General features: G+C 63.7%; 55 protein-coding genes and 5 pseudogenes (2 of these 60 running past the window's edge). 18 read left to right on the forward strand and 42 right to left on the reverse strand.

What is annotated here, in order from left to right; all coding sequences use genetic code 11:
* A pseudogene (locus ABNX08_RS38985) lies at nt 1–341 on the forward strand (Tn3 family transposase) (it extends 2,474 nt beyond the left edge of the window).
* A gap of 236 nt (nt 342–577) precedes the next feature.
* Here the strand turns inward: ABNX08_RS38985 and ABNX08_RS38990 are convergent.
* The 11 genes from ABNX08_RS38990 to ABNX08_RS39040 form a co-directional block, all read right to left on the reverse strand.
* Nucleotides 578–769: a hypothetical protein gene (locus tag ABNX08_RS38990; RefSeq protein ID WP_349606197.1), complete on the reverse strand. Its 192-nt coding sequence runs from the start codon at nt 767–769 to the stop codon at nt 578–580.
* A gap of 146 nt (nt 770–915) precedes the next feature.
* Complete coding sequence (locus ABNX08_RS38995) at nt 916–1,335, reverse strand: type II toxin-antitoxin system HigA family antitoxin (protein ID WP_349606195.1); 420 nt, start codon at nt 1,333–1,335, stop codon at nt 916–918.
* Nucleotides 1,332–1,631 (reverse strand): type II toxin-antitoxin system HigB family toxin, encoded by a 300-nt coding sequence (locus ABNX08_RS39000; RefSeq protein WP_349606193.1) that lies wholly within the window; start codon nt 1,629–1,631, stop codon nt 1,332–1,334. The genes ABNX08_RS38995 and ABNX08_RS39000 overlap by 4 nt, the downstream gene beginning before the upstream one ends.
* 758 nt (nt 1,632–2,389) lie before the next feature.
* Nucleotides 2,390–3,601: a 3-hydroxybenzoate 6-monooxygenase gene (locus ABNX08_RS39005; protein ID WP_349606192.1), complete on the reverse strand. Its 1,212-nt coding sequence runs from the start codon at nt 3,599–3,601 to the stop codon at nt 2,390–2,392.
* A gap of 33 nt (nt 3,602–3,634) precedes the next feature.
* Complete coding sequence (gene maiA / locus ABNX08_RS39010) at nt 3,635–4,276, reverse strand: maleylacetoacetate isomerase (protein ID WP_349606190.1); 642 nt, start codon at nt 4,274–4,276, stop codon at nt 3,635–3,637.
* Between the two features lie 11 nt (nt 4,277–4,287).
* The gene (locus ABNX08_RS39015; protein WP_349606188.1) at nt 4,288–4,986 is read right to left on the reverse strand and encodes a fumarylacetoacetate hydrolase family protein; all 699 of its coding nucleotides are present in this window, start codon (nt 4,984–4,986) and stop codon (nt 4,288–4,290) included.
* A 99-nt stretch (nt 4,987–5,085) separates the two neighbouring features.
* A complete protein-coding gene (gene gtdA / locus ABNX08_RS39020) occupies nt 5,086–6,132 on the reverse strand; it encodes a gentisate 1,2-dioxygenase (RefSeq protein WP_349606186.1) in 1,047 nt (348 codons plus the stop codon).
* Between the two features lie 69 nt (nt 6,133–6,201).
* Nucleotides 6,202–7,077, reverse strand: a complete 876-nt coding sequence (locus ABNX08_RS39025; protein ID WP_349606184.1) for an ABC transporter permease — start codon at nt 7,075–7,077, stop codon at nt 6,202–6,204.
* Nucleotides 7,074–7,928: an ABC transporter ATP-binding protein gene (locus ABNX08_RS39030; RefSeq protein WP_349606183.1), complete on the reverse strand. Its 855-nt coding sequence runs from the start codon at nt 7,926–7,928 to the stop codon at nt 7,074–7,076. Before ABNX08_RS39030 ends, ABNX08_RS39025 begins: the two co-directional genes overlap by 4 nt.
* Nucleotides 7,929–7,980: 52 nt before the next feature.
* Nucleotides 7,981–8,931 carry an ABC transporter substrate-binding protein gene (locus ABNX08_RS39035; RefSeq protein ID WP_349606182.1) on the reverse strand — a complete coding sequence of 317 codons (951 nt, stop codon included), beginning with the start codon at nt 8,929–8,931 and terminating at the stop codon, nt 7,981–7,983.
* 252 nt (nt 8,932–9,183) lie between these two features.
* On the reverse strand, nt 9,184–9,942 hold the full coding sequence (locus tag ABNX08_RS39040) for an FCD domain-containing protein (protein WP_349606180.1): 759 nt from the start codon (nt 9,940–9,942) through the stop codon (nt 9,184–9,186).
* 62 nt (nt 9,943–10,004) lie between these two features.
* On the opposite strand from ABNX08_RS39040, the gene ABNX08_RS39045 reads away from it, so the two are divergent.
* Both ABNX08_RS39045 and ABNX08_RS39050 read left to right on the forward strand, forming a co-directional pair.
* Nucleotides 10,005–10,406 carry a porin gene (locus ABNX08_RS39045; protein WP_349606179.1) on the forward strand — a complete coding sequence of 134 codons (402 nt, stop codon included), beginning with the start codon at nt 10,005–10,007 and terminating at the stop codon, nt 10,404–10,406.
* A 41-nt stretch (nt 10,407–10,447) separates the two neighbouring features.
* Nucleotides 10,448–11,133 (forward strand): annotated as a pseudogene (locus ABNX08_RS39050) (porin).
* A gap of 6 nt (nt 11,134–11,139) precedes the next feature.
* Here the strand turns inward: ABNX08_RS39050 and ABNX08_RS39055 are convergent.
* The 24 genes from ABNX08_RS39055 to ABNX08_RS39170 form a co-directional block, all read right to left on the reverse strand.
* Nucleotides 11,140–11,805 (reverse strand): GntR family transcriptional regulator, encoded by a 666-nt coding sequence (locus ABNX08_RS39055; protein WP_349606202.1) that lies wholly within the window; start codon nt 11,803–11,805, stop codon nt 11,140–11,142.
* A gap of 36 nt (nt 11,806–11,841) precedes the next feature.
* Nucleotides 11,842–13,164, reverse strand: a complete 1,323-nt coding sequence (locus ABNX08_RS39060) for an MFS transporter (RefSeq protein ID WP_349606176.1) — start codon at nt 13,162–13,164, stop codon at nt 11,842–11,844.
* Nucleotides 13,165–13,408: 244 nt separating this feature from the next.
* Nucleotides 13,409–14,944: an MmgE/PrpD family protein gene (locus ABNX08_RS39065; protein ID WP_349606175.1), complete on the reverse strand. Its 1,536-nt coding sequence runs from the start codon at nt 14,942–14,944 to the stop codon at nt 13,409–13,411.
* Between the two features lie 225 nt (nt 14,945–15,169).
* Entirely contained in the window at nt 15,170–16,240 is a 1,071-nt protein-coding gene (gene dctP / locus ABNX08_RS39070; RefSeq protein WP_349606174.1) for a TRAP transporter substrate-binding protein DctP, read from the reverse strand.
* Nucleotides 16,237–16,458 carry a hypothetical protein gene (locus tag ABNX08_RS39075; protein WP_349606173.1) on the reverse strand — a complete coding sequence of 74 codons (222 nt, stop codon included), beginning with the start codon at nt 16,456–16,458 and terminating at the stop codon, nt 16,237–16,239. The genes dctP and ABNX08_RS39075 overlap by 4 nt, the downstream gene beginning before the upstream one ends.
* Before the next feature lie 186 nt (nt 16,459–16,644).
* Nucleotides 16,645–16,833: a hypothetical protein gene (locus ABNX08_RS39080; protein WP_349606171.1), complete on the reverse strand. Its 189-nt coding sequence runs from the start codon at nt 16,831–16,833 to the stop codon at nt 16,645–16,647.
* Between the two features lie 14 nt (nt 16,834–16,847).
* Nucleotides 16,848–17,345: a hypothetical protein gene (locus tag ABNX08_RS39085; RefSeq protein WP_349606169.1), complete on the reverse strand. Its 498-nt coding sequence runs from the start codon at nt 17,343–17,345 to the stop codon at nt 16,848–16,850.
* 49 nt (nt 17,346–17,394) lie between these two features.
* The gene (locus ABNX08_RS39090; protein WP_349606168.1) at nt 17,395–18,567 is read right to left on the reverse strand and encodes an enolase C-terminal domain-like protein; all 1,173 of its coding nucleotides are present in this window, start codon (nt 18,565–18,567) and stop codon (nt 17,395–17,397) included.
* An 83-nt stretch (nt 18,568–18,650) separates the two neighbouring features.
* The gene (locus ABNX08_RS39095) at nt 18,651–18,842 is read right to left on the reverse strand and encodes a hypothetical protein (protein ID WP_349606167.1); all 192 of its coding nucleotides are present in this window, start codon (nt 18,840–18,842) and stop codon (nt 18,651–18,653) included.
* Complete coding sequence (locus ABNX08_RS39100) at nt 18,839–19,312, reverse strand: hypothetical protein (protein ID WP_349606166.1); 474 nt, start codon at nt 19,310–19,312, stop codon at nt 18,839–18,841. The genes ABNX08_RS39095 and ABNX08_RS39100 overlap by 4 nt, the downstream gene beginning before the upstream one ends.
* A 58-nt stretch (nt 19,313–19,370) precedes the next feature.
* Nucleotides 19,371–20,738, reverse strand: a complete 1,368-nt coding sequence (locus tag ABNX08_RS39105) for an MFS transporter (RefSeq protein ID WP_349606165.1) — start codon at nt 20,736–20,738, stop codon at nt 19,371–19,373.
* 45 nt (nt 20,739–20,783) lie between these two features.
* Complete coding sequence (locus ABNX08_RS39110) at nt 20,784–22,355, reverse strand: FAD-dependent oxidoreductase (RefSeq protein ID WP_349606163.1); 1,572 nt, start codon at nt 22,353–22,355, stop codon at nt 20,784–20,786.
* A gap of 31 nt (nt 22,356–22,386) precedes the next feature.
* Entirely contained in the window at nt 22,387–23,436 is a 1,050-nt protein-coding gene (locus ABNX08_RS39115) for an aromatic ring-hydroxylating dioxygenase subunit alpha (protein WP_349606162.1), read from the reverse strand.
* Nucleotides 23,437–23,486: 50 nt separating this feature from the next.
* Nucleotides 23,487–24,026 carry a DoxX family protein gene (locus ABNX08_RS39120; RefSeq protein ID WP_349606161.1) on the reverse strand — a complete coding sequence of 180 codons (540 nt, stop codon included), beginning with the start codon at nt 24,024–24,026 and terminating at the stop codon, nt 23,487–23,489.
* 60 nt (nt 24,027–24,086) lie between these two features.
* The gene (locus tag ABNX08_RS39125; RefSeq protein WP_349606159.1) at nt 24,087–24,611 is read right to left on the reverse strand and encodes a hypothetical protein; all 525 of its coding nucleotides are present in this window, start codon (nt 24,609–24,611) and stop codon (nt 24,087–24,089) included.
* A 65-nt stretch (nt 24,612–24,676) separates the two neighbouring features.
* Nucleotides 24,677–25,753, reverse strand: coding sequence for a porin (locus ABNX08_RS39130; RefSeq protein WP_349606158.1), 1,077 nt, complete (start codon nt 25,751–25,753; stop codon nt 24,677–24,679).
* A 280-nt stretch (nt 25,754–26,033) separates the two neighbouring features.
* The gene (locus ABNX08_RS39135) at nt 26,034–26,729 is read right to left on the reverse strand and encodes a GntR family transcriptional regulator (protein WP_349606157.1); all 696 of its coding nucleotides are present in this window, start codon (nt 26,727–26,729) and stop codon (nt 26,034–26,036) included.
* 1 nt (nt 26,730) lies between these two features.
* Nucleotides 26,731–27,582, reverse strand: a complete 852-nt coding sequence (locus tag ABNX08_RS39140; RefSeq protein WP_349606156.1) for an amidohydrolase family protein — start codon at nt 27,580–27,582, stop codon at nt 26,731–26,733.
* A gap of 59 nt (nt 27,583–27,641) precedes the next feature.
* The gene (locus tag ABNX08_RS39145) at nt 27,642–28,745 is read right to left on the reverse strand and encodes an alcohol dehydrogenase catalytic domain-containing protein (protein ID WP_349606155.1); all 1,104 of its coding nucleotides are present in this window, start codon (nt 28,743–28,745) and stop codon (nt 27,642–27,644) included.
* Nucleotide 28,746: 1 nt separating this feature from the next.
* A complete protein-coding gene (locus ABNX08_RS39150) occupies nt 28,747–29,544 on the reverse strand; it encodes an amidohydrolase family protein (RefSeq protein WP_349606154.1) in 798 nt (265 codons plus the stop codon).
* Nucleotides 29,545–29,551: 7 nt separating this feature from the next.
* Nucleotides 29,552–30,805 (reverse strand): Rieske 2Fe-2S domain-containing protein, encoded by a 1,254-nt coding sequence (locus ABNX08_RS39155; RefSeq protein WP_349606153.1) that lies wholly within the window; start codon nt 30,803–30,805, stop codon nt 29,552–29,554.
* 71 nt (nt 30,806–30,876) lie between these two features.
* On the reverse strand, nt 30,877–31,185 hold the full coding sequence (locus ABNX08_RS39160) for a hypothetical protein (RefSeq protein WP_349606152.1): 309 nt from the start codon (nt 31,183–31,185) through the stop codon (nt 30,877–30,879).
* Between the two features lie 15 nt (nt 31,186–31,200).
* Complete coding sequence (locus ABNX08_RS39165; protein WP_349606151.1) at nt 31,201–32,418, reverse strand: acyl-CoA dehydrogenase family protein; 1,218 nt, start codon at nt 32,416–32,418, stop codon at nt 31,201–31,203.
* Nucleotides 32,419–32,521: 103 nt separating this feature from the next.
* Nucleotides 32,522–33,661: a glycosyl hydrolase gene (locus ABNX08_RS39170; RefSeq protein ID WP_349606149.1), complete on the reverse strand. Its 1,140-nt coding sequence runs from the start codon at nt 33,659–33,661 to the stop codon at nt 32,522–32,524.
* A 283-nt stretch (nt 33,662–33,944) separates the two neighbouring features.
* Here ABNX08_RS39170 and ABNX08_RS39175 point away from each other — a divergent pair, with 283 nt between their 5' ends.
* The 9 genes from ABNX08_RS39175 (at nt 33,945) to ABNX08_RS39215 (ending at nt 41,627) form a co-directional block, all read left to right on the forward strand.
* Nucleotides 33,945–34,907, forward strand: coding sequence for a PDR/VanB family oxidoreductase (locus ABNX08_RS39175; protein ID WP_349606148.1), 963 nt, complete (start codon nt 33,945–33,947; stop codon nt 34,905–34,907).
* Between the two features lie 27 nt (nt 34,908–34,934).
* On the forward strand, nt 34,935–35,948 hold the full coding sequence (locus tag ABNX08_RS39180; RefSeq protein WP_349606146.1) for an amidohydrolase family protein: 1,014 nt from the start codon (nt 34,935–34,937) through the stop codon (nt 35,946–35,948).
* 30 nt (nt 35,949–35,978) lie between these two features.
* Nucleotides 35,979–36,995: a protocatechuate 3,4-dioxygenase gene (locus tag ABNX08_RS39185; RefSeq protein WP_349606145.1), complete on the forward strand. Its 1,017-nt coding sequence runs from the start codon at nt 35,979–35,981 to the stop codon at nt 36,993–36,995.
* A complete protein-coding gene (locus ABNX08_RS39190; protein ID WP_349606144.1) occupies nt 36,992–37,654 on the forward strand; it encodes an RraA family protein in 663 nt (220 codons plus the stop codon). The genes ABNX08_RS39185 and ABNX08_RS39190 overlap by 4 nt, the downstream gene beginning before the upstream one ends.
* Before the next feature lie 3 nt (nt 37,655–37,657).
* Nucleotides 37,658–38,335, forward strand: coding sequence for an RraA family protein (locus ABNX08_RS39195; RefSeq protein ID WP_349606142.1), 678 nt, complete (start codon nt 37,658–37,660; stop codon nt 38,333–38,335).
* Nucleotides 38,332–39,006, forward strand: coding sequence for a 4-carboxy-4-hydroxy-2-oxoadipate aldolase/oxaloacetate decarboxylase (locus ABNX08_RS39200; RefSeq protein ID WP_349606141.1), 675 nt, complete (start codon nt 38,332–38,334; stop codon nt 39,004–39,006). Before ABNX08_RS39195 ends, ABNX08_RS39200 begins: the two co-directional genes overlap by 4 nt.
* 18 nt (nt 39,007–39,024) lie before the next feature.
* Nucleotides 39,025–39,768: a dienelactone hydrolase family protein gene (locus ABNX08_RS39205; RefSeq protein ID WP_349606140.1), complete on the forward strand. Its 744-nt coding sequence runs from the start codon at nt 39,025–39,027 to the stop codon at nt 39,766–39,768.
* Nucleotides 39,769–39,793: 25 nt separating this feature from the next.
* Nucleotides 39,794–40,345, forward strand: a complete 552-nt coding sequence (locus ABNX08_RS39210) for a flavin reductase family protein (RefSeq protein ID WP_349606138.1) — start codon at nt 39,794–39,796, stop codon at nt 40,343–40,345.
* 157 nt (nt 40,346–40,502) lie between these two features.
* On the forward strand, nt 40,503–41,627 hold the full coding sequence (locus ABNX08_RS39215) for a porin (RefSeq protein WP_349606136.1): 1,125 nt from the start codon (nt 40,503–40,505) through the stop codon (nt 41,625–41,627).
* Nucleotides 41,628–41,658: 31 nt separating this feature from the next.
* Here ABNX08_RS39215 and ABNX08_RS39220 read toward each other — a convergent pair whose 3' ends face one another.
* From ABNX08_RS39220 to ABNX08_RS39230, 3 genes and pseudogenes are all read right to left on the reverse strand, one after another.
* The gene (locus ABNX08_RS39220; RefSeq protein WP_349606135.1) at nt 41,659–42,324 is read right to left on the reverse strand and encodes a GntR family transcriptional regulator; all 666 of its coding nucleotides are present in this window, start codon (nt 42,322–42,324) and stop codon (nt 41,659–41,661) included.
* Nucleotides 42,325–42,474: 150 nt separating this feature from the next.
* Nucleotides 42,475–42,738 (reverse strand): H-NS family nucleoid-associated regulatory protein, encoded by a 264-nt coding sequence (locus ABNX08_RS39225; protein WP_349606133.1) that lies wholly within the window; start codon nt 42,736–42,738, stop codon nt 42,475–42,477.
* A pseudogene (locus ABNX08_RS39230) lies at nt 42,722–43,849 on the reverse strand (DNA-binding protein). Before ABNX08_RS39230 ends, ABNX08_RS39225 begins: the two are co-directional and overlap by 17 nt.
* Before the next feature lie 172 nt (nt 43,850–44,021).
* On the opposite strand from ABNX08_RS39230, the gene ABNX08_RS39235 reads away from it, so the two are divergent.
* Nucleotides 44,022–45,410 carry a Fic family protein gene (locus ABNX08_RS39235; RefSeq protein ID WP_349606132.1) on the forward strand — a complete coding sequence of 463 codons (1,389 nt, stop codon included), beginning with the start codon at nt 44,022–44,024 and terminating at the stop codon, nt 45,408–45,410.
* A gap of 91 nt (nt 45,411–45,501) precedes the next feature.
* Here the strand turns inward: ABNX08_RS39235 and ABNX08_RS39240 are convergent, their stop codons facing one another.
* A complete protein-coding gene (locus tag ABNX08_RS39240) occupies nt 45,502–46,401 on the reverse strand; it encodes a BRCT domain-containing protein (protein WP_349606130.1) in 900 nt (299 codons plus the stop codon).
* 653 nt (nt 46,402–47,054) lie between these two features.
* Between ABNX08_RS39240 and ABNX08_RS39245 the strand changes: the two genes are divergently transcribed.
* The 4 genes and pseudogenes from ABNX08_RS39245 to ABNX08_RS39260 all read left to right on the forward strand — a co-directional run.
* Nucleotides 47,055–48,797 (forward strand): IS1634 family transposase, encoded by a 1,743-nt coding sequence (locus tag ABNX08_RS39245; protein ID WP_374063743.1) that lies wholly within the window; start codon nt 47,055–47,057, stop codon nt 48,795–48,797.
* 630 nt (nt 48,798–49,427) lie between these two features.
* A complete protein-coding gene (locus tag ABNX08_RS39250; protein WP_349608187.1) occupies nt 49,428–49,673 on the forward strand; it encodes a hypothetical protein in 246 nt (81 codons plus the stop codon).
* Nucleotides 49,674–49,970: 297 nt separating this feature from the next.
* Nucleotides 49,971–50,849 (forward strand): site-specific integrase, encoded by an 879-nt coding sequence (locus tag ABNX08_RS39255; RefSeq protein ID WP_349609956.1) that lies wholly within the window; start codon nt 49,971–49,973, stop codon nt 50,847–50,849.
* Between the two features lie 8 nt (nt 50,850–50,857).
* Nucleotides 50,858–51,274: pseudogene (locus ABNX08_RS39260) on the forward strand (transposase zinc-binding domain-containing protein); the annotation flags it as partial.
* Between the two features lie 22 nt (nt 51,275–51,296).
* Here ABNX08_RS39260 and ABNX08_RS39265 read toward each other — a convergent pair.
* Nucleotides 51,297–51,596: a hypothetical protein gene (locus ABNX08_RS39265; RefSeq protein WP_022538053.1), complete on the reverse strand. Its 300-nt coding sequence runs from the start codon at nt 51,594–51,596 to the stop codon at nt 51,297–51,299.
* Nucleotides 51,597–51,608: 12 nt separating this feature from the next.
* Entirely contained in the window at nt 51,609–52,691 is a 1,083-nt protein-coding gene (locus tag ABNX08_RS39270) for an IS630 family transposase (protein WP_374063741.1), read from the reverse strand.
* A 54-nt stretch (nt 52,692–52,745) separates the two neighbouring features.
* On the opposite strand from ABNX08_RS39270, the pseudogene ABNX08_RS39275 reads away from it, so the two are divergent.
* Nucleotides 52,746–53,540, forward strand: a pseudogene (locus tag ABNX08_RS39275) (transposase); the annotation flags it as partial.
* A gap of 1,936 nt (nt 53,541–55,476) precedes the next feature.
* Here the strand turns inward: ABNX08_RS39275 and ABNX08_RS39280 are convergent.
* Nucleotides 55,477–56,193, reverse strand: the 3' portion of a protein-coding gene (locus ABNX08_RS39280; RefSeq protein ID WP_349608707.1) for an SDR family oxidoreductase. The gene runs 36 nt beyond the window's last position; the window shows 717 of its 753 coding nt (coding positions 37–753); its start codon lies off the right edge, out of view; it ends in the stop codon at nt 55,477–55,479.

Here is a 56,193-nt window from a genome sequence, read left to right on the forward strand (position 1 = left end):
AGCCAGTCTATGAGGCCGGCATGCATCTCGGACGGTTGTTTCGTACGATTTTCCTGATCGACTATTTCACGAATACCGCATTTCGCCATGAGATGCAGCACGTGTTAAACCGCGGTGAAGCGGTGCACATTCTCCAGCGAGCGATCCATTCCGGCAAGATACCGATCGAACTGGCGCGCCATGAGCTATACGCCCAGGCCCGTGAGCGCAACCCGCGTCGTTGGTCACGCCACACTCGAGACTGGTCGCCAATCGACACGGTCACGCTCAATCCGGAGCGCGAGATTGCCGTGCCCACCGGTATCAAGCCAGGCGCCGAAAACCAGCGTTTGGCTGCATGAATGAGGCGACATCTACCTTGACGCGCGCCGCCCGCATGAATGCTAGGGGCAGCTATCCCGGTAGATTGCATCAAAATCAAAGGGATACCTAGTAGGGGTGATCGTGCTTTCGGTGCTGATTGACACAGGGATGTTGGCCTAATCGGTCTCGGAGCCATGTGAGAGATTTTCGTTGGTCATGGCCGCCTTGGCGCGTAGAGGTCGTCGTTGCGGTAGATAGCCACGGTTTCGGCGCGTCATTTTCCATTGACCAGCGCGGCTGTCTTCAGCGGAAACAATTCCCAGCTGTCGACCGCATCGGCGAGCCGCCGCCCTCCCAATAGCGCCAGATACGTGCCTGCCGATTCATCAGCGCGGCGGCCTCGCGTTGCAACAAGCCGGCCTTTGGTGCGCCGGTCGTGTATTTGTTCAGCTGTTGGGTGCGTCATTCGGCTGGCAAGGCGTTTGGTGACCGTGCGCGCGACGCAGCTATTGCGATAATAATATACGCGCAGCACAAAATAAAACGGCGAAGCGCGCCATGAGGTAACGTGCTCCGCCGAGTGCAGCCGTCCGGGGTTGCTAGCCGGGCAGCTTACAGAAAAACGCTAGCATCGATCGAGAAACGGTCAGCCAGCGCCTTCGCCAGCTTTTTGCTAATGGCACGACGGCCAGACAGAATATCGCTAATGAGAGTCGGAGACGCAATATCACCGAGGTCCTTTTGCTTGAGATCATGGCTCTCTAGCAAATAACGCAGAACCTCGCGGGGCTCAGCAGTCGGAACTTCGACGTGCTGATCTTCCCAAATACCGATCAATTCAGTTACCAGATCAAACAGATCATCCAAGGGGCCGCCCTCTTCGCGAGGCTGATCGGCCAGGTCGTCGGCGAGCGCGACCATCTTCCGATAGTCGTCCTCGTCGCGGATAGGTTTTAGAAAAACCTGGGCCTGCAACAGGGCCCAGGTCTTCGCAATTTCGGGAAAGCCTCCCGAATGGCGTTGAGTGTTCATTTCCCTCTATTTTTCCTTGTCCATTCGTCATATTCCTCATGCGTACATATATGGCGGATGAACATTTTTTGCCGGTCGAAGTTTATTTCTGCAATTACCCGATACTTATTTCCACCGACATTGAAGACATAATAGTTAGGCCGCACGTAATCGACCGCCCCAAAAGTTTCTTTCAAACTCGGCAAATCTCTTGCGGGGCATTTCTGTACCGCTTTGTACCAGGCTAGCAACGAAACGCTAGCGGCAGGGTATTTCTCGATAAAATCAAGGACTCGTCGTTTGGAAATCGGATTCATGGCTCACGAATTGGTTAGTCTTAGTATCTGTGTTCATTTTCAACCTTCCTTTTTAAGCGGGAGCACCGTCGTTCCCGGGTCGGGGGCATACCCGCCCCCCTCTCAGCTAGGCAATCGGGCCTAGGGTCCGTTACCGGGCAACGCTGCCCCGGTGGTTCGTAGTCACCGACGCGGGTTGTCGCGCCTGGTGCTTGATGATGCTGGGTGACTACGAGAACAAAGTATATCCGCATTTTGCGAACTTCGCAATATGCGTAGTAGATGTTTCTTCACTCGTCCCAGTATGCTTCCTAGGTCACATGCGAGAGATTGCCTGCCCGGCTGCCAGGAGGACAGGCACGAGGTCAGACGGCGGTGACGATTTCCAGGGCGCGGTTCTAAACGCGTTGCCGCGTCCGAGCCAGGCGCTATCCATTCGGGAGTCATCGAACGCGCCGCTTTGGTGGCTGCAATGGGGGGTGCCAAGATACGGGGAATCCACTATCACAAGGGGCATCGGCCGTAGATCGATCCGCAGCCGGTGCCGAGATAACCGGCTGCTCTACCCGCCGCGGAAGAACTCCTACGCTCCGCCCCACATTGACCGCCCGCTCGAAGTTGCAGGACGGCGATAGCCGGCCGAGGATCGGATGCCATTGGCCCATTCTAGGTGGCTCATTGTCCTCTCATAAACGGTAAAGTCGTTTGCCCCCGTTTTGGCACGGTCTACTGCTAGAAGCAAGGTACCGGACGTGCGTTCGCCTCCATCACGTCGCTTCTCACAGCCATGGCGTCTGGCTCAGGCATTTCTCAGCCCGCCAGCCGTGCAGCCATTGCAGCGCGTCGTAGAACTGCGACTGCTTGCGGCCGGTCCACAGCGAGTTGCGCACGAGGCGGTCGACACTTTTGGCGTGGTACACGCGGCCCATGTCGCGCGCGGCGTACAGCACGCGGGCCGTGCGCGGGATGCGGGCCTGTTCGTACAGCTTGAACGCGGCCTCGAAGTCGCCATTCGTCTCCTGCACGGCGGCGCCGAGCGTGACGGCGTCTTCGAGCGCCTGGCAGGCGCCCTGCGCGACGTACTGGGTCATCGGGTGCGCGGCGTCGCCGAGGATCGTTGCGCGGCCGAAGCTCCAGTGCTCGACCGGATCGCGGTCGGCCGTGGCCCAGCGCTTCCACGAGGTCGGACGGTCGAGCATTTGGTGCGGCAGCGGGTGAATCCCCTCGAAGTACGACAGCACCTCCTCCTTGCTGCCCTCCTTCACGCCCCACTCCTCCTGCTCGCGGCTGTGGAACGTGACGACGAGGTTGTACTGCTGGCCGCCGCGCAGCGGGTAATGGACGAGGTGGCAATGTGGGCCGGCCCAGACTACCGGCGCGTTGACCTGCAGGTCCTTCGGCATGTTGTCGACGTCGACCACGGCGCGGTAGACCACGTGGCCGGTCACGCGCGGCTCGTCGCCGATCAGCGTCTGGCGGATGGCCGACTTGACGCCGTCGCAGCCAACCACGGCATCGGCCGTGTGACGCTCGCCGTGTTGGTCGGTCGCGGTCACGCCGCGCTCGTCCTGCTCCAGCTTCTCGACGCGCGTGCTCGTGCGGAACGTGATCAGCGGATGGTCATGCACCGCTTCGAGGATCGACACGTGGATGTCGGCGCGATGGATCACCGCGTACGGATTGCCGAAGCGCTCGCGGTACAGGGCGCTGACGTCGACGCGTGCCACGTCGCTGGCATCGAGCGCATCCTTCAGGATCAGGTGATCGGTGAACACGGCGCGGCTGCGGGCGGCTTCGCCCACGCCGAGCGCGTCGAGCGCGGCGAAGGCGTTGGCGGCAAGCTGGATGCCGGCGCCGATCTCGCCGATCTGGTCGGCCTGCTCTAGCAGTTCGATGCGGATGCCCTGCTTCGCCAGCGCGAGCGCCGCGGCGAGTCCGCCGATGCCGCCACCGATGACGAGGACTTTCCTCTGGGAGTGCTTGGAAGGCATGTCGTGGTCTCCTTGGCCTGGGCGTGTGTGCGTTCAGGCTGTGTAGTCGGGCTGGCGCGCCGGAGCGGCCGCAGCGAACGCGGGATGCGTGCTGGCGTGGGCGAAGACAGCCATCGCCTTTGGGTAGGCCGACAGGTCACACCCCATGCGCAGCGCGTTGGCGATCTGCGGTACCAGGCAGACGTCGGCCAGCGTCGGCTGGGCGCCAAAGCACCACGGGCCTTGCCCATGAAGGTCCAGCAGGCGCTCGACACCGGCCATGCCCTCCGCGATCCAGTGTTTGTACCAGGCGTCCTTCTGTTCGAGCGTTACCTTCAGTCCGTCTTGCAGGTACTTGAGGATGCGCAGGTTGTTGACCGGATGCATGTCGCAACTCACCAGATACGACAGTTCGAGCACGCGGGCGCGCAGGACGTCGTCGCGCGGCAGCAGGCGCGGCTTGGGGTGGCAAGCGTCGAGGTAGTCGAGGATCGCGAGCGATTGGCCGAGCGTGAAGTCGCCGTCGGCCAATGCCGGCACCGAGGCCGACGGGTTGATGCCGGCGATATATTCCTCCGCCCGGTGCTGCCCAACGCGGATGTTCACCGGCAGGTACTCGTACGGCAGTCCCTTGAGCGCCAGCGCGATGCGCACGCGGTACGACGTGGAACTGTTGAAGAAACTATAGAGCTGCATGACGAACTCCCTCAAACCACGCGCACGGTGAGGTCGCCCAGACCGTCGACGCCCGTCACCATCGTCTCGCCGGCCTTGACCGCGCCGACGCCCTCCGGCGTGCCGGTGAAGATCACGTCGCCCGGCTCCAGGCGGAAGAACTGTGACAGGTAGGCGACCGTCTCGGCCACCGACCAGATCAGGTGCGTCACATTGCTGCGCTGGCGCGTCTCGCCGTCCACGGTCAGCCAGATCGCGGCGTCGATCGGATGGCCGATCTTGCTGGCGGGGTGGATCGAGGCGACCGGCGCCGAGGCGTCGAACGCTTTGCCGATTTCCCAGGGCCGGCCCATCTCGCGCATCTTCATCTGGAGGTCGCGACGAGTCATGTCGAGGCCAACGGCGTAACCCCAGACGTGGTCCAGCGCCTGCCCGACCGGGATGTCGGATCCGGGCTTGCCGATCACGGCGACGAGTTCGGCTTCGTAGTGGTAGTTGGTCGTCTGCGCAGGGTACGGAAGTTCGAGAACCTGGCCGTCCTGCACAGGCACGATAGCATCTGCGGGCTTGCTGAAGAAGAACGGCGGCTCGCGGTCGGGATCGAAGCCCATCTCGCGAGCATGGGCGGCGTAATTCCGGCCGACGCAGTAGACGCGGCGCACGGCGAAGCTGTCGTCGCTGCCGGCAACGGGGATGGCGACAGTGGCAGGCGGGGTGAAGACGTAGGACATGGTTCGGTCGGTCTCGATAAGGGTTATCGGTGCCGGAGGCGCTGCCGTCGTCGGCACGCCCCGGTCGTTGTAAGCCGGTGGAATAGGGTCAGGTGAGACTCAGGTGCGAGACTCGCGCAGCAGGTTCAGCGCCGAGAGCACTGGTCGGTCGGAGTAGCTGAACAGCACGACGTCCTCGATGGCGGCCAGTTGCACCGGCGCCCACGACGGCGCCACGAACACATCGCGCGGCTCGAACTGGAACGGCTCGTCGCCGATGCGCACGGCACCCCGGCCCTCGACCACGCTGTACACCGTAGCGTCCGTACTGCGATACGTGCGGCCTTGGAAGCCGGCCGGCAGGTACTGCATGAACGTGGCGATGGTCGGCATCGGCCAGCCGCCAGTGGCCGGGTTGACGTAGCGGAGCTTCACGCCGTCCCAGGCATCGAGCTCGCCGTTGTGGTAAAGCTGGTCCAGCGCCTCGCGGGAGCGTTCGTACGGGTAGCTGAAGATCGGCGAGGTCGGGTCGGAAACCTTGTGGCGCACCGGGGCCATGTTGTGGCCGAAGCGCGCGAAGCTGTCGCCCTCGGGCCGCTTGACCGGCTGCTGCGACTCGGGGTAGTTCTCGGCGAAGCCGCCATCGAAGAACTGCACGAGGGGAATGTCGAGGCCATCAAGCCAGATCACGGGTTCGCCGCCATCCTCGACACTCGGGTTGCCGTGATCGTGCCAGGTCCACGACGGCGTGATGATGAAGTCGCCCGGACGCATCGTGGTGCGCTCGCCGTTGACGGCGGTCCACGCCCCCTGACCTTCGACGATGAAGCGCAGCGCCGACTGCGTGTGGCGGTGGCTCGGCGCGATCTCGCCCGGCAGGATCAGTTGCAAGCCGGCGTAGAGCGACCCCGTGATGCTCGACTTGCCCGGCAGGCCAGGATTCTCGAGCACCAGCACCCGGCGCACGGCTTCCTCGGCGCTGATCACGGCGCCGGCCTGCATCACGAGCGGGCGCACCTGCCTGTACTTCCAGATTGCCGGGCTGATCTGCGGCCGTGGGTGCGGCGGCACCAGCGAATGCAGCGATTCCCACAGGGCGCTCATGCGGCTGCGGCCGATATCGGCGTAGTAGACGGCCCGGTCGGTGCCGGACTGGCGTGCGGACATGCTGTCTCCGTAATGATTGCTTGTACATGGCGGCGCGCATTGGCCGCACGTTCTTTAAAGGCGCCGTCTTCAGGCGCGCCGTCGCCCATGCCCGCGCGCGACCACGCGCCACGGCAGCAGCGCCCGCTCGAGCAGGTCGAAGCCGAGAGAAAACACGAAGCCCAGCACCGCGCTCGCCGCCAGTCCCACGTACATCTTCTCGACCTCGAACACCTGCCAGCTATTCCAGATCAGGAAGCCGATGCCCGACTTGGCGCCGACAAACTCCGCGGCAACGATCACCAGCAGCGCGACACCAAGGCTGATCCGCAAGCCGGCAAGGATTTGGGGAAGTGCGCCGGGAAAGGCGATGTCGCGGAACATCATCAGGCGGCTCGCCCCGAAATTGTGGCCGACGTCGAGATGCAACGGGCTGATATCCCGCACCCCCTCGTACGTGTTGATCAGTACCAGGTACACCACGGTGACAGCGATGATCGCGTACTTCGACAACTCCCCCATGCCGAACATCAGGATAAACAGCGGCAGGATCGCCACCTTCGGAATGGGAAACGTCGCGTTCACCAGAGGCTGGACCAACGCGCGGACGACCGGCGACAACCCCACGGCCAGCCCGATCAGCACGCCCGGCACCGCACCGAGCAGGAACCCCGCGAGGATGCGGGTCAGGCTGACGCCCACGTGCACCAAAATTTCCCCAGTCGAGATCATGTGGGTCAGCTCATCCAGAACGGCGGAGGGCGGCGGGAAAAAGCCCGTGTTTACCCAGCCGGTCCGGCACGCTCCCTCCCATATCGCCAGCAGCAGCAGCGGGGAAGCGATCGACAGGAGCGTGTAGCTGCCCGGCGCGAGCGCGCGGAAGCGTCGCCACAGTGCCGGCTTCGCCGTCGAAAGCGCGTGAGCATCGGACTGCATGGTCTCGACACTGTCTCGCTGCGCATTCATTTCCCCATCTCCCGGTCGTGGGCCATGACTTCCTCGCGCAGGCATCCCCATATGCGCCCGAAAAGATCGCCATATTCGGCGCTGCTCTTCACTTGCTCGACGTGTCGCGGGCGCTCGAACACCTCGCTGATGTCGATGACCTCCTTCACACGCCCCGGCCGGTGAGTCATCACCAGTACGCGATCCGCCAGCACGATGGCCTCGTCGATGGAATGAGTGACATACACGACGGTCTTGCGCGAGGCCTCCCAGATACGTAGTAGTTCCCCCTGCAGGACCAGCTTGGTCTGCTCGTCGAGCGCCGCGAACGGTTCGTCCATCAGCAGGATCTCGGGATCGTTGGCGAATGCGCGGGCGATGCTGACGCGTTGCTTCATGCCTCCCGACAGTTGATGCGGATAGGCGTCCCGGAACATGGTGAGGCCGACCTTGGCGATGAAGTCATCGGCAATGCGGTAGCGGTCCTGCTTCCCCATGCCGCGGGCCTTGAGGCCGAACGCGACGTTGTCCCGCACCGTCATCCAGGGAAATACGCCGTGCTCCTGGAACACCATCGAATTCAGCTTGCGCTCGCCCTTTCCCTTCGGAGTGGCATCGCGCGTCACGTCCACATCGCCGGCCGACTGCGTTTCCAGGTCGGCCAGGATCCGGAGCAACGTGGTCTTGCCGCAGCCTGACGGGCCGACGATGCAGAGGAACTCGCCATCCCCGATGTCGAAATCTAATGGGGCCAGCACCGGCACATGCCGCCCGTTCAGCGCGAACGACTTGCTGACGCCGCGCAGCCTTACCTTCGCCAATGGCCTTGTGCGTGTCATTTCCCGGGCTGGCAAAGCAGCGGTTGCCGTCATGTTTGCATCTCCCCGTTGTCGCACAGTGCGCGTCTGGCCACACTGGCGACAGTCATTTGGCACGGCCCAGCCGGCCGAGCGCATAGTCGACGTAGGTAGGATCGAAGACCTTGGCCGGCTCGATCGGCTTCTTCTGCACACCTCTGGCGATGAAGAACTTCTGCACCTCGGCGAGCGCCGCCGTATTGCTGGTGCCGTTGGCCTCGGCGTTCGGCAGGCCGATGGCGCGCAGCAGGTTCACATCCTTCACCGGGGTGTGGGCCTGCAGCGAGCGGATCAGTTCCTCCTTTGCCGGCCCGCCGATGGCGCTTGCCCGGATGAACTCGCGCTGGCCCCGCAGCAGCGCGGTGACGAACCGGCTGACCGCTTCCTTGTTGGCCAGCGCGAAGTTCCGGTTGGCGAACAGTACGATGGTGGGAAGCGGCGGCGACGTCTGCCCCTGTGGGATCGCCATCACGGCAGCGCCCCGCGTTCTGGCAAGGCTGATGTATGGTTCGACCTCGAAGGCCGCGTCAAGCGACTTGTTCGAGAGCGCCACCACCGCATCGGGGAACGACAGCGTCGTGATATGGACGTCCGCTTCGGAGAGGCCCGCCTGCTGCAAGGCGCGCAGCACGTTGAAATGCGCGTTGCCGCCGAGCGTCAGCACACCGATCCGCATCCCCCGCAGGTCCTGCGGTCGCTTGTACTTGCCGGACTCGACCAGATCTCTTCGCACGACGATGCCACTCGAATGATCGTTGGACCCCACCGTGTTCAGCGGCAGCAGGCCAACTACGGCGATACCGCGGTTCAGTGCGTTGAACAAGCCGGCGCTGAGCGACATCGATCCGAGGTCGAGCTCGCCGCCGGCAAGCTGCGCTAGGGTGTCCGAACTGGAATTCGCGCTGGCCGTGGCGACCAGTTCGACGTCGAGCCCCTCTTCTTTGAAGTATCCCCTGTCGTAGGCCAGGAACAGGCCACTCTCGGCGAACAGGCCAGCGGTATTGATGCGGATCTTCACAGGGGAATGCAGAACGTCCGCGTGAGCGCCGCCCGCAAGCACGGCGCAAAGCATCAGCCCAAGTGTCGACGCGAGGCGCCGCACGATGCCGCGTATTGTCATTTCCGTCTCCGTTCGGCGGCCTCTCGGGGAGCAGCAGGGGCGAGCCAACCTATTTTGTAGGCTAGATATTATGCAATAATGAATTCTAAATCAAGGGCATCGATGATTGAGGCCAGCTTTCCAGGCGGAGTGGAGCGGCGCGTGCGCAGTTCAACGCGTCACGGGGTAGGCACACAGCACGTGTGCGAGGTGCGCCCGCATCGCGGCCGATGCCTCCGCGGGCTGACCCCGGCGGATCGCATCCAAGATCGCGCGATGTTGCGCGTCCGACTTGACCCGATTCTCTGTCGGCATTGACGCGTGGCGGAAGCGCCTCCAAGGCGCGGTTCGCCGCTTGCAGTTCAGCATTTCCAGCATCTCAATCAGCAGCGCGTTGCCGGTGGACCCGGCGATCGAGCGATGCAGGGCCAAGTCCCAATGGTCGTATTCCTCGACTCGCGTGGCGGACTCTCGGTGGCGCAGACACGCTTCCATCCTTTCGAGGTCGGCGCGGGATGCGGCCTGCGCCGACAGTTCGCAGATCGCCGGCTCCAGGGCCAGCCGCGCCGCCAGCATCTCGTGTGCGTTCGGGCCGGCTTGCGCATCGAGCGCCAGGGCGCCGCCCGTCACGAGCGCGCGCAGTATTGGCAACGCATCGTCTGCGCCGCTGGCGATGAAGGTGCCACGGCCAACATGCCGTACCACTGCGGCGTCCTGTTCGAGAACGTCCAGGGCGCGCCGCACGATGCCCCGGCTGACACCGAGCGACGCGGCGAGTGCCCGTTCGGGCGGCAGGCGCCGCTCCTGCCGCGCCAGATGCTGTTCGAGCATCGCCCGCAACGCGAGAACTGCCACGGTCACGGCCGGCTGGTCGTCGCGCAGCACAGGTAGGGCGGCGGGGGTTGAGGCCATCGTACCAATCAGAACCATTGTTGCCGCCTCCTGAACGCGGCTGGCGATTCCACGACCGCCGATGCCGCTCGGCCTATCTCATGTCCACTGCGCCGCTTCGTCGAGCAGGTCCGATATCGCAGGTCACCGCCAGGCTGCCGCAACGCCACGGATCGGTTGCGCGAACTGTCGCCATCCTCGCGCTGTCGCTGGGACAGGTTCCGCTCTCGTACGCGGGCGTGGACCTCCTCGGTCGCATGGACGTTGGCGTTTCCGCCATCAGCAACGCTGGCGGACACGCCAGCACCGTGATGAGCAGCGGCATCACCACGCCGTCCTTCTTCGCCCTGCGCGGCTCGGACGACCTTGCAGGCGGCACCCGCGCGCTGTTTCACCTGCAGATGAACTATCAAGTGGATGACGGTGCACAACCGCTCGCGGTGCGGGGCTTCTCGCCGACGGCCTATGTCGGGCTCGCCAGTCCAACGTTGGGAACCCCCTGACACTGGGACGCCAGAAAGACTTCACGTTGGACCTCGCTGTGATGCGCCTGGATGCCGCGCTTGATATCGGCGGCATCTACGCGCTGCGAGGCGGGCCATACGGCAAGCTCGGCCTTCCGTTGAGCCCGAATGGGGCCAACTGGGACCGCTTCAACGGCATCGCCGTGTCCAACGCGGTCAAGTACGTCACGCCCGACTGGAACGGGCTCTCGGCCGGGGCGATGCATGCCTTCGGCGAGCAGCCAGCCGCGAAACCGGCGAATCCGCTTTTCTGCGTTATGCCAATGGGCCGTTCGCCGCGGGCGTGGGCTATACGCGCATCCGGTTTCCCAGGGTCAATGCCGGACGGGACGGCGCCGCCATTGCGGCCACAGGGGCGCGCTATCAATTCGGCAACTGGCGCCTGAACGGCCTCTACTCTTCTGTCCGCAATACGTTCACGGGCGTTGCCGTCCATGCGGTGGAACTCGGGGCGGCCGGTTTCTATTCGCCGTGGGTGTTCGGCTTCAGCGTCGGGCGCATGCAGGGGAATGGCGGCGTCGACCATGCGTGGGCGAATCAGTTGAACTTGCAAGGCTCGTACTTCCTGAGCACGCGCACCTACGTCTACCTGATGGCTGTCCTGCAGCGCACCAATTCCTGCGCCCGCGCCACGATCAATACCCTTGCGCCCTCCTCCGACAACCGGCAGGACGTCTATCGGCTTGGCATCACCACGCTGTTCTGAAGCCGGCTACAACCCGCGCGCTCCGATCGTCGCCAGCATGGACGTCAGGATCTTTTCGCGCTCGCGTTCGAAGCCGTGGATCAATTGCCCGCGGTCCCTTTTGGACATGGCCGACACCAGCGTGTGCTCCAGGTGTGCGCTCAGGTGCTCGCCCGGCATCCTCACCTCCGAGGCCAGGGCCCGATACCGGTCGGTCAGCCTGATCAGGCGAATCGCCTCGCGCCGCAGGATTTTGTCCGGCGACAGGTCGAAGAGCAACGCATAGAAGTTCTGGTACTCGTCGATCCACTCCGCACGCTGGCCCGCGTCCAGATAGGTGTCGAGCCGCTCCAGCATCGCCTTCAGCGCCTTCATCTGCGCACTGTCCGGCCAGACGACCGTCTGCAGCAGTTCTCGCTCCAGCAGAAACCGGTAGCGGTAGAGTTGCCGGGCTTCGTCGGTGGACAACGGCGCGACAAAGAAGCCGCGGTTGGGATCGTGTTCGATGATCCCTTCAGCCGCCAACAGCTTGAGCGCCTCGCGCACCGGTACGCGGCTGATGCCGAACCGGTCGGCCAGGTCCGATTGACGTAATTGCAGGCCCGGCGCCAGGGCGCCGCGATTGATCAGCTTGCGGATCTGCCCGGCGATCTGGGCCGGCAGATCGACGCCTTTGACTTCGAGAGGGTTCATGTTCAGCATCGGTGGGATGGACGAAGATGCCTGTGCTCAGGACAGGTTCATGCGACTGTACACCGGCCGGGCCTGCTCGCGCATGGTCGCGACGTTCGCCATGTACATCGCCGAAGCAAGCAGCAGCGCCACGCCGCAAGCCGTCAGCGCCGCCGGCGTGCCGACATGCTCCGCCGCCCAGCCCCAGAACAAGGCACCCACGGGCGATACACCCAGGAACGCCACCACATACAGGGACGCCACCCTTCCGCGAAGGCCGTCGGGCGCGGCAAGCTGGATCAGGGTATTGACCGATGCCGCCACTAGCATGGTTCCCATGCCGACGAGGAACAGCATGGAAAAGGCGATCCATACCATCGGCGCCATGGCGAAGCCGATAGTGGCAAGCGCGGCCATGACCGAGGCGATGCCGATCAGCGCCAACAGCCAGTTCACGCCGCGACGCGTTGCCAGGTAAAGCATGCCTGCCAGCGCACCCAGCCCCGCCGCCCCGAGCAGCATGCCCAGGGTGCGGGAGTCGCCGTGGAAGCGCTCCCGCACGAACCACGGCATCATGGCGGCATGGATCTGGATGGTAAAGCTCATTGTCGCGAGCAGCCACAGGCTGTTCCGGCACGGCGTGAAACGGTGCGCGTAGCGGAGTCCGCCCGCGAACTGCCTGAGCCACGGCTCGGGCGCCGCTTTGCTCGGCGCGGGGGCTAGCCGCATGGCCCGCAGCGCGGCAATGATCGCGAAGCGCAGGATCGCGTTGGCGGCGAAGGCCCACACCTGGCCGAAGGTCGCGATGAGGGCGCCGGCTAGCGTCGGCCCCACGAAGCGGGCCCCCGCCATCACGCTGGAATTAAGTGCGATGGCGTTGGCGAGGTCTTCCTTCCGGTCGACCATCTGCGACAGCAAGGATTGCCGTGCCGGCGAATCGAATGCGTTGACGATACCGAGTACGAGATTGGCCAGCACGATATGCCACGGCCGCAGCAGGCCGGTGGCCACGAGGGCCAGCATCACCACCGACTGCGCGCACGCAACGGCGTTCGCTGCCATCAGCACGCGCCGGGTATCCAGGCGGTCGAGCAGCGGTCCCGTCACCGGCGCCATCAGCAGGAAGGGAATCTGCAGCGCGAATGCCGCGAGGCCGAGGACCAGCGTCGAACCGGATAACGCATAGGCGAGCCAGGAAGTGGCGATCAACTGCTGCCAGTTTCCGACTTGCGCTGCGCCCTGCCCGACCATGAACAGCCTGAAGCTAGGATAGGACAAGGCGCGAAGGCCGTGAGGTAGCTGCATAGGAAGCTTGCGAAAAATCGAGCATCGCTCAAAAAAAGAGAGCGGCAGTGGGCCATCCGGGCCGCCGCCACTCAACCGAGCATCAGAAGTCGTAACTTGTTATGGCGTACCGGGATTACGTATTGCAGCCGCGGCTATCCCGGACAATCGAAAAACCACGACACGCCCAGAGCGAAATAGTCGAAGTTCCGCAGCGGACGCTTGGGCCGGTACACCACCACGTCTTTCTCTTCCTGCGCGCGCTGCGCGTCCGGCTTCGGCTTGAGCCAGTTGTTCCTGAAGGCAAAGCCTTCAGGAGCATTTTCAATGCAAGGAAAAATCAGAGGCTTTTGCCTGGGCTACCGAGACGACGCGGAATGTCAGCAGCAGAGCCGAGCGACTCCAGGCCATTAATCATGACCATCAGTTGCCTGGCGGCGTCAACTTTCATTCCGCCATACGACATGCAGTCGAGGAACTTCTGCCCGAACTCCGCGCTGCTCAGAGGATTCCGTGGCTCCCCCTTTGCTACGGCCACTGTGCGCGAAAGCTTTTTCCCGTTCCTCAGCTCTACTTCGACGCGCGTGGCGCCCGGTCCGCCCCCTTTCCGTACCAGGGAAGTATCTTCCCGCGAGTTGATGCGCTGTGCCATCTCCCGGATATCTGCACGCTGGATGCCCCGGTCGGTGAAGTGTCGCAGTGAGACTTCCCCGTCGACAAATGCGGTTGCGATTACCCAAGGGTTGCTGAACTGGGCATCCACGACGGTCTGAGGATTGCGCTTCTTCTCGATGGGGGAGGCAAGTAGGGAATACTCGCCGGGACCGTTATACACCATCACATTCGCCACATCCTGCGCCGCAAACTTGTGCTCAGCGCGCAGTCCGAGTGCACCTTCGACGGCAGTGTGGCTGCCGCGGCAGGACGGCCAGGGCTTGAATGCCGTGTCCGTAACGGAAAATTTTTTTCCCAAACCGTCGAGCAGAATGTCTCGCGAGTAATCCCCATGATGGTACTGCACAAAGAAGCCCTTTTTCCCTTCCAGGATGTGCCGGGGGCCGGTAATGCCGAGACGTGCCAGGCGCGCGGCATTAATCCCGGTGGATGAGGCGAATCCCGGGCCCATGCGCTTGGTCAGTGCGCCATCGAGGTGAGTCTGCGAGTTTCCTGCGGCCTGGTGGAAGGAGATTCCGGTCGCATACACTGTCTGTTCCGGGGTCAGCCCGAGCATGCGGCTGGCAAGGATCGCGGTTGTGAAATAACCATACAGGGTGGTATTGTGCCAACCAATGGCCAGTCCATCCTTACCTGGCTGCGCGGCGAGCGCCAGACGGCAGCCAACATCCACAGCGGCCGCAATCCCAGCAATCAGTTCTTTACCAGTAACGGAAGGCGCGATTTCGGACAGGGTCACAGCCGCAGGCACCGTAATAACTGCCGCGTGCAGGTAAGCGGGCTCATAGATGTCATCGTAATCGAGCGCATGGCTCATCGTCCCGTTCACCAGTGCTGCGTTCTGCGCCGGCACTTTGCGGTTCGTACCCCAGACCGTGCTTTCCGCCTTGCCGGCCATTTCCCTCACGTGTGCCCTCAACTGTTCCACGCCCGGTGCATTGATCGCGGCATACGAAACGCCGATCGTGTCAAGAATCTGCATCTTAGTGAAATCGATGACTTCCTGTGACAAGTCTTCGTAACGAGTGGACAGGGCGAAATTCACCAGGTCGACGATTGCATCCTGTCCGCCATTTTGAGCACCGACCAGTGCCGAGGTAGCAGGACGATCGGGGGATGCTGCCAATGCGCGCGCCGGTGCGGCTGACACCGTGCCAGCCAGAGCGGAAACCTGCAAGAACCTTCTACGCGTAGTGCTCATGCTCTCCTCCTATGGGTTGGTTACTCTTATTGCAAGCAGCACAGGATTGCTCTTTTGGGGCCCATCCCGGGAACAACTCGGAATGGCAGCATCAAGGCTAAAATGTTCACACCGACCATGACATCCGGGCTGCCCGGTAAGGAACCGCTTCCAAGCCACCGGGGCGCATTTCAGCGAAGCAGCTTGGTTCGTCGGACCACTAGCTTTAGCTTGAGCCGAAATCCTTCACTGCGATGCACGATGTTCGCCTGCGTAAAGCTCCTGTAGCGGGATGTCATGGCGACGTAGCATGCTATGTCGGACCATACTAGAGCGTTGGCTCAGTACCTCCCACTGGCCACCCTCCAGCTCATGAATCCGCATCCCCTTTATTTGCAGTTCCGACAGCAGCTTCGTTTCGGCCAGGCGCGCCTGCTCGCGTTGGAAAACGCCCGCTTCCATGGCGGTGTCCCGCAACAGCGCACGATCGGCCTCTGGCAGGCTTGCCCAGAAGCGGGCGTTGGCGAGCAATACCATCGCACTGTAGGAATGCCGTGTAAGGGTGAGATGGTGCTGAACGTCATACAGCTTGCCGAGCATGATCTGTGAGCAAAAATTGTCCTGGGCCTGGACACGTCCCGATCGCAATGCCGCGGCCACCTGTGCGAACGGCATCGGCACAGGATGGGTGCCAATGGCCCGATAGCTGTCCACGAAAATCGAAGCAGGCAGCGTGCGTACCGTCAAGCCAATGAAATCTTCGGCCCTGCGCAGCGGAACGTTCGAGGTCGTGAAGTGCCGGAACCCGTTCTCCCACCACGCCAGCCCGACGAGTCCATGCTGACCCAGACGGCCGAGCAGCGTGGAGCCGAACCTGCCTAGCAAAAGCGCGTCGGCCTGCCGCTCGTGGCGAATCGAAAAGGGAAGGTCGATCAAGCCGAAGGCCGGCTCGATGTCGGCAAGACCGATCGTTGCCTGCAGCATTAACTCCGGAGCGGCTGTATCCGCGGCGCGCAATGCGGCGATCTGCGCCGAGGGTGGTGCCGACATCGCCGGCACCACCCGTACCACCATCCGGCCTTGGCTACCTGCTGCCACCAGCCTTGCGAATTCACGCATTCCGGCATGCACCGGATCGCCGCTGTCGCCATCGGCACGGTAGTCGCCAAGACGGATGATGCGTGGCCCCGCCCCGTCGGCGGCTTGCGCCTGATCCACCATCCCAGCCACCAGCACACACACCGCACTGGTAATTGCCAGAGCGAGGGCAACACCCCCTGCCAAGCGGCGTGCCGCTGGACGTCTTGTCTTGTTCATGTCTCCTCCGTTGCCCTCGCTGGAGCGAGCGGATGGCATATCGGCAGCCGCAAACGGTAATTCCCTAAAACACCGCTTCGCGTTGCGCCGTGTATATAGATCGTCTGCAGTCCCCGCGCTTCGATCACCAACAGCATCGACGCCATGATCGCCTTGCGTTCGCGCTCGTAGGCATCCAGCAACTGTTCCCTACTCCGCTTGTGGAGGGCCTTGATCAAAGCGTGCTCAAGATTTGCCTGCAGGTGTTGGCCAGAACTCCAGGTACTGGTCTATCCATTCCGCGCGCTCCAGCAAATAACGATAGCGGCGGAGTTGCCGGGCCTCGTCGGTGGACAACGGCGCCACGAAGAACCCGGCGATTCGGATTGTGCTCGATGATGCTTTCGGCAATACCTTAATGGGACTTATGGTTTGTTGCCGCGGTTGTCCCGGATGATTGTCACGATCAGGTAAAGCCACGAAACGCCGAGCGCGAAATAGTCAAAGTTCCGCAACGGGCGATATTCCGCATAGCCAAGCCCCGTGGATCCGATGCACGCCGCCAGGGAAAGAAACACACACATCCACACGCCAATCCACATGTCTTTTTTCATTGCAAGCTCCTGATTCAGGCATCCGCCCGTTGAACACCGGCAGGTGTCGCGCTACCGTTGCTGCGCGCGCCGACCAGCTTCTTCCATCCGTCCCATAGCCACATTGGCTCGACCTTCGCCTGCAGCACCGATGCGAAATAGCCGCCATAGGCCAGCAGCAATACGCCGTTCATGAACAGCTCCTGTGGTCCCGTGAAGAGCTGGCGCGGCGTGGCCACGATAAAGGTGTTCAGCCAGAAGATATTCATAGTGGCCGGCATTTCCAGCATCAGTGCCAGCAATACGCCGCGATTGGTCAGCAGCATGATGCCGAATACGCACTCCATGTACTTGATTATCTGGAAGATGTAAATGTTCTTCGCCGCATCGACATAGGCGCCGCCGGGGCCCGGAATCTCCGGAACGTACGAGGTCAGTATGTAACGGGCACCCGAATAGAACAGATGGGCGCCAAAATAGATCCGTAGCCACAAGATCGCGTACTTCCACGGGGATTGATTGGCCGTGCTCATGTGATGTCTCCTTGTTTAAGAAAAATAATCCTTGCGGGGTCGAAGTGCCCTACAGGTCAACCACCCGAGCCGGCCGGCCCTCGGTGCGGATCTGCGCCAGCAGCGCTTCGTTCAGATCCACACCGAGGCCCGGGCCGTCGCCGGGGGATACATGGCCGCGATGGAAGCGCGCGCCTTGCAGGCCGAGGTCCGCCCCATTCGGAATGTCCTCACTGTTCCAGACGCCGTGCACCGCGAGCGGGCCGGTGCTCTCGCTGATGAACTGGCAGGCCCACTGGTTCGATACCCACAAGTGGGCCGTGGGGCAGGCTTCCACGCCAGAGCCGATCAGCGTGCTGCATATCACCGGCAGATCGAGCATCTGTGCGACGGCAAGAAAGCGCTGGGCCTTCAGCAGCCCACCCACCTTCTGCACCTTCAGCACCACGCCATCGGCGGCACGGCGCTCGGCGATCTCTTTCAGGTGATGCAGTTCCTGCGCGGCTTCGTCGGCGTAAAGCGGCGTCCCAACGCATTGGCGCAGGCGTGCCAGGCCCTCGAAGTCCCAATGCGGTAGCGGTTGCTCGATGAAGTCGAGCTGGTACGGGTCGATGCGCCGGATCGTGCGCAGCGCCTGCTCGTAGTTCCACGAGCCGTTTGCGTCCAGGCAGATGCGCGCCCGCTCGCCCAGCGCCTCGCGTACAGCGGCTGCCGTTGCCACGTCGTTGTCGAACGTACCGCGGCCGACCTTTAGCTTGAACGCCTCGAATCCCGCTTCCCGCGCCAGCAGGGCAGCCTCGGCAACCTGCTGCGGCTCGCCGGCGGACAGCACCCAGCCCAACGGCGCGGACTCGCGCGTGCGGCCCCCCAGCAGTTGGTAGACCGGCACGCCGAACGCCTTGCCCTTGAGGTCATGCAGCGCGCAGTCGACCAGCGCCTTGGCCTGGTTGTTGTCGCGCGCCAGCGTATCCATGGCGCCAACGATCTTCTCGATGTTGCGCGGGTCTTCGCCTAGCAGGATCCGCGGCGCGAAGATGTCGCAGATCATGCTGACCATCGAAGCCTGGCTCTCGCCGCGATACCACGACGACGTGTCGCCGGACTCCGCGATACCAATCAGGCCGGTGTCGGCATGCAGGCGCAGCAGCAGCGTATCCAGCTTGGTGATGGTGACGTTCGGCAGCCGCAGCGGCTTCTTTAGCGGCATCGACACCGGGATGCACTCGACACGTGTGATCTTCATAATTCTGCGATGGCGGTAAGAGTTATTGGAGCAACGTAGATCTTTTGCGTGCGCTGGCGCTTCCGCAGGCCAGCTACGGGCAGCTAGCCTCTCTTTAACGAGTCCCGGATCATGACGGCCAGCGTCACGATGCCGGCCGCCAGTGGTGGGCCGTAGTCATATAGCCGCAGCGGCCGCGCAAAGAATGTAGTGGATGACAGAATGACGATGACCAGCACCACAGCAACCGCTGCGAGCACAATAAGAAAATCCTTCTTAGTAATTCCGTTGATCACGCTTCGCTCCTGAGGTTGGGATCTTGACGCCTTGCTAGTCCGTCCCAGAACCAATAAGGTTTACTCTTGATGCGGCAAAGACTTGCGTAGTGGCCACCGTACGCCAGCAACAAGCCGCCGTTAAGCAGCAGTTCCTGAATACCGGTGAACAGTTGGCGCGGATGTGGCGAGATGAAGAGGTTGAGGTAGACGATGGTGACGCTGATGCCCGCCATGACGATCAAGGCCAGCGGCACCCCCACGTTGAAAAGTAGCATCATCCCGAGCACGACCTCCAGGTATTTGATGACCTGGTAGAAGCCCACATCTGCCATCGCCGCAAGGTAAGGCCCCACTTTTCCGGCTTTGCTGAAGTCCGGCACGAAGTCGAAGATGACGAAGTTGAGCCCTGAGGCCAGGTAGTGGATAGTGAAATACAACCTCATCCACAGAATCAAATACTTCCAGGGTGACTCGGTGGCAAAATTCATCGCTGTCCTCCTAATCAGGAAGGGGTTTATCGAGGGGCAAAGAAATCAGAAACTAGGGTCATTGAGCGGCTTGGCGCCCTTGGCTGCGCAGCGCCTTCGAAACGCGCGACAGCAGACAAACTGCCAGTGCTACGGCTACCACGTAGCACGTCACGAAGGAATGGCCTAGTGCATTGGGGCCCTCGAAGCAGAGTTTCGCCACCAGAGCGATCACGGTGGGCCCGAGCGCGAGCCCAAGCAGGTTGGTGAGGAGGTAGTACAGCGCCGTCAGCTTGCCCATCATGTTGCCCGGGGTGAAATTTGCCATGGTGGCCCCGCCGGCGACGGCGAAGATCACAAAGAAGAAGGTCTGCGCGCCGTAGGCGATGGCGCCGAGCTGGGCACTATGGATCAGCGGGAAGCAGGCGGTGATGAGCGCAGCCACTGCGGTCGAACCGATCGCGACGCGAACCGGTGCGTCGATCCAGCCGCGTTTTTGCAGCTTGTCCGCCAAGCTGCCAAAGAACAACAGGCCCAGCGGCGAGGCCACCACGCTGATCGCGCCCAGCGTCTGGCCGATCACGGGACGGCTGGTGCCCATTGCGCGGTGGATGATCTCGGGCAGCCACGCCAGTTGGCTGCCGATGGCGATGCCATAGAGGCAGATGGCGATCCACAGCGGCCCATAGACGGCCCGGTTCTGCCACGCAAAGCGCAGTGCGGCCGGATAGGTGACACCATCCGCCTGCGCTACCGCGTCGCGTCGCGGCGGCTCGCGCAACAGCAACATCACGGCCGCCAGCGGCAGGCCCAGCAGTCCTGGCACGATCAGCACGAATTGCCAGGGCTTCAGGGTGCCCAGCAGCGGCACTCCCGCCAGCTTGCCGCTGGCCGCGAACGTCAGCAGGAAGCTGCCGAGCACCAGCGCCAGCCCGCTGCCCAGCAGCGGACCGATGTTGTAGATGCCGAACGCAAGCCCGCGCCGCTCGGGCGGAAAGGCGTCGCGGATCATCGACGAAGCCGCCGGCGGCAGCATCGCCTCCCCTACGCCCAGGCCGATACGCGCGAGGAACAATTGCCAGTACGTATTGCTTAGCCCGCACAGCATCTGCACGCCGGACCACATCAGGATGGCGCCGCTCAGCAGGTACTTGCGTCGGTACAGGTCGACCAGATAGCCGGCAGGGATGCCGAGCACGCTGTACAGCAGCATGAACGACAGCCCGAGCAGCCAACTGATTTCGAGGTCGGTGGCGTCCAGATCCTGCTTAATGGGCCCGACCACCAGCGAAATGGCGCCACGGTCGATGAACGACACGATATAGACAAGGGTGAGCACGAACAGCACGACCCAGCCGCCAGGGGCCACCGCCGACTTGGCGGGCGCTGGCGCGGCTACCGCCGACCTGCGGGGCGGCGACTGGATTGTGGTGGGGCTTTCCAACATAGTTGTCTCCGGTTGCGGCTCTTCCGAGCTCTCGTTGTTCAGGCTTCAGCGGTCCCAGGCGGCTTCATCCAGCGCGGCGCGCGCGGCGGTGCGACCCGAAACGATGAACTCCGCGATATCGCCCATCGAGTTGTAGTAAGGCCCCCACAGCGAGCCGCACTCGCCGATGGCGTACAGGCGCGGAATGGGAGCGCCGCGCTGGTCCAGCACGCGCTGGCGTGCATCGTGACGGGGGCCACCGTGCGTGTTGAGGAAGGTGGGCAGCATCGGGCCGATGGCGTAGTACGGCCCCTTGTCTAGCGGAACCAGAAAATTCTTGCGGCCGAAGTCGGTGTCTTCGCCGGCCCCGCATTGCGCGTTGTAGCGCGCCACGGTGGCCTTCAGCGCCTCGGGGTCGAGATGGCCGGCAGGCCACGCGCCCGGCTCGGCATCCCAGCGGCACTTCAGCGCCAGTTCCTCCAGCGTGTCGGCCTGGATGACCCAGCCCTTCTCCAGCTCGGCGAGGTTATCCTGGCTCCAGGGCGGTGTCCGCGAGTTGAGCGTCGTCATGGCGGCGCCGCCCGCGCGGACCTTCTCGTCGAAGATATGGAAGGCGGGCACGTTGACGAACTCAGGCACATCGGGATTGGTGGCAAGCCACGTGGCGCGATTGCCGAGCCCGTGGCGCACGTCGGCGGTGTCGGTGGTCTCGTTGTGAAAGCGGCGCGCCTGGCGGTTCACCCAGATCAGGCTGCCGCCGTCCTTGAACGCCCCCGAGTTGTAGCCAAAGCCCGCGACCTTGTTGAGGTCATACGTCACGTAGACCCGCCCGCCGTCCACCTTGATGCCCCAGTTGAGCGGCCCGGCCACGGCGTTCATGTGCCAGAGCTGGGCGCCGACCTCCTGCGCCATGCGGATGCCGTCGCCCGTCAGGTTCGGGCTGCCGAGGAAATGGATCGGGCATGGTGTCAGGTATTGCCGGCACATCTGCTCGTCGAACTCGAAGCCGCCGCTGGCGAGCACCGTCGCCTTGCGCGCCTTGACGGCGATGGTGCGGCCGTCGGCAGTGCGCGCGGTCACGCCGAGAATGGCGCGCGAGATGGGGTCCTGCACGAGTTGCGTGGCCGCCGTATTGCATTGCACGCGCGCGCCATGCTTCTCGGCCACGGCGGCGATGGCGTTATACAGCCCCGCGCCGCCGGGCGCCGCCACCACGCTCATGCCGTGGATGCTGGCGGCGCCCGGCGCGCCCGGAAACTCGGGGAAGAAGCCCGGCGCGCTGAAGGGCTTCGGGTTGTCCTTCAGCGGCAGTTCCAGCTTGTGCTGGAAGGCCGGGATGTCCTTCAGGCCGGCAACGAAGGTGCGCAGCACCGCCTCGTCGGTCTGGCCCGCGCACAGCCAGTTCATGTAGTCGAACGTGCCGGCCTCGTCGGTCGAGGTCATGATGAGGCCGCCTGCGACGCAGACCGAGTTGCCGCCGCCGCGCTCGCCCTTCTCCAGGACCAGCACGTCGGCGCCGGCCTCGGCCGCTGCGAAGGCGAACGTCGCGCCCGCGCCGCCGTATCCGACCACCACCATGTCGGCTTCGTCGTCCCACACCGGCGGCTGCCAGTTCACCGCATGCTCTTTCTGTTCCATCTTCTCGTCTCTGAATCCGTGGGGGGAACAGTCAGGCCGGCTCGGCAATCGGCTGCTCGTCGGCCAGCAAGCGGGCGTAGATCTCGTTGTAGCGGACGATCGGCTGGTCCATCGGCAGCAGCACGTACTTGCGGTCTGGCGAGCGGCGGATCATGTCCTGCTGGGCTTCGATCATGGCCTTGTCTTCCTGGAACGCCGCGTCGGCAATGCCGAAGCAGTGCTGCTTGAGGTCGGCGGCGGCGGCCCACGGCCCGAAGTTGAAGAAGAAGCGCGACTTGTTCTTACTGATCGGCGTAATCATCTGGCTCGTGCAACGCTTGAAGATCGGCGTCTCGGTCACTTCGCCGCCCTCGTTGCGCTGGAGCACGCCCGGGTCGTAGGAGGTGATGGTCAGGACGAACACGCCCGGCACCAGGAAGAGGCTGACGACGCGGTCGTCCGACGGCCGCGCGCCGAAGTACGGGTTGGACTGGCGGCCAAGTTGCCAGCGGTCGGCGAGCACGCCGCGCTCCAGTTGTGTCACGCCGCGCTTGGTCTCGCTCTCCTTCATCATCTTGAGCGCGACCGGGTCGCTGGCGCCGAACGTCGCCTCGTGGACGAATGGCGCGTGGGAGAGGTCGAGCAGATTGTCGGAGATCAGTTCTGCGTTGACGTCCATGTCAAAGGTGGAGCACTCCATCGCCCATTCGGCATTGTCCGGGCCGATGATGGGAGGCACCAGTGACACATCAGCCTTCTCGGGCTCGCCCATCCAGACCCACGCCGCGCCGTGCATCTCGACGATCGGATAGGCACGTACGCAAACGCGTGGCGAGATGCGTTCCTGGCCGGGCACTTCCGTGCAGCGCCCGTCCGGCGCGAACTTGAGGCCGTGGTACATGCAGCGCAGTTCGTCGCCCTCCTTGCGCCCTACCGACAGCGGCGCCAGGCGGTGGCAGCAGCGGTCTTCCAACGCGGCCAGACTTCCGTCGGTCTTGCGATAAATGGCCAGCGGCTCGTCGATGACGGTAAAGGGCACGATGGTGTCTGCGTTGAAGTCCGTGGACCAGCCCACCATGTACCAGCAATTGCGAAGGAACATTTTGTACTCCAGATTGTGTTTGGGGAATGGATATCCGCCGCGCGCAACGATCAGGTGCTGCGGCGCTCTTCCTGGCAGGAAGCAAAGACAGTCGGCAGCCGTTTGAAGTCTTCAAGACTTCCCAACGGTGCCCTGCACGTCAGCATCGGCAGGTAGTAGCGCAGATAGGCCAGGATCAGGATCAGGTTCAGGTAAAGGCACCACACGCTCATCGACGTGCTGAAGATCAATCCGTACCGGAGGTTCAGGACGATGGCGTTGAAGAACACCATGAAGGAGATCGGCAGCGTCATCGCCAGCGCGAACGGCACGAAGAGATCAAGCAGGAGCAGCAGTCCGGCCAGCAATTCGCATGCCTTGACGATATCGAATACCCCGGTCTCGAGCAGGGTGACCAGCATTGCATTCGATGCCGGCAAGGTCCCAAGCGGTTGCGGAAAAATTGGCGGAAATCCCCAGTTCGTCAGCCAGTGGCTCAGCCCGCTGTTGATCATCCAGGCTCCCAGCGTCAGTCTCATCAGGGTGACCATCATCCGGCCGATCAAGGCGGCGTCGATCTTTGCAATTTTCACATTACCCAGCACATTCATTTGTCTTTCCCCAAGTTGCAACTTCCAACGGAATATCCCTGTTGGTGTATGCTCGAAGCCTCATTGGCCGCTCGCGCGTCCTCCGTTCATGGCGATTTGTGCCGCTACCGGCTCGGCAAGAGCTGCCGACTTCGCAACGGCAGCGCCGCTTGCCGCGGACAGGATGAATCGTTTCCTTTCGGCAATCCGGCCGGTGTAGGCGCCCGTCTTGAACACGTCGAGCACTTCGATGGCTGGCTCTCCACGCGCCGCTTCCACTCGGTGATAGACGGCGACCACGAGGCCTTCGGCGATGACCTGCTTGATTTCATGGCGGATGGGCGGACCATCGCGCAACTCGATGGAGCCCGGGTTGTGGTCGACCATCTTTGGCGAGAAATAGCCGCGTGCGGCTTCTACTCCCTTACCGTCATCGTAGGCCTGTTTCATGTAGTTCAGGACGATAACGCGTGGCAGCTTGCCGACACCAGGGCCGTCGTCTCCGTACCAGCGCGGATTGAAATGAAGGCTGTACGTGAACGACAGCGTGATCAGTATCCCCACGCAGATGGAGATGACATTGGTCAACTTAGACTTCGATTTCATATGCAAACTCTGCGAGAAAATTATTCGGAAGCGGCCACCGATCATGGCGGACCCCAGGAAAGCGGTCAAAAGCGATGATAGATGCCCGCGCCTAATGCGTTGACGCTCTCGTGCAATTGAGTCGGTGCGCCAAGCCCCCCGGGAGGAAAGATCGTTTGTTTTGACGATCCCCGGTTATCCAGTCGCTTGAAGAAGGCATACAGCGTCGTACGCTTCGACGTTTCATACGTGTAGCCGATCGCCCAAGCGCGGACGTCCGCCGTCGCCGTCGTCGAAGGGAGGCTATCCGGCACGCCGCTATCTCGGGCGCCGTAGCCGAGCTTCAGGTTGCCTGCGGCGCCGACGGGAATGGTCGTACCCACCTGCCAGGCCGAATCGTGGGCGGCGCCCAGTCGATAACGCAGCTGGTAGGTGCCATACAGCGTCGCCCAAGGGGTCTGATACGACGCCGCGAAGGCGTGCTCGAGCTGGCGACTAGTGTCGGGCGTGAGGTTGGTGGTACCAGTCGCCCGCGCGAAGCCGTAACCCGCCTGCAGCTTGTTTCCCGAATACAGCAGCGTGACGATGTCGTAATTGCGATTGACCGGTGTGCCCGCGTTCTCACTGAAAACGTGCGCCGCGGAAACGGTCACACCACCGAATGACGGCGAGTTGTATCGGAGGGCGTTGTCGGCCCGCGCCGGATCGTTGAGCGGATTGAACATCCACGGGTTACTTGTCTCGCCCGTGAGTGATGCCGCCACAGACCCTGGAGCCATCAGCACCGGATCGAAGATCGCGGAAAAGTCATAGCCCGGTGTCGGTTGCCGGCCCGCGGAAATCTCGCCATAGGTCTTGCTTCGCATGCCGACCGTGGCGCGGCGGCCGAACAACCGGCCGCCCTGGGCATTGGTCCCCGTATCCATGTTGTAGCCGCCTTCCAACACGAAAGCCGCCTTCAGGTCCGCATTCAAATCCTCCTCACCGCGCATCCCCCACCGGGACCCGGCCAAGCCGCCGGAGTTCAGGCTCGTCACGCTTTTCTCGGAATTGCGGAAGTAGCCAACGAAGCTGTCGGCAACCCCGTACATCGTGACGCTGCTGGCCGATGCCGCAAGGGGGAGGAAACCGGCTACCGCTATCCCGGCGAGTCTTTTGTCCACATCGTCTCCTTCTAGTCGTTATGTTCTTGCCAGCGGCGACATAGGCCGCTGTGTCTGAAGGTGCTTTCGTCCTGAGAGGATGCGGCTCCCCGCTCCCGTCAGCCGAAATAATATTCAATTTAGTATTGCGAATCTTATACATCGAATTCGCCGCCATCAATCTTTTCTTTGGGGTCACGGGGTAAACCCCGTTTCCCGCCGCGCAACGCTGGAGTCCGGGCGAGCGCGGGCCCCGTCCGTGCGGCGGCGGACGGGAGACCTGCGGCGCGAAAACGTGACTTCAGAGACCTCTCGCGGTCAGCGACGCCAGCAGGCGCTCCTCCACCGCACTGCGATCGCGTCCGTAGGCTTGCAGCAGCGCGGCGCGGTCTTGCGCGGCAAGCGTCTCGACGAGGTGGTGCTCCGGGTCAGCCGGAAAGCGATAGCCCGCGATATCTGGCGAAGCCAGCGCCCGGTAGCGGTCCGTCTGCCGCATCAAGCGCATCACTTCGCGCCTGAGCACAGAATCCGGCGACAAGGCGAAGATGGCCCCATGGAACGCGCGGTGCGCGCGCACCCAGGCAGCGCGGGCACCCCCTGTGAGATAGTGGTCGAGCAAGGCCAGCCTGGCGCGCAGGTCGGCAAGTTCTTGGACATCCGGCCATCGTACCGTCGACAATAGCTCGGTTTCGAGCAGGTGGCGGATGCGATAGAGCTGGCGTGCCTCGCAACTGGACAGCGGCGCGACATGGAATCCGCGATTGGGGTCATGCCGGACAGCCGCCTCGGCCACGAGCAGGCTGAGCGTTTCCCTGACAGGCACGCGACTGATGCCGAAGCGCCGGGCCAGGTCCTGCTGCCGCAATTGCTGTCCGGGCGACAGTTTGCCTTCGTTGATCAGCTCACGGATTTCGGCCGCGAGCCGCGAAGGGATGTCCGGGGCCGTCGCACGAGGGGCTGGCGCCGTGGGCGGGGCAAACACCTCGCGCCGGCCCACTTCAGCGGCCTCCCCAGTACACAGCGCGCGCGGTGTCGTGCAGCACCTTGCGCTGGTCGGCCGCCGGGAGCAGCGACACCGACTCCTTCGCCAGGGCGACCATCTGCGCGTAGCTGCCCTTCGATTGCGCGACGTCCGACCCCCACATTACGCGATCCGCGCCGAATTCACGCACCACGCCCTCGACCATTGGCGACGCCGACATCTGCGCCGCGGCGAGCTTGCCCAAGTTAATCATCGAGTAAAGCAGATACACATTGGGATGTTCCACCATCTCCAGCAGGGGCGCGTCGACCCCGTGATCCGGCGCGCCGCTCTCGCCGGCGATATTGGAGAAGTGATCCAGTACCACGCTGGTCTGGGGAAATCTCGCAAGCACCGGCTTCAGCGCCTTCAGGCATGCCTCGCGGTTCCAGCGGTAGAAGTGCAGGCGCACTGATCCGCCCAGCTCCGACACGGCCTCCCATGCCGCCATTGCCTCGGGCGAAGCAAACCATGACGGGTCGGCGCCTTTGAACGGCTCGGTCAGACGGATGCCGACTGCGCCCCGCTCGCCGACCCAGTGCCTCACCTGCTTGCGGATGTCGGGATCGAGCGCGTCCACCATTCCCAGCGCGCGCAAGCGTTCCGGGTAGCGCGCCGCGGCATCGCACACATAGGCATTGTTGAAGCCGTAGATATGCGCGCGCTGGACGGCCAGCGCACGTTCGATGCCCTGCTCGTCCATCAGCGCGAGCAGGCGCTCCACCGTCACGGGATTGTCCAGCGCGCCGGGCTCCAGCTCGCCGCTCAGCGGCGACGGCGGATACCGTTCCACGTCGGCGGAAATCAGGTGTGCATGACTGTCTATCATCGGCTATATCTCCTCTAAATGCTGTTGGTTCGGCCTCGCCAGTAGGTACACGAGACCGCTCATTTCCATGGGTCCACGGTCACGTGGATAGCGCCCTCCACGCCCTTCCCGGCCGTAGCCAGGATTGCCTCGTGGGTCTGCGCCAGCCCGAAGGTGTGCGAACACACCTCGTCGAGCGGATACCTGCCCGAGGCGATGTAGTGCAGGGCGAGTTCCACAGCCGCGTAGCTGCGTCCGCGCGGGGCGCGTACGGTCAAGTAGCGCTTTTTGATCTCCCCGATTGGCACGCTTTGTTCCAGGCCATTGAGGCTAAGATATGCGCCCTTGGCTGCCAGTCCGACAGCCAACTGCGCCACCTCGCCAGTCGGATCGCCGGTGGTATCGACCACCACGTCGACGCCTCGTCCCTTCGTCAGGCGCATCACCTCCGCATGGAGATCCTGGTTCTGCACGTCGATGGCATGGTCGGCGCCCAGCCGCAGCGACAGATCGAGCCGGCTGCGGTCGCGTGTCATGCCGGCCAGGATCACCGTCAGGGACCCCGCGGCCTTCGCCGCGAGCACGCAGCCCAGCCCCTGCTGTCCGGGACCAAACACCAGTACCGTCTTGCCGGGCCCGGCGCCGCCGTCGTTGCAGGCCCACTGCACCCCGTTGCCGAACGGCACCGCCAGCGTGGCGTGGGCAGCCGGCATGTCCGGCGGTATCACGTGCATCACGGTATTCAGGGGCAGGTGCATGTACTGCGCGTAACCGCCCCACAGGTGCGGGGCGATGGTGCAGGTGGACATGCCGAAACGCAGCGTATTGAGCCGGTCCTTCACATTGAAAAAGTCCACCTCCATGCACAGGCGGAAGTCGCCCTTCATGCACCATTCGCAGTGCCAGCACGGCAGATACTCATGCAGCGCCACCCGGTCTCCTGCTTTCACGCCCCAGCGCTGCTGCGCGATCGGGCCCAGCTCGACGATGGTGCCGACATTCTCGTGCCCCATGATGACGGGGGCATGGCCGGGCTTGCGGTACGTCTCCGGGTCGCTGCCGCCCACCCCGCTCGCCTCTACCTTGAGGATGCCGGAGTCCGGCTGCACCTGCGGGTACTCGAACTCCCTCAACTCGGTCGTCTCGACATCGGTCTTGACGGCCGCCAGTACTTTCCTAGTCATGTCAGGTTTCCTTCCAGAACACGCGGCGCGCGGTGCCGCCCAGGATGGCGTCACGAACCGCGGCGGGATGGTCGAGCAGGCACTCGCGCACCAGCGCCAGCGCGTTGCCATACCCCTCGCGGCTGCTCACCACCGGGAAGTCGCTGCCCCACATCAGGCGCGGGGCACCGAACGCGGCGATGGCGGCCTCCAGCAACGCGGCCGCGGCGGCACCGAAGGTGGGCCCGTTGTGCAGCGCGCTGGTGGCACGCGGCATCAGTTCGCCGAGGCCCGGCACCTTGAGACTCACATTGTCAAAGCGGGCCAGCCGCAACACGGTGTAGCGCAGTTCGCCGTCCGCCTCGGTCTCCATCGGCTTGCTGGTATCGCCCAGGTGCTCGAGTACAACGGTCAGTCCCGGCACCGCTTGCAGCAGATCAGCAAAGGCCGGCGCGGTAAATGCCTCGGCATTGCCGACGCAACTGACCGCCAGGCCGCAAGCTTCCGCGGCCTTCCAGATCGCCAGCGGATCGTCTCCGGGTGAGCGGGCACCGGGACGCAGGCGCACGCCGGCGGCCCCTTCGTCCGCCAGCCTCGCGAGCACTTGCGGGGCGTCCGGCGCGACCGGGTCGATCCACACCACGCTGGCGAACCGTCCCGGGTGTGCCTGCACGCAGTCCGCCTGGTAGCGGTTGTCCACCTGCCCGATCATCTGCGTCAGCACCGCGCGCGCCACGCCGTGGCGCGCCATCTGGCCGAGCAGCGTCTCCACCGGCTCATACCACACCGGCGAAACGTGCGCGTGGCTGTCGATCAGCATCGCCGGGTCAGGCCGTCAGGGCCACGTCGGGATTGAGCGGGACTTCCTGCTTCCAGGTGCGCTCGTTGCTGAAGATCACCGTGGCCGCGCGGATCTGCGGGAACGGAATCGGCGCGGTCAGCACGCTCGGCGCCTCGCCCCGCTCGGCCAGCGCGCGCGCGGTGCGGATCATCTGGCGGCGCCATGCCACCACGGCGACGTCGGACGTGCCGAGGTGTTCCTTGGTGCGGTCCAGGATGCGGCCCTGCGTCTCGCTGACCGCGTGGTCCTGCGTCAGGATGCCCTTGATGCCCGACATCGACCCCGTCTTCATCAGTTCGCGGTCCTGCTGGTACCAGTTGTCGATATTGAGCACCTTACGGAAGTTCTCGTCGACCCAGTGACCGCCTTCCTCGATCCGGTACGCGATATCCACCGGCTGGCTATCGTCGAAGAACCACTGGATATGCCAGGTCGACTCGTCGTCGCGCGGCACGAAGGCGTTGGCCATGCGGCGGTTCTTGCGCACGCCGAAGCCGTCGGGCGGGATCAGCGTGAAGAACGGCAGCACCACCTCGGTCACACGCGCGTGCAGCTTGCCTTCTTCGCGGAAGTTGCGCACGCCGGCGTAGCGCAGGCCGTATTTGGTGTATTCGACCTCGATCTTCGGCTGCAGGTCGCGCTCATGGTCGTACTTCGCGGGCGCGCTCCACGGCTGCTCGCGATGCAGCACGCCGGCGTGCGCCGAGTCGATGGTGCCTTCGACCGCCTGCGCGTAGTTGCAGTCCTCTAGCACCTTGAACGGCACGGCGTTAGCGGCGGGGTACGACAGCCACTCGAACTCCGGGAACTGCGGCTGCTCGCCGGCGGGGCCCATGTAGGTCCAGATCACACCGCCCGCTTCGCGGGTGGGGTAGGCCTGCGCGCGGATGCGCGAGCAGAAGGCGGAGCCGGACGGCTCGGTCGGCGTATCCAGGCAGGTGCCGTCGGTCGCGAACTTCCAGCCGTGGTAGAGGCAGCGCAGGCCGCCGTCGGAGTTGTCGCCAAGCGCCAGCGACGCGCGGCGGTGCGGGCATTGCTCGTCGAGCAGGCCGACTTTGCCGTCGGTGTCGCGGAACGCCACAAGGTCTTCGCCGAGCAGGCGAACGCGCACCGGCTTGCCGCCGGGCTCGGCGATCTCCGACGCCAGCAGCGCGGGAATCCAGAAGCGCCGGATCAGTTCGCCCGTCGGGGTGCCGCGGCCAACCTGGGTCAGCACATTGTTGTCTTCGCGAGTGAGCATAGGTCCTCCTATCCTTAAATCTGTGTATCGTCTTTGTGGGGAAATGGCGCCGTGCGCCGGCTTCGGTGGGTTCAGTCCAGAAGCGCGATGGCACGGCCGAGGCGTTCCCGGGCGGCAACGGTGTCTCCGTCGTTACCGACCAGGTCGTGTGCTTCGATCACCAGGGAGCGCATGGCCTCCAGGCGCTGCAACTGCTGCGCGCTGCGGCCGTCGCGCGCGGCATTGGCGACGTCGGCGTCGAGCAGGCGCCAGACTTCGTCCAGTTCGGATTCCCGGTAGATCATGTGCTCCACCTCTCGGGAAACCGCCATTCGCTCGCAGATCGACGACAGCGTGGCGGCCGAGTAGTCGTCGATGGATGTCAGGTCGTCGGCATGCATGGGGCTCTCCGGCCGTTACCGGCCCTTGGGGCCAAACTTCGAAGGCTGCAGGCCGATGACCGCGCGTCCGTAGCTGGTCATGGCGCTGTCCCAGGTAAAGGCGAAGTGCTGGGCGGCCGAGTTCACGTCCCGCCAGATTCGCTGCAGTTCGGAGCTGTTGTAGATGCCGGAGCCGCCGGCGGCCTCGAACAGCGCGTTCACTGCGTAGCGCGCCTTCTGCGCGGCATAGGCCCAGTCGCGCGGAATGCGTGCCCAGTCGAGATCGCTGATCGAGCGCGGATCTTCCGCGTTGTCCACGCGACGCGCATCCTCGCGCACGACGGCCAGCGCCGCGTCGATTTCGGCCACCGATTCCGCCACCCGCGCGAACGTCGCGGACTGCTCGGCCGCCTGCTCGCTGCTGAACGTGGCAAGGCGCGCCGCCAACCCTTCCGAAAACGACCGCACCGCGGCACGCGCCATGCCCAGAGGGGCGCCGACTAGCGAGAACGGCGTCACGTTCTGGAACGGCATCCGGTAGATCGGCGCGCGCACCGAGCCGGTTTCGTCGGCCATGCCCGACATCATGTCCTTCACGGACACCGAGCGATGCGCAGGAATGAAGGTCTCGGCGATGCGGATGGAGCGGCTGCCAGTGCCGCGCATGCCTGCGGTGAACCAGTCGTCCACGATCTCGATGTCTTCGCGCGGCACCACGAAGAAGCGCGGCTCCGGCGGCTGGCCCTCGCGCTGCACCGCGTTGCCGACGATGACCCATTGCACGTGGTCGATGCCCGAGCAGAAGCGGCCGTCGCCGTCCACCAGCCGGTAGCCGCCCTCGACTTCCGTTACGGTGCCGCCGAGGCGGAACACGGTGGCGGTCAGCACGCGCTCGGCGCTCATCACTTCACGCTGCGCTTCCAGCGGGAACAGGTTAAGCATCCAACTATGGCCGGCGAGGACGCCGTACACCCAGCCGGTCGAGCCGCACGCCGAAGCGATCTCGGCGGTGACGTCGACCAGCGTGGCGAAGCCGAGCTCCGACCCGCCGAACATCTTCGGCGTGATCACGCCGAATAGGCCGGCGTCCATCAGGGCCTGGATGGTCTCGGTGGATACGATGCGCTCGCCTTCGGTCCGGTCGGCGCGCGAGCGGATGCGATCATGCAGCGCGCGCGCTGCCGCCACGGCGGCGTCGTGGCTAGGCAGCACGGGCACGCTGCCGGGGGAAATTTCCAGGGGGAATGTGCTCACGTCTTGTCTCCTGTGTGAGGACGCACGCCGCCGCACCGCGCGCCGGTGACGCCGCGGCGAGGCAAGGCTCGTCGTTTCTGAATGGTTCAGCCGGGGGCGGCCGTCAGGTGCCAGTGCGCATGCGGTCCTCCACCTTCTCTCGCTCGTCCACCTGCAGGAACCAGCGGTAGTGACCGCCCTTCGAGATCGGCGGCAGGTCGTCGGCGATGGTCTGCCAATGCTCGCCGCCGTCTTCGCTGGCGTAAGCCTCGCCGGTCGCGGTGCCGGCCAGCAGCATGACCTGGTCGCCCCAGTGATAGAGGCCCATGCCTTCGATGTTGCCGATGACTTCGGCCGGCAGGCCGTTGCGGATCTCTTCCCACGTGAGGCCGCCATCGCGGCTGCGCAGCACCGTGGCGTCGGCGCTGCGCTTGGCGCCCCACTCGCGCGGCGCGTTGCCAGGGCCGCCGAGGTACAGCACGTTCTCGTCGCGCGGGTCGATGAACATGGCGTCGGGATAGCCGATGCGGTCCGATCGCGTCATCAGGTGGGTCCAAGTCGCCCCGGCGTCGGCGCTATAGTGCAGGCCTTCGCCGCCGCACATGAAGAGCTGGTCCGGGTTCGACTGGCGGATCAGTACGCGATGGTTGTCGTGATAGAACTTGTCCTGCTCCGATTCATAGCTGCGCGGCTCGCTCCAGGTGGCGCCTTCGTCCGTCGTCTTCAGCAGCGCGCCCTGCTCGATGCAAACGTACAGCGTTTCAGGTTGCGCCGGGTGGAAAGCCACGTTCTTGACGTGCGCCACATGCGGCGGCGGCGGGAACGTCCACTTGTCCTGATCCGGCACGGAAAGCATGGCCGTGATTTCCACCCAGCTCTCGCCCAGATCGTCGCTGCGGTACAGCGCCGAAGGCTCGGTGCCGAGGTACAGCACCACGCGTCCGTCACGCGACTGCGCCGCCAGCGTGTAGACATGCTCGCTCTTCAGGCCGTTGCCGCGCGGCTCCCAGGTGAGGCCTTGGTCGCGGCTGACCCACATGCCGCCCTTGCCGTGCGCCCCGGCAAAGAGCAGCCCCGACTGCGGTTCGTACAGCAAGGCGCTCACGTGGCGATCTTCCAGGGCCGCGCGGGTCCGCTTCCATGGTGCGCCCTGCCCCGCGCGCTCGAATACATGCATGCCACGCAAGGTGGCGACGAAGAGCTGGGTGGCGGGGCCGCTGCCATGTGTGACCGTGCCGCCGTTGCAAGAGAGGACTGCGATCAATTTGTTCTCCATTCCATGTGACGCGGACCGTGCTGCTGCGCTGCACGATGCCGTCGCCTGTTTCCGCCAGTGATGTGACCCGTTGTGCCGATGCCGGGAAAGTCCTCTCATCGAGAGGCTTTGACTTTTTTCTTGTTAGTCGAAATAATATGCAAAAAAGAATTTCGCGTCAACGACGAAGCGACCGGATACCGGCTCTACTGCCACCCCGCCCGCCTCGGACGCCAAGCGCCGGCAGGCACACGCCCCGCCACATCCCTGAATGTCGTCACTGGAGACACACATGAACGACCTGCCCCCCTCCACGGGCGCCCTGCTGGAGCTGCGCCTGGAGTCGATTCAATTCCTGGCCCGCGACACGCTGCTCTATGCCTTTGCGTCCCCGGTCGGCGCCACGCTCCCGCCCTCCGAGCCGGGTTCCCATATCGGCCTGCACCTGCCCAATGGCCTGGTGCGCCAGTACTCGCTGCTCGAAGGCGGCCGGGAACCGAGGCGCTACCAGGTGGGCGTGAAGCGCGACCCGAAGAGCCGGGGCGGTTCCAGCTTCATGCACGAGCAGTTGCGCCCCGGCGCGGTGATCAAGGTCGAGCCGCCGCGCAACAATTTCCCGCTGAACGAGGAAGCCGCCCATTCCGTGCTGATCGGCGGCGGCATCGGCATCACGCCGATCCTGTGCATGGCAAGGCGCCTGAAGGCGCTTGGCCGCTCGATGACGCTGGTGTATTCCTGCCGCGACCGCGTCGACGTCGCCTTCCTGGAAGAACTGGGGAGCTACGAGAACCTTCACCTGCACATCGATACGGAAGCGGGTGGCGTACTCGACATCACGGTGCTGGTCGCCACGCAGCCGGCCGATGCGCACTTCTATTGCTGCGGCCCGGGCCCGATGCTCGCGGCGTTCGAGGCGGCCACGGCGCAACTGCCGCCGGCACAGATCCATGTCGAGTACTTCACCGCGAAGCAGGAGGCCGCTCTGGACGGCGGCTACACGGTGGAGTTGAGCCGCAGCGGCCAGTCGCTCCAGGTGCCCGGCGGCAAGACAATCCTGCAGGTGCTCAAGGAGGCCGGCGTCGAAGTGGCGCACTCCTGCGAAGAAGGCGTGTGCGGCGCCTGCGAAACGCGCGTGCTGTCCGGCATTCCCGACCACCGCGACGCCATCCTCTCCGACCCGGAGAAGGCGGCCAACAACACCATGATGATCTGCTGCTCGGGCTGCAAGGGCGAGCGGCTGGTCCTCGACCTTTAAGTCATCCCATCCAAACCGGAGACATCCATGATCATTGACTGCCACGGCCACGTCAGCCCCCCCGCCGAACTCTGGGTCTACAAGGCTCACATCCTGTCCCACCGCGGCGAGCATGGGCGCAAGATGCCCGAAGTGACGGACGAAGAGATCCTGCACTACGCCAACCGCAAGGAAATGGGTCCAGCCGGACACATCGACCTGCTCGACCGCGCCGGCACCACCGTCCAGTTGCTGTCGCCGCGCCCTTTCCAGATGATGCACAGCACAAAGCCGGGCAAGCTGGTGCACTGGTTCACTGAGGAAACCAACAACATCATTGCGCGCACGGTGAAGCTGCTGCCCAAGCGATTCATCGGTGTCGGCGGCCTGCCGCAGGTGGCCGGCGATCCCATCGAAGTAGTGCTGCCGGAACTGGAGCGCTGCGTGAAGGAGTTGGGCTTCCGCGGCGTACTGCTCAATCCGGACCCGTTCGAGAACAACGGCTCCGAAGCGCCGCCGCTGGGCGACCGCTACTGGTACCCGCTTTACGAAAAACTGTGTGAGCTCGACATCCCCGCACACATCCACGCCACCGGCTCCCATTCCGCGCGCTCACCGTACACGGTCCACTTCATCAATGAAGAGACCATCGCGGTGTTCGGCCTCGTGAACTCCGACGTGTTCAAGGACTTCCCTTCGCTGAAGATCCTGGTCTCGCACGGCGGCGGCTCGATTCCCTATCAGATCGGCCGCTTCCAGTCCGGCGCCGCGCGCGCGGGCCGCGACTTCCTCGCCGGGATGCGCAACCTGTACTACGACACCGTGCTGTATTCGGAGGAGTCGCTGCGCCTGCTGATCAAGACCGTCGGCGCGGATCGCTGCCTGTTCGGCGCCGAGTGCCCCGGCGTGGGGTCGCAGGTCAACCCAGCCACCGGCCGCACCTTCGACGACATCAAGCCATTCATCCAGGGCTTCGACTGGCTGTCGCCGGAAGACAAGGACATGATCTTCTACGGCAACGCGCAGAAGCTCTTCAATCTCGACCTGGCGGCGTACCGCTAAGCGGGCGAAGACCCACGTAGGAGACCAACGATGGCACAAATCGTACTCGGCATGGGCACCTCGCACGGCCCCATGCTGGTCACGCCGCCGCATACATGGGGCTCGCGTCTGCCCGATGACCGCCGCAGCGTGCATCATTACCAGGGCCGTACCTGGACGTTCGACGAACTGGTCCGGCATCGTGCATCCGAGAACCTGGCCGCGCAAATCACGCCGGAAGTATGGGAAGCCCGGCATGCGCGCTGCATGCAGGCCATCGACCGCATGGCACAGGTCCTGGTCGAAGCCCGCCCCGACGTCGCCGTGATCGTCGGCAACGATCAGATGGAGATCTTCGACGACATGCTGGTGCCCGCGTTCAGCGTGATGTGGGGCGAAACCATCGTCAACAACATGATCAGCGACGAGAAGCTGTCGCGGCTGCCGCCCGGCGTGGCGCACGCCATGCCCGGCTACATGCCGCCGGAAGCCACCTACGCCGGCGTGCCGGCACTCGGTCGCCACCTGATCGAAGGCGCCGTGGCCGACGGCTTCGACGTCACGGCCCTGAAGCATCTGTCCGCCACCGAGACGCCGCACGCCTTCGGCTTCGTGTTCCGGCAGTTGATGAAGGACCAGGTGATCCCCACCGTGCCGGTGCTGATCAACACGTTCTATCCGCCCAACCAGCCGACCGCCGGCCGCTGCCATGCATTCGGACGTTCGCTGGCACGCGCCATCCAGTCGTGGGACAGCGACGCGCGCGTGGCGATCATCGCCTCGGGCGGCTTGACGCACTTTGTCATCGACGAGAGCGTTGATCAACTGATCCTCGACAGCATGCGCGCGCATGACTTCGCGCCGGTGGAAGGCCTGGGCGAGGCGATATTCCAGGCCGGCACCTCCGAGGTCAAGAACTGGATCCCCGTGGCCGGCGCGATGGACGAACTCGGCTTCGGGATGGAAGTGATTGACTACGTGCCGTGCTACCGCAGCGAAGCGGGCACGGGCAATGCCATGGGGTTCGCCTGCTGGCGGCCCGACAACAACAAGGAAGTCATCCGATGAGCACCCCCCAGGAATATGTGCGCCGCCTGCGCCGGCTGGATTGTTGCGCGGTGTCCGACACGCTAGACAAGCTCGGCCTGCCGGGCGTGGTGAGTGGCGTGCGTCAGGAGGCCGGTGAAGGCCGCATCGCCGGCCGCGTGATTACCGTGAAGCTTGGGACGGGCGCGCCGCCTCCCGGCGAGCCCCGCCACCTGGGCACCACCGCCATCGAGGCCGGCGGCCCGGACGACGTGATCGTGGTCGAGCAGCGTACCGGCGTTGAGGCCGGAAGCTGGGGCGGCCTGCTGTCGCTTGGCGCGAAGGTGAAAGGCATCGCGGGCGTGGTGGCCGACGGTCCCGTGCGCGACATCGATGAGGCACGCGCGATGGACTTCCCCGTCTTCGCCGCCGCGCTCACCGCCCGCACCGCGCGCGGCCGCATCGTCGAGAAAGGCACCAACGTGCCGATCCGGGTATGGGACGTGGACGTCGACGCCGGCGACTACGTGCTGGCCGATCGCAGCGCGGTCATCTTCATCGCCGCGGCCGACATCGTGCGCGTGCTGGAAGCCGCGGAAGGCATCGTCGCCCGCGAGGCCCGCATGGCCAAGGCCGTGCTGGCCGGTACGCCGATGAGCCAGGTCATGGGCGGCAACTACGAATTCATGCTGAAGGAATAAGCCATGTCAGAACACCTCGAAGACCGTAACGTCACCCGCGCCGGCAAGCTCGACACCGCGACGCTTAGCGACGCCATGGACCGCCTCGGCATCGTCGGCCAGTGCCGAGCCATCAAGCCGCGCGATGCCGGCTTTCGCATGGCCGGCCGTGCCTTCACCATTCTCTACGGCCCGGCCGCGAGCCCGCCGGGCACCGTCGGCGACTTCATCGACGACGTGCCGCCCGGCCACGTCATCGTGCTGGACAACGGCGGCCGCACTGATGCCACGGTCTGGGGCGACATCATGACCGAGATCGCTCACCGCCGCGGCATTGCCGGTACCGTGATCGACGGCATCAATCGCGACGTGCACCTGTGCCTGTCGCTCGGCTACCCCGTGTTCTCGCGCGACAACTGGATGCGCACCGGCAAGGACCGCGTGCAGGTGGAAGCCACCAACGTGCCGGTGAACATCGGCGACGTGCGCGTAGCGCCCGGTGACATCCTGCGCGGCGATGCAGACGGGCTGGTGTCGATCCCGCGCGAGCACGAGGAACGCATCCTCGCCGTGGCGGAAGAGATCGAGAGCGCCGAGAACGCTATTCGCGCGGCAGTCGCCGGCGGCATGCGCCTGGATGAAGCGCGCAAGCAGTTCCGCTACCACCAACTGCAGACGCGCGCCGAAGGAGCCAAAGCATGAGCCTGCCCATCGACCGCATCGATCCGCGCGAGACCACGCAACTGGACTTCGCGCGTACCGCCCCGGAGATCATCGACGCCGCCCACGCCATCCCGACGGCCACCCTGCATGAGGCCGGCGGCAAGATCGGTGCCCTGCCCTCCGCCATCAAGCCGGTGGCGCCCGGCTTCCGGCTGTGCGGCCCCGCCGTCACGGTGCACGCGCCGGGCGGCGACAACCTGTGGCTGCACCGCGCCATCTATGCCGCGCAGCCGGGCGACGTGCTCGTGGTGTCGGTCAGCGACGCCTTCGAGCACGGCTACTGGGGCGAAGTGATGTCCACCGCCAGCCAGGTGCGCGGGCTCGCCGGCCTCGTCATCGACGGCTGCGTGCGTGACGGCGTGCTGCTGGAGGAGATCGGCTTCCCGGTGTTCGCGCGCGGCCTGTGCATTCGCGGCACCGGCAAGGACTTCGGTGCGCGCGGATGGATCAATGCGCCGACCGTGTTCGGCGATGTCACGGTGCATGCCGGCGACCTGATCGTCGGCGACGGCGACGGCGTGGTCTGCATTCCGCGCGACCGCGCCGGCAAGGTGGTGGACGCCGGCCTCGCGCGCGAAGCCGCCGAGGCCGACCAATGCCGGCGACTGCGAGCCGGCGAGACCACCCTCGACATCTTCGGCTGGAATTGAGCGGGGAGATCGGACGACATGAACGAACGCATTGACGAAGAAAAGATGATCCGCACGAACTGGATCAGCATCCCGGCATCCGATGGAGGCGCGTACGAGGGCTATCTCGCCCTGCCGCCGACGGGCACCGGCCCGGGGCTGGTCCTCTTCCAGGAGATCTTCGGCGTCAACCGCCATATCCGGGCGGTGGCAGACCAATACGCACAGCTTGGCTTTGTCGTGCTGGCGCCGGACGTGTTCTGGCGCCAGGCACCGCGCGAATCGTTCGCCTACGTGGGCGACGAGGCAGCGCGAGCGCGTGACATGCTCATTCGCGCCGACATGGCCGAGATCGTGGCCGACCTGGAAGGCACTGTACGCACCCTGCGCGAACGGCCCGAGGTAACGGGCGGCGTCGGCGCACTTGGCTTTTGCATCGGCGGCCGGCTGGCCTACCTGGCTGCCGCGGCGGGACTGGTGGACGCGGCCGCCTGCTACTACGGCGGTGGCATTCAGGACCAATTGCAGAAGGCCGCGGCCGTATGTTGCCCGATGCTGTTCCACTACGGCGAGACAGATCCGATGATCCCGCTCGCTGCAGTCGAGCGTGTCCGGGCGGCCTTTGCCGACCGGGACACGGCGAAGTTCTTCATCTATCCCGGCGCCAGCCATGGCTTCAACTGCTGGGAACGCGCCAGCTACCAGCCGCTCGCCGCCATGCAAGCGCACGGCCGCACCGTGCTGCACTTCGCCCGGCATCTCGCCGCGGGCACCACTGCATAGCCCCCCGCACGCCGGAGAATTCGCCATGAGTATCGACGCCATCCAGTTCAAGGCCGCCATGCGCTGCCTCGCCGGCCACGTCTGCCTGATCACCACGCTGTCGGCGGACGGCACGCGGGCGGGGCTGACGGCCACGGCCGTCTGCTCGGTATCGGCAGATCCCCCCACGCTGCTCGTCTGCGTCAACCGCAACAGCGCGTCGTTCCACGCCATCCAGGCGTCGGGCATCTTCGCGGTGAACGTGCTGGCGCTGGAAAGCCGTCATCTGGCGGACCGCTTCGCGAGCCCGATGCCGGCGGAACAGAAGTTTGCTGACGGCGTGTGGGGCCGGTCCAGTACCGGCGCACCGGTGCTGCGAGACGCGCTGGTCAGCTTCGATTGCCGCGTGGCGAGCGCCGTGGACGTCGGCACGCACGGCATCCTGTTCGGCGCGGTCGACGCCGCCGCGCCGCGCGCCGACCGCGCCCGGCCGCTGCTGTACGCGCATGGCAGCTACGGCGAATTCTCATCGACCGACGCCGCTGCGGCGCGCGAACTGCTCTGGATCCCGTCATGGGACCCCGAACCGGCCAGTTGAGGCAGACGAACTGAAACTCACCGGCCAATACACCGTTCCGCCCGCATCCCTGCCGGGCGGGCGCCATAACAATAAATTCCAACAACGAAGACACTGTATGGCCTTTCGGAGAAATACGCTGGCAATGGCACTTCGCCATCTGTCATTCGGCATCGCATTGACGGCCGCCACGACATCGACGCACGCGCAGGGCAGCGTCACCATCGGCGGTCTGCTCGACGAGGGGGTCGCCCTCTATCGGGACAACGGCGGACATTCCCAGGTCCGCATGCAGGATTCCGCAATCTATCCATCGAAGATCTATTTCCGCGGCACGGAGGATCTCGGCGCGGGCCTGCTGGCGTCGTTCAGCCTGGACTCCATGATCGCCCTCAGTACGGGATCGCTCGATCCGCAATCGCGTGGGGCGCTGTTCGAGAACTCGGCTTGGGTTGGCTTGCGCAAAGTCGGGATCGGCGGCTTTCGACTCGGCCAGCAGAACGACTTCGCGTTTGACTATTTCCTGATCGGAGGCATCGACCCTGCCACCGGCATCGCCGGTGGCATGTTGAACTTCCGCACGGGCAGTTTCGGGGCGGACCTGCTTGGACTCAACGGGCCGGCGCAGATCGGCGCCGCAATTTCCGGGTCGCCGTATGCGCCGATCGTCACCAATGGCGTGCCGACAGGCATGTCGGCGATCAATTGGGATCGTGTCGGCGGCAAGCGGATGTCCAACGCGATCAAGCTGACCAGCGACGAGATCGCGGGGTTCTCCGCGGGGCTGATGTACAGCTTCGGTGAAGTGACGGGAGACTTCCCGAACAGCTCGGGCAAGAGTGCGGCAATCGGCTATAACAAGGGCGAAACGCGCGCGGCGGTGGTCTATACCGAGCAGAACTACGGCGCGGTACAAGGTGGGCGCAGTGGCATCGCCAACCTGCTCGCCGGTGCTCGCACGAAAGTCTACGGCTTCGACCTGTCAGGCATGTACAGCCAGGCGCGCAACACCTTCACCGGCGCCAAGATCTACGCACTGGCTGCGGGCGTGGGCTACGAGCTAACGCCGGACCTGTTCCTCGGAGGTGCATACACCTACGAGAATGGCAATGCGCAACTGAAGAACGTGATGATCCATCAAGGCGCGCTGCAGTTGACGTACACCTTCTCGAAGCGTACCGCCGTCTATCTGGTCGGGGTCTATCAGCGCACCAATGGCGCCTACGCCGCGGAGATCAGCAATATTCTTGCCAACGGGAAGATCCAGTCGGTGGCCCAGGTCGGCATGATGCACCGCTTCTGACGTCGAAGGCAGGGCGCTCCGGCACCCTGCCTCACACGCCGCGCGCCGCCAGGATCTGCATCAGGCCTTCCGCCACCATCTGCCGGCCTTCCTCGAAGGCATCCAGCAGCATTTCCCGGTTTTTGGTGCTCAGCGCCTTCACGAGCTTCTGCTCCACGTTCGCCTTCAGATGCTGGTCGCGCCGCGTGATGTCGGCGGCCAGCGCGCGATAGCGGTCGGTCAGTCGCATCAGGCGCAGCGCCTCGCGCTTGAGCACCTTATTCGGCGACAGATCGAACACGGCGTCATGGAACGCGCGATGGTGCTCGATCCACTCGCCTCGCTCACCGGCCGCAAGCAATTCGTCCAGTTCGGCTAGCATCCCCTTGAGCTGCTTGAGCTGAGCAGGCGTCGGCCACTCGACGGTAGACAGCAACTCTGCTTCCAGCAAGTGCCGCAGCCGGTAAAGCTGGCGTGCCTCGTCGGTCGACAGCGGCGCGACGAAAAAACCGCGGTTGGGATCGTGTTCGATGATGCTCTCGGCCGCCAGGAGCTTCAGCGCTTCGCGCACGGGCACGCGGCTGATGCCGAAGCGGTCGGCGAGATCCGATTGCCGCAATTGCAAGCCTGGCGGCAACTGCCCGCGATTGATCAGTTTGCGAATTTCCTGCGCGATCTGGGCGGGAATGTCGATGCCCTCTAGTTCTGCAGTTGCCACGGTTTTGCTTTAGCTTTGAAGTTAATATGCAATATTGCATGCAATTATACCTCCAATCGACCTCTGAGAGAAAAAATGCAGACTGTCCGTAGCGCCGCAAGCGCCAATGATTGAAAAGAAAATTCATCGCTTGCAGCGACCGAGCTTCGGTTATCCCACTCGGTAAAACTCCACGCTCTGCCCCGCATTGACCGCCCGCCGCAGCCAGTCGGGCATGTCGCCCTGCCCGTCCCAACTCTGCCCCGCGGCGTTGCGGTAGCAGACCACTGGCGGTGGCGCTGGTGCGGGTGGCGGAGGGGGCGGTGGTGGATCGAAGCACCCCGCCGCTGCCAACTCCTCCATGGTCAGCCCGTAGTCGGCTATCTCCGCCTGGATCCAGCGGATCGCCGCCGCCCGCTCATTGATTTCTGTCATTGGTGCTGTCGTTGCTGTCGTCACTGCTGTCGCTGCCGTCATCCGGGTTCAAGGCTGCAGCTGGCGCGCCCTGCTTGTTGTCTTGCTGTTCGTCCCGTTTTTCGCCTGGCGCCTCCGGCTCGGCCGGCGCCGGGCCGCTGGCCTTGCGCCGCCGTCCGCCACCACCCTCCCCCCGCCCGGGTGGCGCCACCCGCAATTCTGCCAGCAGCTGGCGCGCCAGCACCGCCTCGGCTTCGGCGCGCTCGGCCCGGCGCTGTGCTGCGGCCAGCTCCGCCTGCACCGCGTCCAGGTCGTGCGCCGCTTTGCGCTGCGCCTGCTCGGCGGCCGCGAGCCGATCGCCGAGCGCCGCGGCCTGGGCTTCGAGCCGGGCGCGGACTTCGGCCTGCGCCACGGCCGCGTCGCGGGCCTCGCTGCGCGCCGCCACCAGTTCGCTGCGCAACGCTTCGGCGGTGCGCTCGCTCTGCTGGCGCGCGGTCCGCTCCGCGTCCAGTTCGCGTAAGGCGCGGCGCTCGCTGGCCTCGGCCCGTTCCTGGGCGAGCGTCACCGCCTCGCGGGCGCGCTCGAGCTCGGTCGAGAATTGGGTACGCAGTTCCGCCAGCTGCCTACCCGCGGCCTCCAGTTCCGCCCGCCCCGCTTCCAGCCGCGCCTGGGTCGCCGCGTGGGCCTGGCGTTCCGCCACCAGGTCCGCCTGCACGGCGTCGTGCGTCGCGCGCGCCTCGGCCAACTGCGCCGAGAGGGCGGCCGCCTCCTCCCGCGCGCCCGCAGTCTCGGTCCGCGCGGCGTCGCGCTCGGCCTCGGCGACGCTGGCCGCATGGCGGGCCTCGGCGCGCAGCGTGGCCAGCTCGCCGGTGGCGGCCTCGTTGGCCGCCTGCCAGATGGCCTGGACCGCCCCGGCCGCAATGTCCTTCAACGTCTCCGGCAGGTCGGGATGGTCGATGGTGACGCGCGTGCGCCCGCGCAGTTCCTGCCAGAACGCCGCAGCACCTCGGCGGGCGTGCCCATGCTGCCCTTGCGCACCAGGCTGTAGAGCGTGTTGGCGGGTAGGCGTGACGCCATAACGGAAGAACAGCAGGCCGCAAACCTCGCGGTACAGCACACGGCTTGGCCGCAGGCACTATATGAGTGCCCCATGAGCTACTTTATTGTCTTCCTCCTCATACGTTGCGTTGCAAGCGAGCAGCCTCTGATCATCTGATCAATTTTGATTTGACACCGCACATCAACTCACTTTTGAGCTAATATTGAGCAGATAATCACGATCAAATCACTTTTGAGTCAGAACGATGGCAAGATCTGAGTTGCTCCAAAGCATCTTTGAATTCTTCACAGCGCAGGCTGCTGCTGGTCGATCCGAATTGAGCAGGCGAGAAGTTGAGGTCGGTGTCGCGGCGCCCACTGCGACTGTCGTTCGCTACCTAGAGAAGTTGGTTGTAAATGGCCAGCTCGTGCGGCTCGGAAGGGCTGCTAACACTCGCTATCGACTCGCAGACCCGGCCACGCAGCCCGCTGCCTCCGTCGGTGCGGCTTCAGCACAAGGGCAAGCGCTGGCGCAGGTCCAGACAGGGGCAATCAATTGGTCGGACGCGGCCAAAATGTTGATGGTCAAGTTGGATGCCCCGTTAGGTGTGCGAAAACCCGTCAGTTACCAGCGAAAGTTTGTTGACGATTACCAACCCAACCAGACTTTCCTGCTGCCTGTCGCGCTGGCAGACGCCTTGTACCAGGAAGGCCGAATGCAAGGCCAGCAGCCCGCCGGAACCTACGCGCGAAATGTCATCGCCCCGTTGCTGATCGACTTATCGTTTTCGTCCTCCCGACTGGAGGGAAACCGTTACTCCAGACTCGACACGGAAGTGTTGTTCGAGGCGGGGCGGGCAGAGCCAGGCGACAAGGACGCGACGATGCTCTTAAACCACAAGCAGGCCTTCGAATTCTTGGTCGAAGACGTGCCGCACTACGGTTTGTGTGTCCCGATTATCCGTAACCTCCATACCTTGTTGATGCAAGGCTTACTCGCCGATGAGGAGGCACTCGGGACAATCCGAAACAAGGTGGTGAACATCACTAACACGGTCTATGTCCCGACACACGCACCGCAGTTGCTGGAGGAAATGTTGACTCAGATCATCGAAAAGGCAAAGGAGATCAAGAACCCAGTTGAAGCCGCATTCTTCCTCTGGATCAACATTGCGTATCTCCAACCGTTTGATGATGGCAATAAGCGCACGAGTCGACTGAGTGCCAACATTCCGCTCTTGCTCTACAACTGCGCTCCCCTCAGTTTTCTCGATGTGAGCGACGATGACTATGCACGGGCACGGATTGGCGTCTATGAGTTGCTCGACACCAGCATAGCTGCGGATTTGTTTGCATGGACTTATCGCCGTTCAATTGCCAAGTACGCCGCTCTGATCGCGGCGGCGGGGCAGCCAGATCCATTCCGCATGAAGTACCGGGAGGTCATCAACGACATTGTCGGGCAAGTAGTAAGGGGGGAGGCCTTGACCGAGGCCGTCACAGAGCTCGGATTAGAGTCACAAGAAGCAATTCAGCTTCAGGAGATGATCAAAGGGGATCTCACCAGACTGGGCGAGCACAACTTCTCGCGCTATCGACTTCGCATGCGCGAGGTCCAGGAGTGGATCGCCCGTGGCCGGCCAGTGGCAGATTAGTAAACTAATCAGCAGCACTGGCCATTGGCCTAGCCGTTTACTGTCGCTTTTAGACCGCCGTCAACGCCTCAATTCGAGAACGCTGCGTAGCTCAGCTTGCATCGAGCACGGCATCGTGGAAGTCATTCTCGTGAACGAGAACAACCCGGATGCCCTTCTTGCGCAACTCAACCGCCTTCTCCACCTTTCGGCCATAGCAGGCAAATGCCCAGCATGGATTGCCTTCCGCGCCAATCACCAAGTAGTTCAGCTTTGCGGTCACACCCGGGATAGGCTCGCCGCCGAGACCTTTCACGATTTCCTCGAATTCAGCCCGCTTGTATTTCGCCGACGCGCCGGTAAAGCAGAACGTGGCCCCGGGAAAGGAGACAGTCGGCATCACGGCACACAGGGCGGTGAAAGAATTCGTGCCACCATCTGCAACCAAGGGCCGGACGATGGTCCGCTCGTCAAGAACAGCCAGGAACTCGGTGAAAAAATCAAAGAGCATCCTGTGTTCCGACTCGTCGATCCGGCCGTCGGTCAAAACCCTCGTGGTCATGGCGTCGATCTCGTCGTAGGGCCAGCAGGTCTTCAGGTGTTCATGCTCCGCCAACCAGTCTGATAGCCCTCTCATCTCTTCGACGCTGATCACGCCATCAGAAGCGATGCCGCCCACGACAGCATGAAGACGTTGAAGGTCGGCAGTGACCATGTCGTAGAACTCGGTGCTTCGGAGCTTCTTGCATAACCAGGTGAGATCGGCGCGCTCCTCTGGGTCAAGCACTCCATCAGCAACAGCCTCGGCTACAACAGGCACAAGCTCCGAAAACGGATGCCGGTTCGCAACATCCTGATTATCTGCCAGCCACATCCGCAGCAAAGCCACCTCGCCTGGCGTCACCGTCCCGTCTATTGCGATGCCTTCCAGTAGGCCGAGCAAGGAATTAATCGATTTCTCAAGCCGACCCTTGCCGGTGAACTTGAAGTAAGACTGGATCTCCGATGCCATCTGCTTCCCCCTGAATTTGCTCGGAGGTGTGCCTCCAAGCGCATGTGCAACTCTACAACGGATGCAAGCCTTGAGGGTGAGGGGTTACCCTGCCGGTCGCTCCGACGACGGCATTGAAATGAAAAAGCCGAGCACGCAACTGATCAATCGGGAGGGAACTTGCCAGCCCAACGTCGCGCGTTTCGTGCTGACGGCCCTGGGGACTGGGTGTGACCTTTCGGCGAATCTGGCCGCCAACTCCGTCGAGCTGTGCCAGCCCATCATCACGCTGGAAAGGCGCAACGAGGCTGACTACCTGCTTCCCTCCCGCTTACGGGTGGGCTGTGGGGGAAGAAACACGACCGTAGCGCGCGGCATCGAGGGCGGCGTTTTTACCGGATTTCCAGCCGGAGGCAAACCAGCAGCCCTAGCCTCTTCCGCGGGCCACACAACCGCCCGGGCAAAGGCGTCCTGAAACCTCTCGCTCATGAGGTATTGGGACAGTTTCGTTGCCATGCCTGGACCTCCTGTTTTGCTAGTCCGAACTTTGACTTCCCAAATAGCCGGAACCCGCATCGGCGCTGGGTTTCGGCTATTTTTTAGACTATTATGTAGCCATGTAAATTAGTATTTATCTATTGCGGTTCAGCAGTTTTATGCTTGAATAAGTGTTCATGTATATCGAACACGTCCCCAACCGCAACTCGCCCCCCGCCATCCTGCTGCGCGAGTCCTATCGCGACGGCAACACGGTCAAGAAGCGCACCCTCGCCAATCTCTCGTCGCTGCCCGCCGAGGTCATCGAAGGCTTGAAGGTGCTGCTACGCGGTGGCGTCGCGGTGTCGTCCGCCGATGAGGCCTTCGTGATCGAGCGCAGCCTGCCACACGGACACGTGGCCGCCGTGCTTGGCGCGGCGCGCGCCTGCGGCGCCGAGCAGTGGTTTGCATCGGCACCGGCCGCGCTGCGCTCGGTGGTGATGGCACTGCTGGTGACGCGGGTGGTGTCCCCCGCTTCCAAGCTCGCCACGCATCGCATGTTGCGCGACGAGACCGCGACCCACTCGGTGTCGCGGCTGCTGAAGTTGGGCGACGTCGAACTCGAACAGGTCTATGCCGCGCTCGACTGGCTAGGAGAAGCTCAGGAAGGCATCGAGAAGCGCCTTGCCAGGCAGCATCTGAGCGGCAGTACGCTGGTGCTCTATGACCTCACTTCCACGTGGGTGACGGGACGCTGCTGCGAGCTTGCCGCCCACGGCTACAGTCGCGATGGCAAGCGCGACGACCCGCAGATCGTGTTCGGTCTGGTTTGCACTCGTGAGGGCTGTCCGGTGGCGGTCGAAGTCTTCGCCGGCAACACCGCCGATCCGGCTACCGTGGCCTCGCAGGTGGACAAGCTCAAGAACCGCTATGGCATCGAGAAGCTCGCGTGGGTGGGCGACCGGGGCATGCTCACGCAGGCGCGCATCGACACGGTATTGCGCCCGGCTGGCCTGGACTGGGTGAGCAGCCTGCGCGCGCCGCAGATGGCCGCACTTGCCCGGGAGAAGGGCCCCTTCCAGCCCTCGCTATTCGATGAGCGCAACCTGCTAGAGGTGACCAGCGAGGCGTTCCCCGGCGAGCGGCTCATCGTGTGTCGCAATCCGCTACTGGCCGAGGAGCGCAGCCGCAAACGCGAGGCGCTGCTGCAGGCCACCGAAGCCGAGTTGATGAAGATCACCGACGCGACCACGCGGGCCCGCAATCGCCTCAAGGGCACCGAGGAGATTGCCCTGCGCGTAGGCCGCGTCATCGATCACTTCAGGATGGGCAAGCACTTCGAGTTGAACATCACCGACTCGAGCTTCACGTGGGAACGCAAGGCCGAACAGATTCAGCAGGAGGCCGCACTCGATGGCCTTTACGTGGTGCGTACGAGCCTGCCGGCAACGGACTTGCCGGCTGAGGCGGCCGTGACGGCCTACAAGGGTCTGGCGGTGGTGGAGCGGGCCTTCCGTTCGCTCAAGACGGTCGATCTGCAGGTGCGTCCCGTATTCCATTGGAACGCAGCGCGCGTGCGCGCTCACGTCTTTCTGTGCATGCTTGCCTACTACATCGAGTGGCACATGCGCGAGAAGTTAAAGCCGATGCTGTTCGACGATGAATACGTCGAGCTCGCGCGTACGGCCCGGCCCTCGCCAGTGGCCAAGGCACGACGCTCGGACCAGGCGAAAGCCAAGGACGCCACCAGGCTTGGCGAGGACGGTTTGCCGGTGCACAGCTTCCGCACGTTGCTCGATGATCTGGCCACGCTCGCGTACAACGTCTGTCACACACCCCTCAACCCGCAAGCAAAGATCGTCATGATCACGCGGCCGACCCCAGTTCAAGAAAAGGCCTTCCGCCTGCTCAACGTCAGCCCCGTCGCCTGTACCCAGTAATCGACTCGCTCGCGCGCACATAACCGTGAGAAATCAAAGCATTATGCGCGCCGCCAGCTCAAAGTTCGGGCTAGTCTACCGGACTCGGACCGCCTGCGCAGCGCAGCGAATTGCCTGGCCAGGCATGACAGCGTCCTTGAAGTTCGGGCAAATGCCACGCTCGACGGCCCTTGGAAAATTTGTCTCGTCGGGCCGTCTCGCCTGGGTGTCCTAACCCAAGTGAGTCAACACAAGCTCGCAACGATTTCCACTACCCCGGGGGCATGCCTACCACAAACGTGGGAATCCGCTATCAAAAGTGTACCGCCTCAGACCTGTCCGCTATTGAGGTAGGGAAACCTTGAGTCCATTATCCGACCCGATAAAACTCCGCACTTCGCCCTGCATTGACCGGCGCGGCAGCCAGTCGGGCATCTCACCGGTGCCGTTCCCAGCATGGTGCCGCGGCTTTGCGGTAGCAGACAACCGGCGACGCGCGGTGACGCCTGGGACGAGCTGGTGCGGATTGCAGCGAAGCGGGCAATGAAACCGCAGTCCAGACGGCCCGCACGCGTTGGACAAGCTCACCCGGATGCGAGGTTAGCTGCGGCCGGCTATGATGAACTCACAAACCACAGAGGCGGAGGCGCCATGGCTTCGAAACTGACTTACTACATCATGAGCCAACGCTTTCAAGACGTGGTCGGACGTGCGATCGAGCAGGCGGTGGCCAGGACGCGTGCGGCAGGTTTGACGCCGGCCGGCGATCCGACCATCCAGCCGAGCGCGCGTCCGACGACGACGGTCATCGTGACTGTCCCGCTCGCTAAGCCCGAGCGCAGGATCGCTGCTACACCGCGTCGCGGGCACTCCTCAGACGATCCTAATGTTGGTTGAGGCGCTGGGCTCGCCCAAGGGCGAATGGCATGTGCGGCCGGCCACGCGCCCCTAGCCCCCCGCTAGGACCCTCATTTTTTGCTTCCTCCGTATCGTTGCAACGCTATGCAATTTGACATATCCAGAGCTGTACTAAACCGCTGACGCGGTAGTGGTGGTAGGCACATGTCTATGGCTGACGTTTCATGAAGAGGGTTGGCTGGCGCTGAACTCCAGCGAGGTGGTGAGCTGTCTCGCTAGGAGCAGTATGTGAACGCCCAGTTGGGCATTTCATCTACTGCTTCCAGGAGGCTCGCCATGACGCCACTGCGCCAACGCATGCTGCATGACATGCAGATCCGCAACTTTGCAGAGAATACCCAGAAGTCCTATCTGGTTCAGGTGTCGAGTTTCGCCCGGCACTTTCGCAGATCGCCCGAACTGCTGGGTCCCGAGGAGATCCGGACCTGGCTCGTCTACCTCCGCGAAGAGCGCAAGTTGGCACCCGCCAGTCTCGCCGCAAGCATCGGCGCACTGCGCTTTCTCTACCGCGTGACGCTTAAGCGACACTGGAGCGACGACGACCTTCCCTTGCCCAAGAAGCCGGTCCGATTGCCAGTCATCCTGAGCCTGGAGGAGATCACGACCTTCTTTGAGTCGATCGCCAGTTTCAAGCAACGCACCATCCTGATGACCGCGTACGCTGCCGGATTGCGGGTGTCAGAAGTCGTGCATCTGAAGGTCACCGATATTGACAGCAAGCGCATGGTCATCCGTGTGAACCAAGGCAAGAACAGTAGGGATCGCTACGTAATGCTGTCGCCGAGGCTGCTTGAGATCCTGAGACTCTACTGGCAGGATGCTCACCCGCGAGAGTGGCTGTTTCCGGGCAACATCCCCGGACGACCCATCTGCCGCGCTGCCGTGGCCCAGGCATGCCTGATTGCACGTAAGCGCAGCGGCATCACAAAGCCAATCACACCGCATTCGCTGCGGCACGCCTTCGCCACGCATTTACTGGAGGCTGGCACCGACGTGCGTCGGATCCAGTTGCTACTGGGACATCGTGCCCTTTCGACGACGGCCCGCTACCTCAAAGTGGCTACCACCACTGTGTGCGCGACTCCGAGCCCCTTTGACTTACTGCCGCATCCCCTCCCCATTCCGCCTGAGCCCACACCGCCCGCGTCCTTCTGAAGCCGGCGATGCGACCGACGCTCGAGGTGGCGGATGTCTTCCGCTGCTGCGGCCCACAGTACCGGCAGACCCATGCCGACGCCCTCAGTCGTGCCCAACGGCGCACGATGAGCGCCATCGAGTTGTGTCGCACCGCCTCGCTCGGCGGACATGTTGAGCAGTGCGATACCTGCGGTCATCAGCGCATTTCCTACGACTCGTGCCGCCATCGCTGCTGTCCGAAGTGCCAGTCGCTCGCCCGCGCGCAATGGCTCGAACGCCGTCGCGCCGAACTGCTTCCCGAGGTCGAGTATTTTCATGTCGTCTTCACTCTGCCCGAGCCCATCGCGGCCCTCGCCTACCAGAACAAGAGGGTGCTCTATGACATCCTGTTCCGCACCAGCGCCGAAACGCTTCGCACCATCTCCGCCGACCCGAAGTACCTAGTACAACATCCCGTAAATAGCTTTAATAATTATCGGGCTGAAAATACGGCTGCAGGAGCGTGACAACCAACTCGGCCATCTCGTCGAGCGAGCCTGCGCCTGGCAACGGTTCCCAACGCCCACTATGGCTGCGAAAGGCGGCACCATAGCGATTGCGGCCGAGCTCGGTCAGCCGAGCCACCACGGTCGGCTCTTCGTCGTCCAGACGTTTGATCAGCAGGTGACGCCCGTAGGCTTGTGTGATGATCTGCTCGTGGCCGAGCAGGCTGCGCAGTTGCTGCTGCAATTTGGCAGCGTAATGTTTGGTGGGTAAGGCTGGCATTTGGATCCTCGATTACGATGCGCCGGTTTGCAACGGATAGCCCCGGAAACTCCATTTGAACGGGTGGGCCACCTGATTGTGCGCGCGGACGAACTGCTCGGTGCGTTCGCGCAGGTGCGCGATGCTGGTGTGGCTCGCGTGGCGCAACACCCGGCGCGTGTAGCGGGCAAACCAGAGTTCGATCTGATTGACCCAACTCGCGTGCAATGGCGTGAAGTGGAAGTGAAACCGCCCATCGTGCCGCGCGTTGAACGTCTGCCAGACGGCCCGGGCGCAATGTGTGTTGAGGTTGTCCCAGACGACGTGCACCTGTTTGCCCGGGTACGCGCTTGCCACGCGCTCCATGAAGGCTACCAGATCCTCCTGGGTGCGCCGGTCGCGGCATTCTGCCAGCACCTGTCCGGTATGCACGTCCAGCGCAGCAATCAACGCCTGGGTGCCGTGACGAATATATTCAAACTCACGCCGACGCAGCCGCCCCGGCGCGGGTGCGCGTCCTGGGTGCTTACGCTCGATGGCCTGAATGCCGGTCTTCTCGTCGATACTGAGCACCACCGCATTTCGCGGCGCCTTGCGGTACAGCTTGCAAATCCCGTTGACCTTCTCGCGAAAGGCCGGGTCTGGGCTATGTAGCCATTGCTGGACCCGGTGCGGACGCACGTCGCCGGCTTGCAAAATGCGCTGCACCTGGCTGCGGCTGATCTGCTCGACAACGCCACGCTCCACGGCGCGCTCCACAATCTCGTCGAGCGTGGGCGTGATCCGTCCCTCAGGTTCCTGCGTTTCACACGCCAGCGCGATCAACTGCAGTCGCGCCTCGTGCGTGATGCGCGGCGGACGGCCGCTGCGCTCGCCCTCGCGAATGCCTTGGGCACCTTGCTGGGCAATGCGCTTGCGCCACAGGCAGACCGTTTGCACCGATACACCCAGTTCCCGCGCAATGGCTGTATTGGCGTGGCCCTCGTGGGCCCACAACGCGATTCGCGCGCGCATCACATCTCGCTGCGGCGCCGTCTTGCGCTCGATTAGCGATAGTAGTTCCTGTCTTTCTTTCTTCGCCAACTTCACTGGCGTTGCATGGCGGCCTCGACTCATCCCGCCATGATATCCGAGGCAATTAATTATTCAAGCTATTTACGGGAGGTTGTACTAGGCGCGGAGATCGGCTTTCTCTCGGTCCTGCACACGTGGGGCCAGAATCTGCTGCACCATCCGCACGTGCACTGCGTGATACCAGGCGGCGGCATTGGCCCGGACGGCGAGCACTGGATCGCTTGCCGACCCGGCTTCTTCCTGCCCGTGCGGATCCTCTCGCGGCTCTTCCGGCGACTCTATCTCGACCGGCTGCGTCGCGCGTTCGACGACGGTGCGCTGCGCTTCTATGGCCAGCTCGATCCGTTGCGCGATCCGCGAGCCTTCGCCGCCTGGATCGGGCCCGCAGCTCGTGCGGAGTGGGTTGTCTACGCCAAGCCACCGTTTGGGGGAGCCGCACAGGTGCTCGATTACCTGGGCCGCTACACACATCGCGTCGCCATCTCGAACAACCGGTTGCTGCGCTTTGATGGCGAATCGGTACTCTTCCGGTGGAAGGACTACCGCCACGAAGCCCGCCACAGGACCATGACGCTCACGGCCGACGAGTTCATCCGCCGCTTCCTGTTGCACGTGCTGCCCGTCGGCTTCAAGCACATCCGCAGCTACGGGTGGCTCGCCAACTGCCACCGGGTAGCGCGCCTTGCCATCTGCCGACGGCTGCTCGGTGTCGAGCCCCCCGCCGATGCGTCACCCACCATTCGGGAAGACTACCGTGACCGATACCAGCGGCTCACCGGCAGGTCACTGCGTGATTGCCCCGTCTGCGGCAAGGGCCACATGGTTCGCGTCGAAGGCGGAGCGCCTGGCATCTTGCCGCGGGCTCCACCTGATCCCAGCCATGGACACTGACCGGCATCAGCACCAGCCCCTAAGCGCGTTGGTCTTCCCCATGCGGCCAACGCGAATCGACTCGTGTTTTGCCGTCTTCGCACCATCACAAGGTCGCGAAACTCCGCACTATCTGCCCGCTGACCCTCGCATTCTCACTGTCTTCGCGCGACCGGCTTTGTCAGACCGTCCGCTTCCGGCTTGCGATGGCCACTCGCCGGGTATCGCAAATGATCACGCCGTTCATTCAATGCCCATAGACGCAAGCGCCTGCGGAGCGGTTTAGCACAACCGATTTTTTGTTTACCGCTCGCGGACCGATCCCGTTAGTCCGACTCATACATTTGTGGCCGCGACCGCCAAACAAAAAAACCTCTGCTCTATGTCAAATTAGTGGGGGCCGTTCTTGTTCCTTGGGCCAACCGTTGGTTGGCAGAAATTTGTTCCTGGTTTTTGCAGAATCTTGTTCCCAACCGCCATGGGCACGCCCGGCTGACGCGCTGGAGAGCGCTCGCCGGCGGCAGGCGCGCGGCACCCCGGCGTGATTCGGCTAGCTCGCGCGGCGTACCTGGCAGCGACCGTCATCCGCTTTGCACAGCTGAATCCCCCCATCGGGTCGCCTTGCCCGGTCGGCAAGATCCAAGTCGACGACTGACGGATGCGTTGGGGGAAGGCACAAAATTGCTTAAAGTGTTGGCCGGAGGAACAATTTTTTGCAGTGCCTCCTGAAGCAAAACTGTTACCGTCGCCCTTCAATCGGCTTGCCGGCGGGCGAACAGCGGGAACAAATTTATGCAAACCGACGCCAACCGCGTGCCTGTGCATCCGTGGCCAGCGTTTCCGACGCTCGCGCAGTCGTGGCACGTATGCGTGGGTCGTCACGAACTTGGCGCACGTCAAGTACATATCGCGCTCGCACGGCCCCTCGGCCGGTAACCGCAAGCAATGACCGAGTTCCAGTTCGGTCTTGAAGAAATTGCACTTTAGCCAGTCTACGGAAGACCTTGCCGACGGCCATTCTCGTCGACAGTGCCGGCGACTTCGCAGGCGCGTTTCAACGAAGCCTGGAAGAGGTATGCACATGAGAGCAGTCTGCCGTGCGCCATGAATACGTATCGCGTTGGCGTTCCCGTCAGTTCATCAGTCAGTGCGCGCTCGCGTCCCTGAGTCCGTGCGGCGATCAACTTCCTCAGTTCAATTGCCGCTTCTTCATGCAACGGCACGACGCGTTCCCGGTAGGTCTTGCCCGCTGGGGGCGCAGACGGGCCGTGCCATCAGGATAGCTATCGAGGCAATCGACGGGCAGTCGCTGGATCTCTCCCTTTCTAGCCCCGTCCATCGAGCGATGAGCAAAGCAGTACGTTGATACGGACACTCCAGATTGCCAACGGCAACCATCAGACGCGCAAGCTCATCTGCTGGAATGAATCGTGGCACTCGTACCGGCATCTTCGGCAGATCCCCGATGCAGAGCAACGGTCGCCGCGGGGTGTCATCCCACTCCCACGCGGCTGTGTTACGAAAAAATTGCGACAGTGCGGAAACATGCGCGCGTCGAGCAAGTGTGCCCAAGGGCTGCCCCGTTCGCGGGCTCTGCTGCGTCGATAATGCCAGCAAATTTTCCAGGACATTGTCTCGCGTGACCTGCGCAAAGCTTTCCACCGCTTGGGATGGCGCATACGGTTATCAACGGCGCAGGGATGACATCACCCCGACATGGAATGCGCCGCATGGCCGAGCAGCGCGCATCGGTCCTCATCGGACACGCCCGGCGCACATACCTTAGGCCAGCTTCGCGACGTGCCTTGCGGCGCGTCCGCGGCCTGCCCACCGGTAGATACCGTGACATTGAGGGCGTATGAATCGCACCGGTGACAGCACAGTGATGATGACTTTGCTCAAGATGTGAATGAGGAATCTGCATCAGGTGGCCAGCTCCGCCCGACTGCTGCGATACTCAGATCTGGGCCTTACCACCGTCGACGAACAGTTCAATACCATTGACAAAGCTTGAATCGTTGGAGGCAAGAAAGACCGCCGTCTTGGCAATTTCGTCCGGATCGCCGACGCGGCCCAGTGGGATCTGCGAGGCCAGAGCGTCGAGTATTCCCTGCTGCCGTGCGGCGTCGGGCCCGGCCAGGTTCAACAAGCCTGGCGTCTTGGTGGGTCCGGGGCTGAGCGTGTTGACCCGGATGCCGCGACCCTTGAGATCGAGAATCCAGTTGCGGGCGAATGAGCGTACGGCGGCCTTTGAGGCGGCATAGACACTGAATGCCTCGGTGCCGCCGCTGGCGGCGGTGGAGCCAGTCAAGATGACTGATGCACCGTCTGCTAGCAATGGTAGAGCCTTCTGTACAGTAAACAGTACGCCCTTGACGTTACGGCCAAAGGTGTCGTCATACTGCTCCTCGGTAATATTCCCGAGCGGCAGCAGCGAGCCGCCGCCGGCGTTGACGAACAGTACGTCGATCCGACCCTTTTCCGATTTCACCCGATCAAACAGCGTGTCCAGTTCGGCCATGTTCGATGAGTCGACCCGGATGCTGGTAGCGTTACCGATCGCGGACACCGCGGCGTCGAGTTCGGCCTGTCGGCGACCGGTGACAATGACATGCGCTCCTTCGCTAACGAACCGCTTAGCGGTAGCGAGCCCGATTCCGGTGGATCCACCGGT

The sequence above is a fragment of the Cupriavidus sp. DF5525 genome (genome assembly GCF_040149425.2).
Taxonomy (GTDB): domain Bacteria; phylum Pseudomonadota; class Gammaproteobacteria; order Burkholderiales; family Burkholderiaceae; genus Cupriavidus; species Cupriavidus pickettii_A.

What these genes read in the sequence shown, in the direction of transcription:
- ABNX08_RS38990 (WP_349606197.1), bottom strand. Translation starts at nt 769, where the DNA reads ATGACGCACCCAACAGCTGAACAAATACACGACCGGCGCACCAAAGGC.
- ABNX08_RS38995 (WP_349606195.1), bottom strand. Translation starts at nt 1,335, where the DNA reads ATGAACACTCAACGCCATTCGGGAGGCTTTCCCGAAATTGCGAAGACC.
- ABNX08_RS39000 (WP_349606193.1), bottom strand. Translation starts at nt 1,631, where the DNA reads ATGAATCCGATTTCCAAACGACGAGTCCTTGATTTTATCGAGAAATAC.
- ABNX08_RS39005 (WP_349606192.1), bottom strand. Translation starts at nt 3,601, where the DNA reads ATGCCTTCCAAGCACTCCCAGAGGAAAGTCCTCGTCATCGGTGGCGGC.
- maiA (WP_349606190.1), bottom strand. Translation starts at nt 4,276, where the DNA reads ATGCAGCTCTATAGTTTCTTCAACAGTTCCACGTCGTACCGCGTGCGC.
- ABNX08_RS39015 (WP_349606188.1), bottom strand. Translation starts at nt 4,986, where the DNA reads ATGTCCTACGTCTTCACCCCGCCTGCCACTGTCGCCATCCCCGTTGCC.
- gtdA (WP_349606186.1), bottom strand. Translation starts at nt 6,132, where the DNA reads ATGTCCGCACGCCAGTCCGGCACCGACCGGGCCGTCTACTACGCCGAT.
- ABNX08_RS39025 (WP_349606184.1), bottom strand. Translation starts at nt 7,077, where the DNA reads ATGAATGCGCAGCGAGACAGTGTCGAGACCATGCAGTCCGATGCTCAC.
- ABNX08_RS39030 (WP_349606183.1), bottom strand. Translation starts at nt 7,928, where the DNA reads ATGACGGCAACCGCTGCTTTGCCAGCCCGGGAAATGACACGCACAAGG.
- ABNX08_RS39040 (WP_349606180.1), bottom strand. Translation starts at nt 9,942, where the DNA reads ATGGTTCTGATTGGTACGATGGCCTCAACCCCCGCCGCCCTACCTGTG.
- ABNX08_RS39045 (WP_349606179.1), top strand. Translation starts at nt 10,005, where the DNA reads ATGTCCACTGCGCCGCTTCGTCGAGCAGGTCCGATATCGCAGGTCACC.
- ABNX08_RS39055 (WP_349606202.1), bottom strand. Translation starts at nt 11,805, where the DNA reads ATGAACCCTCTCGAAGTCAAAGGCGTCGATCTGCCGGCCCAGATCGCC.
- ABNX08_RS39065 (WP_349606175.1), bottom strand. Translation starts at nt 14,944, where the DNA reads ATGAGCACTACGCGTAGAAGGTTCTTGCAGGTTTCCGCTCTGGCTGGC.
- dctP (WP_349606174.1), bottom strand. Translation starts at nt 16,240, where the DNA reads ATGAACAAGACAAGACGTCCAGCGGCACGCCGCTTGGCAGGGGGTGTT.
- ABNX08_RS39080 (WP_349606171.1), bottom strand. Translation starts at nt 16,833, where the DNA reads ATGAAAAAAGACATGTGGATTGGCGTGTGGATGTGTGTGTTTCTTTCC.
- ABNX08_RS39085 (WP_349606169.1), bottom strand. Translation starts at nt 17,345, where the DNA reads ATGAGCACGGCCAATCAATCCCCGTGGAAGTACGCGATCTTGTGGCTA.
- ABNX08_RS39090 (WP_349606168.1), bottom strand. Translation starts at nt 18,567, where the DNA reads ATGAAGATCACACGTGTCGAGTGCATCCCGGTGTCGATGCCGCTAAAG.
- ABNX08_RS39100 (WP_349606166.1), bottom strand. Translation starts at nt 19,312, where the DNA reads ATGAATTTTGCCACCGAGTCACCCTGGAAGTATTTGATTCTGTGGATG.
- ABNX08_RS39105 (WP_349606165.1), bottom strand. Translation starts at nt 20,738, where the DNA reads ATGTTGGAAAGCCCCACCACAATCCAGTCGCCGCCCCGCAGGTCGGCG.
- ABNX08_RS39110 (WP_349606163.1), bottom strand. Translation starts at nt 22,355, where the DNA reads ATGGAACAGAAAGAGCATGCGGTGAACTGGCAGCCGCCGGTGTGGGAC.
- ABNX08_RS39115 (WP_349606162.1), bottom strand. Translation starts at nt 23,436, where the DNA reads ATGTTCCTTCGCAATTGCTGGTACATGGTGGGCTGGTCCACGGACTTC.
- ABNX08_RS39120 (WP_349606161.1), bottom strand. Translation starts at nt 24,026, where the DNA reads ATGAATGTGCTGGGTAATGTGAAAATTGCAAAGATCGACGCCGCCTTG.
- ABNX08_RS39125 (WP_349606159.1), bottom strand. Translation starts at nt 24,611, where the DNA reads ATGAAATCGAAGTCTAAGTTGACCAATGTCATCTCCATCTGCGTGGGG.
- ABNX08_RS39140 (WP_349606156.1), bottom strand. Translation starts at nt 27,582, where the DNA reads ATGATAGACAGTCATGCACACCTGATTTCCGCCGACGTGGAACGGTAT.
- ABNX08_RS39145 (WP_349606155.1), bottom strand. Translation starts at nt 28,745, where the DNA reads ATGACTAGGAAAGTACTGGCGGCCGTCAAGACCGATGTCGAGACGACC.
- ABNX08_RS39150 (WP_349606154.1), bottom strand. Translation starts at nt 29,544, where the DNA reads ATGCTGATCGACAGCCACGCGCACGTTTCGCCGGTGTGGTATGAGCCG.
- ABNX08_RS39155 (WP_349606153.1), bottom strand. Translation starts at nt 30,805, where the DNA reads ATGCTCACTCGCGAAGACAACAATGTGCTGACCCAGGTTGGCCGCGGC.
- ABNX08_RS39160 (WP_349606152.1), bottom strand. Translation starts at nt 31,185, where the DNA reads ATGCATGCCGACGACCTGACATCCATCGACGACTACTCGGCCGCCACG.
- ABNX08_RS39175 (WP_349606148.1), top strand. Translation starts at nt 33,945, where the DNA reads ATGAACGACCTGCCCCCCTCCACGGGCGCCCTGCTGGAGCTGCGCCTG.
- ABNX08_RS39180 (WP_349606146.1), top strand. Translation starts at nt 34,935, where the DNA reads ATGATCATTGACTGCCACGGCCACGTCAGCCCCCCCGCCGAACTCTGG.
- ABNX08_RS39185 (WP_349606145.1), top strand. Translation starts at nt 35,979, where the DNA reads ATGGCACAAATCGTACTCGGCATGGGCACCTCGCACGGCCCCATGCTG.
- ABNX08_RS39190 (WP_349606144.1), top strand. Translation starts at nt 36,992, where the DNA reads ATGAGCACCCCCCAGGAATATGTGCGCCGCCTGCGCCGGCTGGATTGT.
- ABNX08_RS39195 (WP_349606142.1), top strand. Translation starts at nt 37,658, where the DNA reads ATGTCAGAACACCTCGAAGACCGTAACGTCACCCGCGCCGGCAAGCTC.
- ABNX08_RS39200 (WP_349606141.1), top strand. Translation starts at nt 38,332, where the DNA reads ATGAGCCTGCCCATCGACCGCATCGATCCGCGCGAGACCACGCAACTG.
- ABNX08_RS39205 (WP_349606140.1), top strand. Translation starts at nt 39,025, where the DNA reads ATGAACGAACGCATTGACGAAGAAAAGATGATCCGCACGAACTGGATC.
- ABNX08_RS39210 (WP_349606138.1), top strand. Translation starts at nt 39,794, where the DNA reads ATGAGTATCGACGCCATCCAGTTCAAGGCCGCCATGCGCTGCCTCGCC.
- ABNX08_RS39225 (WP_349606133.1), bottom strand. Translation starts at nt 42,738, where the DNA reads ATGACAGAAATCAATGAGCGGGCGGCGGCGATCCGCTGGATCCAGGCG.
- ABNX08_RS39235 (WP_349606132.1), top strand. Translation starts at nt 44,022, where the DNA reads ATGGCAAGATCTGAGTTGCTCCAAAGCATCTTTGAATTCTTCACAGCG.
- ABNX08_RS39240 (WP_349606130.1), bottom strand. Translation starts at nt 46,401, where the DNA reads ATGGCATCGGAGATCCAGTCTTACTTCAAGTTCACCGGCAAGGGTCGG.
- ABNX08_RS39245 (WP_374063743.1), top strand. Translation starts at nt 47,055, where the DNA reads ATGTATATCGAACACGTCCCCAACCGCAACTCGCCCCCCGCCATCCTG.
- ABNX08_RS39250 (WP_349608187.1), top strand. Translation starts at nt 49,428, where the DNA reads ATGGCTTCGAAACTGACTTACTACATCATGAGCCAACGCTTTCAAGAC.
- ABNX08_RS39255 (WP_349609956.1), top strand. Translation starts at nt 49,971, where the DNA reads ATGACGCCACTGCGCCAACGCATGCTGCATGACATGCAGATCCGCAAC.
- ABNX08_RS39265 (WP_022538053.1), bottom strand. Translation starts at nt 51,596, where the DNA reads ATGCCAGCCTTACCCACCAAACATTACGCTGCCAAATTGCAGCAGCAA.
- ABNX08_RS39270 (WP_374063741.1), bottom strand. Translation starts at nt 52,691, where the DNA reads ATGAGTCGAGGCCGCCATGCAACGCCAGTGAAGTTGGCGAAGAAAGAA.